The sequence below is a fragment of the Streptomyces sp. CC53 genome (genome assembly GCF_001865245.1).
GTDB lineage: Bacteria > Actinomycetota > Actinomycetes > Streptomycetales > Streptomycetaceae > Streptomyces.
Window position 1 is genome coordinate 1 of record NZ_MKXB01000097.1, and the last position, 48,669, is coordinate 48,669.

The following is a 48,669-nucleotide window of genomic DNA, read 5'->3' on the forward strand; positions in this document are numbered from 1 at the left end:
CACCAGATCGCTCACACCCCACCAACGACCCAGAACCCGAATCGTTTCGGATCAATATCTGAGCACCTACAAGATCGACAAGAGCGACCGTCGGGCGCAGGCGCTGCTGATCTCGTACCAGATGCAGTGGTTCGAGCTGCTGCGTCACGCGGACGGCGCCGACCGTCTCTCCAAGGAGCAGTTCCAGACCGCCATCCGCGCGGTGAGCGTGGACACCAGCCGCTTCAACATGGTCGAGGGCGTCCCGCACGCCATCTTCGACATCATGGACACCGACGGCGACAACACCATCAGCAAGGCCGAGTTCAAGAAGTACCTGGACGTCTGGGGCATCACCGACCCTGGCGCCATGGACACCTTCCATGAGCTGGACCTCGACGGCGACGGAGAGATCAGCCGGCAGGAGTTCATCCGCGCGGTCAGGGAGTTCTTTTACTCCCAGGACCTGGAGGCCCCGGGCAGCCTGTTCTTCGGGCGCCTGTCCGGCTGAGAGGCGGGGTCTCCCACCCGTACAGCGGGCCCTGCGGGCATCGCGTCGGCTCGGATGACTGCCTGATCCTCACCCGGCGGTGGTCCTCCGGGGCGTTGCACCTGGAAGCGGTCCGGGTCCGGAACCATGGATGGTGGTTCCGAACCTGGACCGCTTTCGACTCAGGAGGCGGCGTACGTCTCCTTGACATGCCGGCTGTACTCGTCGACGGCGATGTAGCCGTCCCCGTCATCGTCGACTTCCTGGAACGCAGTCAGAGCGTCGATCTGGGAGAGGCCGAAGCCGGTCTTCCAGGTCATCCACTCGCTCATGCTCACCCTGCTGTCGCCGTCCTTGTCGAACAGGCCCAGGAGGGCGATCTCGTACGGGATGATGACGTTGTCGATGAACCTCGGGTCCCCCGCAGCGGCAGTGAACTCCTCGAGAGTGACAGCCCCCTCGGCACCGGCGCCGGCGGCCAGTGCCTCCCACATGCGGTTGGCGAGGGCGGTGGTCTGCCGCCACCGAGGACTGCCCGGAGCAGCGTCCGCACTGACGCACGCGCGATGAGCCACCGCGTCGAAGTCGACTCGCTCGATCACGCCGTTCCCGTCCGTGTCCATCTCCTTGAACAGTGCCTGGAAGTGCTCATCTCGCGTACCCATGGTCTCACCTGGCCTTTCTATTGAAGGGGTACCAGTGATCCACTGTGCTGGTTCACTGCCCAAGTGGCCCTCGAACCAGGTCATGATCCCCCGAATGGGGCACCAGGCGGCCACCTCTACGGGGGATCCGCTCTTAAAGCCTGTCCCCTTGGTCGGGGCTGGCCAGCGAACTCAGCGTCGTTTTGATCCGGATCATGGAAGCCGAGGGTGAAAGATCCGCATTGTTGCTCTGTTGTGCACCCCGCGCTGCAAAGATCATCTTGCAGTCGGCCTGGCGGCCGACCTGGACGCGACAGAGGAGGAACGTTGTCGAAACCGGCGAATATGTACGGGGTTGAGCCCTACAAGGAGACCAAGGGTGAGGAGTACATGGGTGAGCCCATGCGCAAGCACTTCTCCAGGCTCCTCAGCGCCTGGAAGGGGGAACTGATGACCAGTGTGGACCGGACCGTGAGTCGCCTGGAGGACGAAGCCACGGGCTCCCCCGACTCTGCCGATCGAGCCTCCCAGGAGGAGGAGTTCGCCCTGGAGCTACGCAACCGCGACCGGGAACGGAAGCTCATCAAGAAGATCGACAAGACTCTCAACAAGATCCGGGACGAAGAGTACGGCTGGTGCGATTCCTGCGGGATCGAGATCGGACTTCGTCTTCTGGAAGCACGTCCCACCGCTGATCTCTGCTTCGACTGCAAGGAAGTCGCAGAGAAGAAGGAAGAGACGGTCGGCAAGGGCTAGCTTCCGGAAGCGGTCATCTGCGGTTCCAGATCAGAATGGCCGCGAGACGGAGTGCGGCCTGGTATGCGACGGCGAGCTTGTCCGTTCGCAGCGCCAGGCCACGCCACTGCTTTTAGACGGGCGATGCACCGTTCGACCGTGTTGCGTTCTCGGCAGGTCTCGCGGTCGAAGCGAGGCGGCCGTCCTCCGCGGGAACCTCGGCGCGTCCCGCAACCGGCGGACCAGGTCCGTAACCGGCTATCGCCCGGCTCTCCCCGCTCAAGGACCGGCACATCAACTTCCGGGGTCGCTACCTGTTCAACATCACCGCCAGCGGCCCCGGACAGGGCCTGCGCCCCGGACGCGCCCGAGGCCGGCGACGAGGAGGAACAGTCCCGAAGGCGACCTTCCGCGGGCGCGCTGCAATGGATGGTCAGTTGCGCCCGGTGGCGGCCCTGACGTAGAGGATGGCCTCTTCAACGCTGCCGCGCATCAGCCTCTCTTGGTCCTGGTCGGGGATGTCAATCTGGAACTCTTCCTCGAAGGAGGAGATCAGCACGTTGAAGTCCTCGATGTCGTCCACCTTCAGATCGGCGCGGAACAGCTTCCCGGGGGTCACCTCTTCCTCCTTGATGGCCATCTGCTCGGCAACAATCTTGATTACTCGCTCGTGGATGGTGTCCACTGCGCCTTGCCTCTCTCTCGGACGTAGCAACAACCGAGCGAACCTAACCGCTCCCACAGGAAGCCGATACCTCGCACCGCGGCAAACACCCACATGGAGTCAGCTCGCACAAACGTGCTGACCGGCAGCGGCAAGGCTGACCACTCGATCCCCGGCATCGTCCTCGCCGCTCTCTCGCTGGCGATCATGCCCTTCCTGTCGGCAGCGCAACGCAAGGCCGGCCGCGAGCTCGGCTCCGCGTCCGCGGTCGCCGACTCCAAGCAGACCCTGCTGTGCACATACCTCTCCGCCGTACTCCTGATCGACGGCCCAGACCTCTTCCCGGAACCCGGCCGGGCACCGGGCCTGACCTGCCGCCTCTACCAGACCGCCGACGGCCTGGCCGGGGTCGACCAGCTCCGCCAGGCCCTGACCAGCGCCCTCTACGCTGTTCCGCAGATCCGGCAAAGGGAGCGAGTGGACATGAGCGACGACGCCACACAGCTGGCCGAGGCGCAGCGCCAGCACTGGCAGAACACCTACACCGCCCACCCTGGCATGTACGGCGAGAGGCCCTCCGCCCCCGCCGCCCACGCCGTGCGCGCCTTCCGGACGGCCGGAGCCACGGACGTGCTGGAGCTGGGTGCAGGCCACGGCCGGGACGCCCTGTACTTCGCCCGCGAGGGCTTCACCGTCCAGGCCACCGACTTCAGCCCCGTCGGCCTGGAGCAACTCCACCAAGCCGCCCAGGCACAGGACATCGCCCAGCGGGTGACCACCGCGGTCCACGGCGTACGCGAACCGCTGCCCCTGCCGGACTCCTCCACCGACGCCGTCTTCGCACACATGCTGCTGTGCATGGCCCTGTCGACCCAGGAACTCCACGCCCTGGTCGGCGAGATCCGCCGCGTACTACGCCCGGCGGCACCTTCGTCTACACGGTCCGCCACACCGGCGACGCCCACTACGGCGCCGGCACCGCCCACGGCGACGACATCTACGAACACGGCGGCTTCGCCGTGCACTTCTTCCCCCGTTACCTCGTCGACTCCCTCGCCGACGGCTGGACCCTCAACGAGGTCCACGCCTTCGAGGCAGGCGACCTGCCCCGCCGCCTGTGGCGCGTCACCCAGACCCTGCCCCGATGAACACCGCCCCGACACCCAAGGCCGACATCACCGTCGACGGCACCGGACTCCTGTGCGTCACGCTCCTGCTGCGCCTGCTCAAGCAGAGAGAGGACGCACCTCCCGGCGCCGTGGTGCACGTGACCGCGAGCGACCCTGCAGCCCCGCTCGACCTGCCTGCCTGGTGCCACATGGTCGGCCACGACTACCTCGGTCCTGTACTCGGGGCCCCGCTGGTGTGCGGGATCCAGCTGGCCGCAGGCACTCGCCCCACACGCGCTGACGCGCCCTGGCATCCCGCGCCAACTGCGTGCCCCCGGGAGTGAATCGCACCACCAACCGATCGGTCCACGGCGCGTGATTGCGGTGGCATTCCACAACTTCTGATAGCCGGAACTACCAGCAGTACCGTCCGGGTCCTGGTGGCAGCCGGTCAGCCGGGCGACGCCGATCACGGCGCCGGTCGGCAGGTCGCGGCCGCGGATCGTACGGGCGACCAGCGGCACGCGCAGGGCGGGCCGGTCGATCTGCAGGCCCGCGTGCAGCAGCACCAGGCCGCGCCAGGACCAGGGCTGCGGGCGGTTCTCGATCGTCTTGGCCCCGGCGACGATGGCGGTGGTCCACGGCTGCCTGACGCTGATTCCGCGGATCCAGTCGCCCGCCGGCGGAAGGGGTTCGGTGCTCATGCCGCTCGCCCCCAGACTGCCGTGCCCGGCCGCCCGGCCCGCCGGCCGTTGACGGTCGGGAGCGTGGTGTGCGCGGGGGTAGCGAGGTGGGCGCGGCCGGAGTGCTTGCCGTCGTACAGGGCCGCGTCGGCGGCCCGCTGCAACACGGCGAGGTCGCGGGTGGCGAGGACGCTGGTGCTCGCGGCGCCGACCGAGGCGGCGACGTCGACGGTGCGGCCGTCCTCGAGGACAACGGGGGTGTGCAGCATCCGGACGAGCTGCGCGAGACGCGGCTCCAGGTGCGCGGCGGTCACCTGGACGACGACGGCGAACTCGTCGCCTCCGAGCCGGCCGACGGACGCTCGCGGGCCCGCCCACGCGGTGAGTCGGGCGCCGAACGCGGCGAGGACGGCGTCCCCAGCCGGGTGCCCCATCGTGTCGTTCACGGCCTTGAAGCGGTCGGCGTCGACCATGACCACGGCCAGGTCGTCGCGGCGGGCCAGGAGTCGGCGGGCGCGGGCGGTATAGGCGTTGCGGCGCAGCAGGCCGGTCAGCGGGTCCTTGTCCGCGCGGGCGAGCTGCTTGAGCAGCACCGTCGCGTGGACCGCCCAGCCGGTCAACGGCACGGCGACGGTCGTCAGTAAGAGGGCGCGCTGGCCGATCCGGCCCTGAACGCGCAGGAGGGGCGACATACTTGGGTTCTCCGTCTCGTCTCGTACGGGATGGATGGGCCCGGGGCAGCCGACGAAGCCGCCAAGCAAGTGCGGCTGTCCCGGGGCGGAGCTACAGCGCGAAGTCGCTGCGGGTGGTCCAACTGACGGGGTTGTGCCAGAGGCCGGCCTTCGCGGCGGGCCACTCCATCTGCCAGCCGGGCCTCAGCCCGCGCGCTCCCCAGCTGTCCGGCTGCTTGCCGGGGATCTCGAGTCCGGCCGTGTGCGCGGCGAGTGCGGCGTCGTACACCTCGTGGGCGCGGCGCAGGGCCGCGGCGGGGGAGTCGGCGACGCCGGTGAAGACGTGCACGCCCTTGCGGGCCGGGTTGCTGGTGTCGTGTATCGGGACGTCGACCTCATAGAACTCGGTGCGCGGCATGACGCCCATCTCCTCTCCGTGTCAGTGCTTGAGGGGCCACCGCGACCGCCCCGGCCTCCGTGGTGCGGGAGGGCCGGGGCGGCACGGAGAGCCCGTCAGGCAGCGACGGCGGCGGGGGAGTCCAGGCCGGTGCCGCGGAGCGCGTCCAGGACGTACGCGTCGAAGCGGGCCTGGTGCTGGGCGGCGACCGCGTAGCCGGTGGCGCGGCTGTAGGCGTAGCTGTACGCGTACATGCTGGCGTCGGTGTCGGCGAGGGCCTGGTCGACGGCGCGGCGCGCGAGGTGCTCGATCCAGGTCTGCGCGGCCGACTCGCGGCGGGCGTGCGACGTCGCGGCGGCCACCGACTCCGCCCACCGTCCGCTGCCGCAGGCGCGGCCGCCGCACTGCGCCCAGTTCCACTGCCGCTGGCGCATGCCCTCGGGGTCGGCGTCCCAGTCCGCAGCCCAGCGCACGGCCTGCTCGGGGATCTGCTGCTGGACGACGTCCAGGACCTCACGGCCGGCGGCGCCGAGCGCACGGTGGGCGTCGGTCTCCTCGAGGACGCGGATCCGGTGGGAGAGCAGCCGGTAGGGGTAGTGGCGCTGGCCCCAGTTGCCGGTCTCCCCGAGCGGCTCCACGATCCACAGCCGTACGGGCCAGGTGACGGGCCAGATGCCGGTGTCCTCCAGCGCCTCGCCGACGCGCTTGACCATGCGGAAGTACGAGAAGGGGCTCTCGTCGAACCACAGGTTGGTGCAGGGCTTGGGGTGGTCGACGACCTGGCCGACGTTGGCGGCGAGGTTCACCGGGGTGCCGGCGTGCCGGGACACCTCGATGATGCCGTCGGCGGGAGTGGCGATGTACCAGGTGACAGGCTTGCGGGCCATGCGGTCCTCCAGGAGGGGGTGTGGGCGGCCGGGGCCGCTCGGTAACCGGGTGTTGGCCGGGGTGCGCACGTCGGCGGTCAGGCGCGGTAGACGGGCGGGCGGACTCCGGCGCGCAGCTCGCGGATGATCGAGCAGGGGCCCTTGGTGGCGCAGTACGCGTCGTCGGTGTCCGGGAGGGCGTCGCCGGTGGTGCCCCACATGTCGCGGGCGACCGCGTTCACGACGCGCAGCATCTCGCCGTTGTTGGGGCGGCAGGCGCTGTTGGTGCGGGCGCCGTGCCGGTGAGCGCTGAGGATGTGCTGGCGGGCCTGGCGGGCGGCCCAGCGGCGGCTGCTGGGGCCGGTGTTCTCGTGGACGTGCCCGCTGTCGTGGAAGGTGTCGAGGTGGCAGGCGGTGCAGTGGTAGGTGACCAGCTGCTGCGGCTCGCTGTCGGGAAGCCACTTGCCTTCGAACTCGTAGACGATGACCTCCGCGCCCGTGGTCACGGTGTGGGCGAAGGCGGTGACGAGGCCCACGCCGTCCGCGATGCCGCCGCGCTGTGCCTGGTTCCAGAAGACGCGGGGGAGGAAGTCGTCCCAGCCCTTGCCGTGGGGCCACTGGGCGTACATGACGCCCTGCGAGGCGTCGAAGGTCGCCCGGCCGTCGGTGTTCTCGCGCTTGTACTGCTCGATCTGCTCGATCGACCCGAAGTAGGTGGCGGAGAACTCCTCGGACTCCAGGAAGATCAGCCCGTAGCCCTCGGGGCGGGTGTCGTGGCCGTTCTCCTTGAGCATGTCGACCATGTCCTCGTAGCCGGGGTTCCCGGGGGCGATGGTGCCGACGAGGGGGAGCCGGTAGTAGTCGCAGCTGGTGACGTGGGCCGGGTTGGTGTCGCTGACGTGGTGCGGATTGCCGTACGTGTTCGTGATCGTGATGCCCATGGCGGGGTGCCCTTCCTGGGGTAACGGCGGGCGCCGGGTGATCCCGGCGCCCTGTGGGGTGGGGTTGTTCGGCGTGGCGGCGGTACGCCTCACGCGCGGACCGCGTCGGCGTACTGCGCTTCCAGGTCGGCGCGGCCCTCGGGGTCGTCGTCCTGGAGGTCGTGGTCGTCGGCCTCCTGGTCGACGCCGTCACCGTCGCCGTGGACGGTGCAGACGATGTCCGGGTCGTTGTCCATGGCGCCGGTCAGCGCCCGGAACAGGCAGCTGACGCTGTAGGCCGGCGCCCACGCCTGCCCGTCGCACTCCGGGTCGAAGGGGCACGGCAGCAGCACGTCGAAGCCGAAGTCGCCCTCGCCGTCGACGTCCTCGCGCAGCGCGAGGGTGAGGTACTGCTGACCGAGGCGGATCTCCGCGACGCGGTCCCGGCCGGTCACCAGGTCCGAGCCCGGCCGCCACCGCCACAGCGGCAGGATCTCCGGGCCGAAGAAGCGGCGGGCCAGCCACAGGTCGCCCAGGCCCTCGCTGCCGTCGCGCCCGAGGTCGGCCTCCCTCACCTGCGAGAGCCGCTCCAGGAACGGCTCCAGCCGGTACAGGGCGTCGGCGAAGACCACCGTGTTGAAGCCTTCGGCCGCGAGCCGCTGATGCGAAGCGACCATGGCCTGATGCTGGGCGCGGACGACGTCCTCGGGCACGCGCCGGTTGGCCGGCCGCGGGCCCTGGCGCTCCAGGCAGACCGGCAGCGGCGTGGCGACCATGACCGCGACGGTCGGCATGCCGTGCCGCTTGGCGGCCATCACCAGCTCCACCCGCACGCTCTGTTCGACGTTGGTGGCGTCGATGACCGTGTTGAGCTTGCGGGCCATCCGGCGCTCCAGGATCAGCTTGAGGACGTCGGCGGCGTCGCCGGTGGCGCCGGGGTCGTCGCTGACCGTGCCGCGCAGGGCGTCGAGGGAGAGGACCTGGGACGCCGGCCAGGTGCGGGCCAGCGTGGACTTGCCCGAGCCGGAGGCCCCGATCAACACCACGAGCCCGTTCTCGGGCAGGTCCGGGTACAGCACCGAGGTCATACGAGATCTCCTTGCGGGTGAAGGGAGCGGGCTGCCCAGTTCAGGCGCTGCCCGGCGTGGTCGGTGATCAGGGCGGCGGCCTCGTGCAGGGGGCAGGAGGCGTCACCGTCGCGGTCGGGCTCGATCTGCTCCGCCCTCCGGGCGGCGGCGCTGACCAGTTGCGCGAGGGCGGGGAAGAGGCCGCCGGGGTGGTCGATGTCCTCCTGGAGCTCGCGCAGGATCGCGGCGAGCTCGGGGGCGTCGACGTCGTCGGCGGTCAGGTCGTCCTCGATCTGCTGGAGGGCGAGCTGGGCGATGCCGAGCGAGGCACGCACCCGGTCCAGGCGCGTGCGGCTGGTCATCGGGTGGTCGCCTTGGTGGTGGCGGCCACGGCCGCGACCGTCTCCCAGCCGTGGTGCCAGGCGGAGTCGAGGTGGAAGGCGCCGTTCATGCCGAAGTCGGCGAGCTTGTAGAAGCCGCCCTTGCCGGTCTTGGTGGCGATCTTCTCCAGCAAACCCTTGCCCGGGACGCGTCGGTCCGCGGCGTAGTGGGTCGTGAAGGAGATGGCGAGCGCGGCCGCGGCGGCGGCCGGGTGGACCTTGATGCCGAGCGCGCGGGCGCCGACCCCGGCGACGATCGCCTGCGTGGCCGTGTAGGTCAGGACATGCTTGAGGCACGCCTTTCGCCCGTCGGCCGTGCCGTGGGTCGTCTTCTCCTTCGTGGCCGGGTCCTCGTAGGTGACCGGGTGGTCGTCGGAGGCGCCCTTCACCCGGGCACAGAAGTCGTCCTGGACCCAAAAATCGCCGACGGCACTGGCGGCGCGGGTCAGTCCGAGCAGGGCGGCGAAGACTGCGGGGCGATGCGTCATGCTGGGGTTCTCCTGATCTCGAAACGGTGAGGTAGCGGGCGGCCGGCCTTTTGCCGGTGCTGCGGCCGCCCGGTGGTACGGGCCCCGTCCCGGCCTGTGCGGTCGGGACGGGGCTGGCTCACGCGGCCAGCCGGTGAACGGCCGGGGCCGGGAGCGTCATGAGGCTGCTGGGGTCCGCGGGCGTGCCGTCGAAGCACTCCAGGCAGCAGCCCAGCTTCTTGGAGAGGCAGATGTAGAACCGCCTCCTGCACTGGCCACAGGTCTGCCGCGCTGCCATCGCCCGGTCCAGGGCCCACTCCTGAGCGAGCGTCGGCACCCGCTTGGGCACCGCCAGGTCGACACGGAGCAGGTAGCCGCGGGTGGGGTGACGGCAGGACCACTGCGGGCGGGTCGCGCACAGCTTGCACCGCAGGATCGCGACCGGCCCCTGGTTGCCGCCGGGGCTCAGGCCCATGTTCCGTAACTGCCGCCTGGTCACGAGCCCTTCGGGCACCGTGCTGCGGTCGTACTCGGGCAGCGTCGCGTTCTCGCGCGGCACCCGGGTCACCTCGCGGCGGCGGCGCTTCTTCCGGGGGCGGGGCATCACCTGCTCCAGGCGCCGGGGAGACGGTCGGGGCGGTGCGGGTAGCGGGGGCCGGGACGCTGCGGGCGGGGCCGGCCGATCCGGCGGCGCGGGCGGGGGATGAGCACGAGCGGTTCCTCCAACGGGTCGGTGGACAGCGCTGCGCCCCGCCGACGTCGTGCTGGTGTCGGCGGGGCGCTACGTGCGGCCGGGCGGCCTGTCCGGTCCTCGCCGGCCCCGAGTGCGGGGGCGGCGAGGGCCAGGCAGGGCGTCAGGTCAGCGGGCGGTGCGGAAGCGGCGGGTGGCCCACGACCGCAGCCGGTCGAAGCGGGTGGGGTGGGTGTGCCGCCAGGCGGTGGGCCACACGTCCTGCTCGGTGGGGAAAGAGCGGGAGGCGCCGCACGTGCACGTCCACGCGTACGGCTCCGGGCGGGTGTCGTCGCGGGTCGCGGTGACCGTGGCCTTGGTGCCGTCGTGGCTCCCGTGGAAGGTGCCGACCCAGAACTCCGTCTCCAGCTGCGGCTTCATCAGGTTCCCTTCAGTGCTCGGTGGTGGTGTCGGACGGTGCGGAGGTCAGCGCTGGAGCGGGTGGACGTTGTCGGGCTCGTCGTCCAGGTCGTCGTGGCCGGGCGCGGGCTGCGACGGGAAGTGGAACGCGGGATAGACGTTGACCTGCGGCGCAGCGGGGGCGAAGTTGTTGATGACCGGGCGCAGGCTCAGGCCGCGCAGGGCGAAGATGCTGGCGAGGGCCCACGCGAGGGCGGCGATGCCGACGGCGAGGGTGCGGTTGCCGTCGGGCGTGGCGGACCACACCACGGCGACGGTGGCCAGGCCCCACCCGGTCCACAGGATGCGCGCGCCGGCGCTGCCGATGAATCCGCCGACCAGGCCGATCAGCCCGGCGAACTGCCAGAAGGCGTAGACGGCGGAGCTGGGGACGGGCAGGCCGGTGCTGTGCTGCCCGATGTAGGAGCGGATCGGGTTGTCGATCACGCCCCACAGGCCGCTGGTGGTGTCGATTCCGGGTGCCTCGGTCACCGTGCGGGTGGCGGCCAGGCGGTGGAGCACGGCGTTGACGATGTCGCTGGCGGTGTCGAGCAGGATGACGACGGCGCAGACGCCGGTGAGGCTGAGGACGGCCTTGATCCAGTTGGCCATCTCGTGCCAGCCCAGCTGCCGGGCCTGGAACAGCTCCTCCCACCGCTCGTACAGGAAGCCACCCTGCTTCCAGGACGCGTTCCATGCCTCGCGCAGCCCGGCGAAGCGCTTCGGGCGGGGCCAGTCCTTCGCGTCGGGCGGCGGGGGCGTCTGGTTGAACAGGTCGAAGAAGTTCGGGTTGTGCTGACCGTTGATGGGCTGGCCGTTGACGGGCTTGTCGTCGGACTGCATGGCAGGGCGTCTCCCTCGCTCGGGCGGGTGTGGTGGGCGGTGGTGCGCAGGCCGGACGGCCTGGCCCGCACCCGACCGCGAAGGGTTCGGGTGCGAGGCAGGTGGCCCGGAGCGGTTCAGAGGCCGCGGGCGTCGGCGAGGCCGGCGGCCTGGTCGACCATGCGGAGCGGGGTCCGGGCCGATCCGTGCGCGTCGTTGAAGGACGGCACGGAGTCGACGTCGTCGCCGAACTTGCGGCGGATCGCGTCCAGGAGCACGGCGGCCGCGTCGGATTCCAGGCCGCTGTCGCCGCGCGCCTCGGCTCGGATGGCTCCGAGCATGCAGCGGGCGCCGTCCTCGTCGACCAGGACGTCCTTGCACCAGCCGCCGGTGAGCAGCCGGTGGTGGGCGCGCTGCAGAAGGGCCGCGACCGGGGTCGGGTAGGACTCCGGCGGCGGCTGGAGCGTCGGGGTCAGCGGAACGGTGACGACGTCGGCCAGGTCCACGGGCTCGGTCTCGATGTGCGCCGTGTTGACCTCGTAGGCGACCTTCGCTTCGTCCAGCCTGACGCTCATCGCCGCGTTGATGAACGTCAGGCGTTCCTCGAGGGACAGTGCCGTCGGCGGCGTAGGCGGTGCGGTGGTCGGGGTGGCCTGGTCTATGGCGGGACGGGTTGGAGGCATCGGGGCTCCCTGGAGACGTCGAAGGCGCGGGGCGGGGTGGCGCCTTCGACGTCGGCGGCCGGGGCGGTTTCAGATGCTGGAGATCCAGCCGGTGACGGTGCCGATCGCGGTGCTGATGAACGGTGCGGCGCCGGTGGAGGCGAGGAAGAAGCCGAACAGGCCGCAGAGCAGAGCGTGTCCGAGGCGTACGGAGCCGCCCCGGATGAGGACGAAGACGACGATGCCGAGCAGGACGACGGCGGAGATCGATACGGCCACGGGCGATGTGTCCTTCCAGGTGTGAGCAGGGCCCGCCGGTGCGGCCGGGCCCTGCGGAGTTGGGGGGTGTGGGGCGGGTCAGACGCCGGAGAGGTTCTTGATGGCCTCCAGCGCCTGGCGGGGGGAGGTGACCGCGTCGCGGCGCGCGGCGGACTTCCCGCCGCCACGGCGCGGGCCGCCGCCGCCCTTCTTGGGGGCACCGTCGTCCTCGCCGTCCTCGCCGTCGTCCGGCTTGTCGCCGAACTCGCCGGGCCGGGGCGGCTCGGTCCAGTCGAACCACAGGTCCCGCGCTTCGAGCTCGCGGATCTCGTAGTCGGTCAGGGTGGCGATGACGTCGGGGAAGTAGTCGTCGAGGCTCTTCTTGAAGTCCATGAGCAAGGTACGCAGGACCTCGGGCTGCTTGGCTTCGACGATCCAGCCGGCGCCGCCAGTGTTGGAGTTGGCGGGCGGCTCAGGCTCGCCGCGCATCACCCGCTCGATCCGGCCCGCCTCCTCGGGGGAGAAGGAGCGGGGGAGGGGGTCGGGGGTGTTCTCGGACGGGATCCCGAGGGCCTTGAACATCGCGCCGACCTTGCCGGGGGCGACCTTCAGGACGACCGGGATGCAGTTCTCGCGCAGGTTCTCGCACAGCAGCTGGGTGAACCCGTCCTGCACGTAGATGGACTGGCCGGCCACCTTGATGCCGATGCCGTACTTGCGGCCCTTGACCGACACCTTCTCGGCAAGGTCCATGATCTCCGCTCCGTAGTCGCCGTGGCGGGCGGCGGAGAGGAACTCATCGAGGTAGGCGGACAGCATCCGGTAGGGGCAGCCCGGCAGGTTCGGGTCCCAGTCGTAGACGCGTCCGTCCTCCCACGGCATCTCGCCGCGGATCTCCATCAGCGCGTCCAGGGCCCGCAGGAGCCGGATCATGTAGAGCGCGCCGACGCCGTAGCGGTCGGCGTACTCGCCCAGCTTGGCGGCCTTCTCGTCAGGGGCTTCCGCCGCCAGCCACACCACGGCGCCGAACAGGGCGTCGGCCGCGACGTGCAGGCCCATCAGCTGGGTCTTGCCGCCGCCGGACGGGGCGACGAACAGGCCGTGCGCTGCGCCGCGGTCGGTGTAGACGCGGTTGCGGGCGGGCTGGCCGTTGCCGAGGAAGCCGGTCACCCACCGGCCGTCCTTGTCCGGAGTGAGCAGCTCGCGGGTGGCGGGGAAGATCTGCGCCAGCGGGCTGGAGTCCCACAGGGAGACCAGGATCTGGTTGCCGTCGATGGTGACGAACAGCCGGCCTTCGTCGTACTTGGTCTTCAGCGCGGCCGCCAGGGCGTGCTGGTTGACGCGCGGCTCGCCCGCCTCGTCGGGGACCTGGGCGATGTAGTGGGTGACCCGGCGGGCGTGGTCGCGGACCTCCTTGACGAACTCCGAGCCGGGCACCGGGCCGCTCGCGATCCGGTCGGCCCACCACTCGTGGGCGGTGGGGGTCTTGCGACGCCGGTCGTTCGCGTCGGGGGTGACGTGGACTTCCCGCCAGGCGGGGCCGCCCTCGCGCCCGGCCTGCCGGACGATCTCCTTGATGGTCACGTCGGTGACGTCGACGCCGAACGCGGCGGCGATGTCGTCCTCCTTGAGACCGGAGATGGCCCGTCCGGCCTCGGAGGCGCGCAGCAGCAGCGACAGGTCGTTGGGCATGCCGTCGTGCGGGGTCGCCTTGACCACGATGGTGCGGCCGGGCATGCCGCGGTTCTCCCACAGCCAGCGGACCTGCCGGGTGAAGGAGTCGGCGCCGTCGTTCGGCTGCGCCGGGGACGGCTCGGGCGCCGCGGGCTGGAGCTGCGGGGTGGAGGCCGGAGCGGCGAGCGCGGGCCGGTGGCCCCTGCGGGTGTGCCGGGAGAACGGCATCACGAGCAGGCCGGCTGCCGCCCACCCGGCCGCCAGGAGGGCGTCCAGGCAGTAGGGACCCCAGCCGATCGTGTTCCGGGCGGCGACGTCGATGGCGGCGGCGGCCACGAGCGGCGACCAGCGCAGGATCTTGCGGCCCGCGCCGGTCTCGTCGCTCTTGTAGGCGAGGAACCATCCGCCGAGGCCGGCGGCGCCCGCCAGCTGCACGACGGTGTTGACGGGGCTGTCGGGGTAGAGGTTCGGGGCCGCGGCGAGGACCGGGGCGGCCAGGGTGTAGAGGGTGCGCTCCAGGGCGACGCTGCGCGGCACGGACACGGGGTGTTCCCTTCGGGAGTTGGCGATGGGCGGCCCGCCGTCGGTGGCGGGCCGCCCATCAGGGGTTTCGGCGGTGTCGGGGGTCAGTGGGCGAAGAAGCCCGGCTTCGGGGTGCGCTCCCTGCGGCCGGAGCGGACGGTGTCCAGGCCCTCGTACAGCCGCGCGTGCGTACGCCGCGCGTCCGTGGCCAGGCCGGACACCTCCTGGGCCGTCTCGTGGAGCTTCTGGACCTCGGTGGCGGCGCCGCCCAGGGCGACGGCCACCTGGTTGGTCATCTCGATGAACTTGCGGTCGAGTTCGGCGTTGGCGATGTCGACGGCCAGGCCCTCCGTGCGCTGGGCGTTCTGCCGCATGCGGCGCAGCAGCTGCTCCAGCTCGCTGCCGGCCAGGTCCATCGCGGTGCCCAGCGTCTTGAGCTTCTGCTGGACGGCCTTGTAGCGGTTGTCGCCGTCGGTCGTGGCGGCAGCGCCGCCGCCGGTGGTGGGCGCGAGGTCGCTCACGGCGGATCCCCTTTCTCTCAGTCGTGGTGGGCGGCGGAGGAGGCGTGGGCCAGGCCCGCGTCGTCCATGGCCGCGATGTCCTCGCCGTAGACGCGGCCGACCGACATGGCGGCGATCCGAGCGGCCTCAGAGGCGATCTCGCACTCGGTGGCGCACCGCTCGGCGAGCTGCTTCATGCGGTCCGCGGCGTCGGCCAGATCCGTGATCTGGTCGACGACCTCGGTGGCGATGTTGTGGTCGCCGACCAGGTCGGCCGCCATGTCCCGCAGGGCGTCGGCGACCTTGCCGAGCGCGACGGCCAGCTCCTGGGCGCGGTCCTTGTCGAGCGCGGCGGCGATCGCGATGTTCACGATCTCCATCAGGTACTCGCCGAAGGTGATGTCGGTGCGGTGCTTGGCGGCCATGCCGGCCTGGCCCGACGTGGGCCTGCTGACCTCCGATGCCACGGGGTCCTCCTGTGCGGTGGGTCGGGTGGTGCCGGGACGCTGGGTGTGGGGCTCGGGGGCCCGCGGGAGGCTCGCCGCGCTCGAGGTGGTGGCCCCGAAGGGGTCGGCGGGGTCGTCGACGATGACCGCGTCCGGGATGTCCTCCTCAGCCGCTTCGGGCTTGGGGAAGCTGGTCGGGCCGTCGGGACGGTCCACCGTGACGCCAAGGTCCTCGGGCCGGAGCGTGGAGGGTTCCTCCGGCTCGGGCGGGTCGGTGTCCTCGCCGGCCTTGGTGAAGAAGTCCTTCAGCTTCTCCTTGAAGGAGCGGCTGTCGGCGCTGTCGTCCGTGCCCGGCGGGTCCTTGACGTCGTCGGGCTTGGAGCCGTCTGCCGTCCCGGTGCCGTCCTTCGGGTCCGTGTCACCGGAGCCGTCAGAGGGCTTCTCGTCGCTCTTCTTGCCGTCGTCCGGCTCCTTGGCCGCAGAGTCCTCCTTCGTGCCGTCAGCGGCCGTTTCAGGGCCCTCCTTGGGCATCTTCTTGGTGGTGGCCTCGGAGTCCTTGGCCTTGCCGTCGTCCTTCGCGGCCTTGCCCTTCTCCGCCGCGCGGCGCTTGTCCCAGCGGCGCTGCGCCTCCTCCGCCACGGCCGCACCGAGAGTGGTGCGGCCGTCGGCGGCCTTGGCGGCCTCCCGCTTCGCCCTCCGCGCGGCCTTCCGCTCGGCTTTCGCCCTGCGGCGTTCCTCCCGCGCCGCCTGCTGGATGGCGCGGTCCTGGTCGCGATCCTTGCTCCGGTCAGCGAGGCTGGCGGCCTGGTCGGCGCTGCGCCGCTGCTGCCGGGCGGCCTGGCGGGCGGCGGCGCGCTCCTGGCGGCCGCGGGACCGTTCGGCCCGGGGGCTGGAGACCGGCGAGTCGTGCGTCCTGCCGCCGTCGCCCTTCGAGCCGCCCTTGCCGCCCCCGGAGCCGCCCGAGCCGTTCTTGCCGCCGGAGCCGCTCGAATCGCCCTTGCCGGACCCCGACTTGCCGAAGCCCCCAGAGCCGTTCTGACGGCCCCTGGAGCCCCCGGACGACTCATTGCCCTTCGAAGGGCCCCCACGGCCGCCAGAGGAGCGATCAGAGCCCTTCCCGGTGCCCTTGGGGGAGTTGCCGCTCCCGAAGCCGCGCCCGGTGCCGCCGGACCCGTTCGTTCCCGAGCCCCGGCCGCCGCCGCCTCCGCGCGAGCCGCTCCCGCCGCCGGCCTTCGAGCGGCCGCCCTTGTCGGCGCCCAGGCCGGAGCTCGAGGACTGCGCCGCGTCGGCCTTGCCGCGCGCCGCCGCCTTGTCGGCCTTCGCCTTCATCTGGGCGGTATGGAGCTTGGAATTCTGCTCCATCATCGCGGTTTCCTGCGCGGTACGGGCTTCGATGAGCGCGGCCTTACGCGCTATCTCCGCCTCCCGGAACGGCGCTTCCCCGGCGTGCCGCTCACGCGACACCTCCAACCGGTATTCCAACCAGTCACCGAGCCTGTCGGCAAGAGAACGAGGCTGGACGTATTCGCCTTCCTCATATTCCCCGTCGCCGGAATCCGGGGCCTCCGGCATTCCCGTCTCCCGCAAAGCGGCTTCCGGGGAAATAGGCCCGCGAACAGGCGGGAGTTCCATTGTCGTCTCCGCCGGGGACTCCGGCGGAACAACTCCGCCCGAGCCACTGCCGAGCGGTTCGGAATAAAAGAGATCCCCGCCGTCGGGAGCGTCCGGCATTCCGCCGGAATCGCTTCCCCGAGTGGGGAGGCTGATCACGTTGCTGTCGGTGTCGTCGGACACCCGACCCCTCCTCCTGGGCTTGACAGTCGGCACCGGCCTCGCGTACACGCGCGCACGGCACGCGCGACACGCGTCACGCGCGGCACGCGTTGGGATCGCCGAAGGGCCGCCCCCGGGGATCGGGGGCGACCCTTCGTGCGGGACGCGGGGAGCTAGCCGAAGTGGCGGCTGTAGACGTTGTGCAGGGCGAGCGCGGCCTCGCGGATGAAGTCCGCGTTCCCGTCGCGATACGCCTGCGTGCCCCGGATGTTCGTAATTCGGAGCCAGTAGTAGAAGGTGCCGAGGTCTTTACCGTGCCGAGCGATGAGGTCCTGCTTGATTTTCCGCTCGTGTTCCGCACGGTTAAATGCTTTCCGCTCCGCTTTCGTGAGCGGGCGACCGGCACTCACGCCGACTCCCTGCCACCCAGGCTGTAAATCGACGTGGGACCACCATAGCCCACATTCGAGCTCTGCGCACCCTGCTGCCCCGCGTTCTCCGGGGCGGCCTGAAGCGGCGGGTTGTTCTTGCGCGCCTTGATCTGCGCCTTTTCCTTTCGGTTCTTCTTGACCTCCTTAACCTTTTCGTCGTGGGCGTGGCGCTTGTGGGCGCTCTTTTCCAGTCCCGAGCTAATGCTCTTGAGGTTCTTGAGAATGTCGTTCAGGGACTTTTCCACCGGGAAGGAGCGCAGGAAAGCCTGGCCCATCTTGTCGCCCTCCACGCGGGTCCCACGGCAGTGCACGCGGGTCTCGCGCTGGAGGATCTCCAGCTTGGCCTGCATGTCCAGCACGACCCTGTTGAAGTCCGCGAGGTAGTGCGCGTAGGCGGCGGGGTTCTGCGCGATCTCGCGCAGCGCCGCGTTCGGGTCGTCGAAGAAGGGCTTGTCTTCGGTGCTCACGGGGTCCTCCGTGGGGATCGGATCAGGCTGTACTGGGGGCTTGCTGGCTGCCCTCGGCCGGGACAGCGCCGCCTCCTTGCGGGCACGGTGTGCCGAGGCTGTGCTCAGTGCGGGTTTGGCCCGTCGCCTCCGCGTTCGGCGGGGTGCGGGCGAGCGGCCTGCCGGCCGTGGCCGGCACCGGTCCGCGCTCGGTGGGCGAGCGCGGACCGGGGGCGACCATGAGCGGCAGGACGGTTGTACGGTCCGGTCCGGTCCGGTCCGTCAGCGGACCGTGTGCTGCTTGAGGGCGACGGCGATCTGTCCGGCGCGGTCCGTGGCGATGGAGCCGCCCTCAGCCCGGACCGCCTTGGCGATGTTGGTCCGGTTCAGCGGCTCGTTCGCGGTCCGGAGCCGGTCCAGCGCGGTCCGCTCCAGGTCCGTAAGCGTGATGACCGTGAGGTCCGGACCGCCGTCCTCGCCGCGATCCGGACCGCAGACGCCTTCCGGGGCTTCCTGGTCGGCCGGTCCGGCGCGGTCCGGCTCCTGCGGTCCAGGAACGGTGTCGGCGGTCCGGACCGTCGCCTTGCGCGTGCCCGCCGCGCTCTGAGTGGCGGGCACGGCCCGGGACCCACGGTCCGGACCGGAGCCGGTCAGCAGGTCAGCGCCCTGCGGACCGGCCGGACCGGCCTCCAGGGCGAGCGCCGGTCCGCCGGTCCGGTCCGTGGCCCCTGCGGTCCGGACCGGACCGTGGACCGCCTTTCGATCGGCCGGACCGGACCGGACCGGATACCCGCCGTGCTGGACCGGGCGGACCGGAGCGGGGCTTTCCAGCGGTCCGGGCCGGTCCGCACGGGACAGGGTGAGGACGGAGGGGATAGCGGCCGGTCCGTGGTCGTCGGCCCCGACGCGGGGGACGACGACGCGGTGCAGGGCCAGACCGGTCCGGACCGCCTTGCGGTCCGCGAGCTGGGCACCGGCTGCGGTCCAGGCCCGGTCCAGCGTGGTCAGCCGCGGGTCGGTGATCGCCAGCGACCAGGCGGTGAAGGAGTGGACCGGGTAACGGAACCAGCGGACCGCTCCGATGGACGGGCGGGCCTTGGCAACCTTGCCGTCCTCCCGGAGCTTGCGGCGGTGGATCAGCGAGGCGTACAGCTCCCACAGCACCATGCCCACGATGCTCATGGCGGCGAACGCCACCGCCTTCGGGGTGAAGTGCCAGTAGGTGATCTGCTCCGTCCAGATCTCCTCCTTCGCGTCCCAGACCCGGCTGCCGGCCACCGGCTGCCCGGAGGCGTGCCAGAAGTTCATGACCGCCGCCCCGAGGGCGAAGATCCAGGTGGAGACCCGGTAGAGGGTTCCGGCGTCGCCGCTCTGGCGGGCCTGGTGGTACATCCAGCCCACGAACGCCGTCGACAGCTCCCAGGCGGCGGCGAACAGGACCGTGAAGGGGACGACCCAGCCGAGGATGTCCTCGGCGAACCCGGCCTGGCCCGTCCACGCCACCGCCATCGGGGCGGTGATCGGACCGACCACCATCAGGCGCTCCGCGTTGACCTTCACGAACTGCTTCACGCGGTCGGCCACGGCCGGCTTCCCCGCGCGGGACGCGGCCCGCAGCTCACGGGCCTTGGCCCGGCGGGCCTCCTTCGCGTCCCTGCGCTCCTCTTTCGCCTCGAGCTTGAGACGCTTGCGCTCCAGTGCCCGCTCGGTGCGGTCGGTGGCGCGCTTCATCCGGGCGGCGGCTTCGGCCACCATGTCGTCGGCGGCCTTCAGCGTGACCTCCGCGTCCGCTTCCCGCACTCGGGCCTGCGCCAGGGCCTGCTCGGCTTCCTTCAGCTGCGCGTCCCGCTTCGTACGGGCCGCGGCCAGGATGCGGTCGGCCTCCTCACGGGCGGTGCGGGCCAGCCGCTCCGCGTCCTCGGCCGCCGTCGCCCGCAGCCGGCCGATGTCCTCCTTGGCGAGCGCGCGCGTACGAGCCGCATCCGCGCGGGACGCCTCCCGCTCGCGGGAGGCGTCCTCACGCAGCTCAGCGGCCGCCTTCTCCGCCTCGGTGCGCAGCTGCGCGGCCTGGGCGACCGCGCTCTCGCGCAGTCGGTCGGCCTCGCCGCGCGCCCGCTGAAGGAGCTGGTCGGCGTCGGTGGTGGCCCGGGTGCGGGTCTCCGTCGCGGTGCGCTCCGCCGCCGCGAGCAGCTCGGTGCGCGCGCTCTCCGCGTCGGCGAGGGTCTGCGCGGCGGCCTGAGCGGCCTCGGTGCGGACCTGCTCCGCCTGCGCGGCCGCCGTGGTGGCGACCTCGTCCGCCTGGCGGCGCGCGTCGGCGAGCATCTGCTCGGCAGCCGCGTTGGCGTCGGCGAGGACCTTCTCGGCCTCGCCGGCCGCCGCCGCGGTGATGGTGTCGGCCTGCGCACGCGCGTCGGCGAGCAGCTTCTCCGCCGTCGCTTCGGCGGCGGTGCGGACCTGCTCGGCGTCGGCGGCCGCGGTGGTGGCGGCCTCCGTGCGGAGCCGGTCGGCGTCCGTCGCGGCGGCGGCCAGGAGGCGGGACTGCTCCGCGGTGGCGGCCTGGGTGATCGAGGCGGCCTCGGTGTGCGCGCCGTCCAGCAGCTCGGTGCGGGCGCGCTCCGCGTCGGCGAGGATCCGCGCGACGTCGTCGGCGGCCAGGTCCCGGAGGTCGGCGGCGCGGTCGGCGGCGTCGGCCAGGAAGGGGTCGGCCTCCGGCCAGGCCGGCGGCGCGACGGCAGATGCGGGAGCGGTCGCCGGGGCTGGGGGCGCCGCCGGGCCGCGCCCAGCCCGGCCGGCCTTCGCGGCCGCCGCGGGCTGGCGCCGCTGGCGTCGGGTGGCGGTCTTCGGTGCCACAGGAGCTGTCCTCTCCTATATGGGGGTCGGTAGGGTCGTGACCGGCCCCCGGGCCCTCGGCAATTCGCCTGCCGAGGGCCCGGGGACCGCTGTATCAGCCGCGCTGCGGCGGCAACTCGGCCCGCCGGGGGCCCTGGACGGAGCGCGTGTCCTGCCGGGCGAGCCACGCCATCGCGGCCGACGTCATCTCCAGCGCCCCCTCACCGTTCAAGGGCGCGGTGTCGATGTCGCGCATCGCGTCGGCCGGCGGCAGCAGCCGCATGTACTGCGGCAACGCACCGTAGATGGGCCGCAACGACTTCAACTCCGTCAGCTCGTAGTCACCGCTCGCCCACGCCTTCTCGACGCGGCAGGGGAAGGTGTGACCCGGCTCGCCCGCCCAGAACCGAGACGGGTCCCGGTACAGGACGAAGTCGCCCCTCTTGAAAACGGCGGCGGCCTCACCGGCGGCGGGCTCGGGGGAGTGGTGCATGCGGTGCTCCTTGTTCCTCGGGTGGTCCGGGCTGTCCGGCTCCCCTCGGCCCCACCCGTACCGGCCCCACTCGGCGGGGTCGGGACGGGCGGAGGAGGCAGCAGGCAGACGCGGCAGGTCAGGCGGCGTCCAGGACCCGGCATGCGGCCACGGCCGTGGCGCGCGGATCCGGTGTGGAGTCGGCGATCCGGAACGCCTCGTCGAAGTCGCCGCGGGCGACGGCGGCCGCGGCGCGGCGGGCGGCGTCCCAGTCGACGCCCCCCCGCCACGGCTTGGACGGGGTGCGGAGGGCGCGCAGGGCGTGGCGGATGGGGTGGGCGCGGCGGGCGCGGGCCACGCGGGTGGCGGCGTCGCGGTGGCCGGCCTCGAGGAGGACCTGCTGGGAGTCGTAGTCGGCGGCGGTCCAGCCGCGGCGGGAGCGGGCGCTCATCCGTACCTCCAGATGGGGCGTGCCCCCGGGGGCTGCCCGGGGGCGAAGCAGTGAAAGGCCGGCCGCCCGTCGGGTGGGCGGCCGGCCCGGAGGAGTGCGCTGGCGCGGGATGCGATCTCGGTGCGGCGACCGCCCGGCGGGAACCGGCGGGCGGGCGCCGGGGCCCGGCTCGGCCCCGCCCGTCCCGGCCGCGAGGGTCGGGACGGGCGGGGGAGGCAGCCGGCAGGACGGTCAGCGGCGGAGCTGCTGGGTGTAGGCGTCCTGTAGTTCGGCGAGCGCCCGGAGCAGGTGCTCGCCGGTGGCGCAGTGCGACGTAGGCGTGCAGTCGGCGCAGGTGCGGGTGTGTGTCCGGTAGGCGGTGCTGGCCGCCATGTACCGCTGGTACAGGCGGTCAGCCACCGCGCACCCTCCCCTGCTGCTCCGACTGCTCGTTCACCCGGCGGAGCTCGGCCTCCATGCGCTTGCGGTCGGCGTCGGTCATGCCGTTCCCTCCCGTCCCGACCGGGTCCGGCGGGCGGTGCGGCGCCTCAGCGCGCGCCGCTCGTCCTCCGAGGCCCCGCCCCACACGCCGTGCTCCTGCCGTGTGTCCAGCGCCCACTGCAGGCACCGGTCGGAGGCGGGGCAGCGGCGGCACACCGAGCGGGCCTCCTCAATCTGGAGAAGGGACGGCCCGGTGTTGCCGATGGGGAAGAACAGGTCGGGGTCCTCGTCGCGGCAGGCGGCACGGTGTCGCCAGTCCATGCCGCTCACCGCCCCGCACCCGTGGCGGCCGGCGCGACGTCGGCGCGGACGCAGCGGCAGCGCCAGTACCCGCAGATCGGGCAGGCGTCCTCCGCCGCCGCCACCGCCCGACCGGCCGACAGCAGCCGGGCCCGGGAGCGGCCGGGCGCCATCTCGGCGAAGGTGCGGCGCGCGCGGCGACCGGCGAGTCGGGCCCGCCGGTCGCCGTCCACGACCAGGTGCCGCACCAGCCGGTGGAACGCGGCGGCGTCGTCCGGCTCCAGACCGCGGGCGGTGTCCTCGCGCTCGATGTCGTCGATGATCCCGGCCCGCGGCGCGGCCGGGACCGGGGTGCGTGTCATGCTGTTCTGCATCAGGTCCTCCAGTCAGGTCCTGGACAGCCCCGGGGGCCTCATCCCTGGGGCTGTCGCGGTTGGTAGAGCCGGTGTCCACCGCGCTCTCCACCGCCCGCCGACCGATCCGAGGACCGAGCGGTGGGCGACTGGGCAGCGCGGGGCTGCGTGGTTCTGGTGGCGCGGCACCCGGTGTGACGGGTGCCGGATCTCGTAGAGACGCGGACCGCGGACCGCCGGGGAGATCCGTCCAGGCGGGTAAGGGCGGTGCAAGGTATGCCGCGTCGTTCTTTAACGTCGTGGGACTGTCGGCCCTCCGCACTCGCCACCAGTAATGAGCACCTGGCTGGAGATAGCCCAGGCCACGCTGCGAGAGCGTGCCCGGCGGGTCAAAGCACGTGCCGACTGCCACCACCAGGGGTAATGGCGTCACACGACGGGTTTCCACTCACCTTCGGCCGGTGTGGTCACGGTCGGTACTGCGGTGGTGGATCACGCTGTGGAGTTCTCAAAGACCGGCCGCTTCCTTTCCAAGGCCCCCGGGATCGGGATTCCGGGCTTGGTCCGGGCGGATGGTGTCGGGAGTCGCTTCCGGCTCCCTCATCCGGCGCCGCCCTACGGGGGCGGTTCCGGGTGGGGGAGCCGGGTCCGAAGACCCGGCGGTGGTGCGGGAGGTCAGGCCGCGATCGGCAGGGGCGCCGCGGCGGCCAGCCGCGTGATGCGCAGCTGCGCGGCGTAGGGGAGGAGCACGTCGACCAGGCGCTCGCGCACCAGCTCGGTGATCGACGGGTCGGCCGCGAGGATGTCCTGCGCCGCTTCCCGCCGCGCCCCGGACTCCGCGATGACCTCGTTGCGCGCCTTGGTCTTGCCCTTCGTCACCGCGTCGGCGGCGTCCCACTTGGTCAGCTCGTCCGACGTCACCAGCCCGTACATCTCGAGCGGCGTGCCGAAAGCGATGTCCAGGTCGATGTCGGCGAAGTCGGGGAGCGGCACCTCCACCGCCTCCAGGAGCGCGAGCGTCTCAGCGTCGAAGTTCTCGGTGGCGAGGCTGGCGGCGGGGCGGCGGGTGACGTTCATGGGGGTGGAGCTCCCTTCAGTAGCGGTCCGCCGCAAGGGGCGGGATACGTCGATCAGGTGCATTCGGGCAGGCGAAATAAGCGCCTTTTCGGCGTTCCTCCGGGTTCGGAGCGCCGCTGACGACTACGAGAATGGAATCTTCTAGAAGACTTGTCAAGGTCTTCTAGAATGCTGTTGACTGGATGGTGTTCCGACCAGGAAGGAGCTGCCGTGAATCCCGCAGCCCCCAAGACGCCACCAAAGTGGCGGCAGCTCGCCGACGAGATCGCAGCCCAGATCGCCAGCGGCGTGTACGCGCCTGGTGACCGGCTTCCCTCCGTCCAGGCCCAGGTCAGCGCAGGTAAGGGCGCTACCGCGACAGTCCATCGCGCATACCAAGCGCTGGAGGCCGAAGGACTCGTGCGCACCCTGCAGGGAAGCGGCACGACGGTCCTGGGCCCCGAGAGTGCGCCCTCGGGCACGATCACCGGCGCAGCCCGCCTTGAGCGACTTCGTCGAACCGGACGAGCGCTCGCCCCGCGGGAGGACTACGTGAACTCGCGTTCCGTCCTTCGCTCCTGTGCAGACCCTGAGGTCGCGGACCTCCTCGGCATCGACCTCTACGACGAGGTGGTTCTGAGGAGCCGGACGTTCGTGCGGGACGACAAGCCCACTGCGCTCGCCCTGAACGTGATCCACATGCGAGCCCTGATCGCTCTCCCTGAGCTGCTCGACGCCGGCCCCATGGCGAAGTTCCGCCACGACCTGTACGCCGAACGCACGGGCAAGACCATCACTGCTGGCCCTGAGCGAAGCACCGCACGGCTGGCGTCCGATAACGAACTCAGCGAGTTCGGCATCGACGTGCCCCCGGACATCCCTGTACCCGTGCTGGTGCTGCGAACCGTCTACTCCGACGAAGACGGTCCCCTGGAGGTCTGGGAGGACATCCTCCGCCCCGGCATGTGGCACAGCAGCAGAGCCTGAGCTCGTAACTCCAAGCACTGTGCCCCCCTCTCGACCAACTCGTCTTGTGGGGGCAATCACACTCGCGGCGGAGGAAACGGAACATCACAGCGGCTTGTCGAAGCCTGTACGCAGGTCCATTCACGGGTTTTCAACATCCGCGTACACACGGGATTCGCGGCCCGAGCCCTAGGCTCGCGCCCATGACGATGGCGGAGGGGCAAAGGGTGGGGAAGCAGCGAGCAGGGTGGAGGCCGGACCGGCTGCGCGAGCAGCGGGAGGCCCACGGCCTGACCCTGGAGAAGGCCGGCGAGCGCCTCCGGGCAGTTGCCGAGCAGGCCAAGCTCAAGGGCATCCCCGCCGCGAATCCCCAGACCTTGTGGCAGCACGAACAGGGCGAGGTCTTCCCCGGACCTCACTACCGACGCGCCTACTGCCTCCTCTACCGGGCCACCGAACCCGACTTGGGCTTCCGGGCCCCTCTGCCGGGTGAGGAGACGTCCTTCAAGCTCACGCCGATGGACGACCGCCTCAATGGCTCGCACGTTTTGGCTGTTGAGCGCGCGATTCACCGCATCGCCCCGGGCTCGGAAGAGGCCGACCACTTCGACTTGCAGCAGCGGATCATCGACGCGTGGAAGCGCCGGCACACGGGCGGGGACCCGCACCGTCCGGTGCTCATTCTGGTCGGCGGGTTCGCCGGTTCCGGGAAGACGGAGCTCGCCCGCTTCTTCGTTCAGCTCACCGGCTGGCCGCTGCTCGACAAGGACCCGCTCACCCGCCCGCTCGTGGAGCGCCTCCTGGTCGCGCTGGGCGGCGACGCGAACGACAGGCACACCGAGCTCTACCGCGAGAAGGTCCGGCCGGTGGAGTACGACTGCTTGATGCAGTCGGCGATGGCCAACATCAAGTGCGGCATCTCCACGGTGCTGACCGCGCCGTTCATCGCAGAGATGACGGACCCGGCCTGGATGCAGCGCCTGGCCAACCGCGCGGGCTCGATGGGTGTCGACGTCTTCCCGGTGTGGGTTCGCTGCGACGAGGAGTCGATGCGCGAGTACATCGGATTCCGCTCTGCGGCCCGGGACGCGTGGAAGCTCCAGCGGTGGGACGAGTACATGGCCACGATCGACCTGGACCTGCGCCCGGCGGTGCCGCACCTGGTTGTCGACAACCGGCTGGGGACCGCGGTGACGCTCGCGGACCAGGCCCGGCAGGCGATGGGGGCGATGTACGCGTGACCGGACGGCAGGGCGTGATCCTGTACGGCCCGCCGGCGGCGGGGAAGGACACCGTCACCGCCGCGCTCACCGAACTGCACGCGAAGTACGCGCAGTTCGCCCGGCTGAAGGTCGGGTCGGGCAAGTCGGCCGGCTACCGGATGGGCACCGCGGAGCAGCTGCACGAGCTGGAGGCTGCGGGCGACGTCGTCTACGCGAACACCAGGTACGGCAACACCTACGTGATCGACCGGCCCGGCGTCGACGCGGCGTTCGCGGCAGGGGTGCCCGTGGTGCACCTCGGGCAGATCGACGGCATCCGCGCGCTGGTCGACGGCTACCCGGCCGACTGGTCGGTGGTGTTGCTGTGGTGCCCGCGCGAGGTGACCGAGCAGCGGTCTGCGGGGCGCGGCGACAGTGATACCGCAGCGCGCCTGGCGGCGTGGGACGCGACCCGCGAAGACCTGGACGCGCACCCGGGTATGACCTGGGACCTGACCGTGGACACCACGGAGGCGGCCCCGCAGGACGCGGCTCGACTCATCGACCAGCTGCTGGCGCAGCGGGCGGGAGCGGCGTCGGCATGAGCGCGGGCTACGGGTGGGCGAGTCGGTCCAGGGCGTCGGTGAGCGTGAGCGCGCTGTCGTCCTTGACCTCGTGCCACCGTGCCAGCGTGGACGCGGCCGCGCGCAGCATCTCGGGGGGAAGGCCGGCGGCCGCGAGGGCGTCGGCGGCTTCCTCGAGCTCCGGGCCCCAGCGCCAGGCGCGGGCCGCGGTCTTGGCGACGTACTGCGGCTCGGACAGGTACGAGTCAGTGCGCTTCGAGGCGACCTCGATGAGCTCTTGGTCGACGCCGTGCTCGCGCGCCATCCCGATCGCGAGCGCCACCAGCACCCGGCTCGTCTTCTGGAAACTGGCGTACGACAGCTTCAGCGCCGACGCCTTCCCGATCCCTGCGCCTAGCACCGCCGTCTGGACGGCGGTGCCCGCGAACAACGCCTCGATGCGCTCGGTCGCGGCGGTCGGGCCGGACAGGTACAGGGTCGGCGTCTTCCCGCGCACCGGCGGGGAGCCGACGACGCCACCGTCCACGACGGTCGCGCATGGTTCGAGCAGCCCGGCGATTCGCTGGACACGCTCGGGGCTGATGGCGTTCGCTTCCACGTACACCCCCGCGAAGCGGAGCCCGGCGGCGTCACGAGCCAGGTCCTCGGCAGCGGCCGGCGGGCAGAGGCTGATGACGATGTCGCTGCGGTCCAGCAGTTCGGTCAGCGTCGCCACGGGCATCAGCCCGAACCGGGCGGCACGCTCCACCGAGGCGGTGCTGCGCCCGGTCTCGCACCACAGGACTGCGGCCGCGTTGGGCGCGGCGCAGGCGGCGACAGCGGCGCCCATGGTGCCGGGGTGGAGGATGCCGACGGTCGGCTGGTCCACGGTGCTACTCCAAGGTCTCGTTGAGCAGGATGGTGATGGCGTCGGTGACGTCGTCGACCACGTGGTGCGCGGCGGGGAGTCCCTCGGGCCAGGGGCGGCCGCGCAGCCAGATGGTGCGCAGACCGGCCTGGTGGCCGCCGCCGATGTCTCCGGTCGGGTCGTCGCCGATCATCCAGCCGCCGTCCGCGAGGCTGACGCCGCAACGGGTGGCCGCGAGTTCGAAGAGGCGGCGGTCCGGCTTGCGGATCTCCAGGTCGCCCGAGGCGGCGACGCCATCGACCAGGTCGGCGAGGCCGGTCCCGGCGAGTTTGGCGCGCTGGATGTCGCCGGCCCCGTTGGTGATGATGCCGATCGTCCAGGCGGCAGCGCGCAGGCAGGCCAGGCCCTCGAGGACCTCGGGGCGGCAGGTGACGGCGGCCGACATGAGGTCGACGTACTCCTGCCACAGGTCCGCGGCCGGCACCTCCAAGCCGAAGATTTCCCGCAGCCGAGCGAAGTCGGCGACGTTCGCACGGTCGACCAGCTCGGTGCGCAGCCACTGTTCGGCAGCAGGTGGAAGGGCATGAGCGCGGCACATGCCAGTCACGGCATTGCTGAGTGCCGACTGCCGGTCGGCCAGCGTGCCGTCCAGGTCGAAAAGCGCGAGGCGGGACATAGGCACGGACCCTATCGGGCGAGGCGCGCAACACAGTTCGCGGTAACAACGCATCCCGAACCTAGATCACGTGGTGTATCTTTTCACGATACGTTGCCTGAGATGGGGGCTGGAATGCCGGATCCGATGCGTCGAATCGATGCGGTCGTGGATGCCGACACGCTTCCCCCGCCTCGCGTTCGACAGCAGCTGCGCCTCGCCGGGGGCCTCACTCAGGCGGAAGTCGCCGAGGTTATCGGTGTCAAGCGTGTCGCCGTCGCGCGGTGGGAGGCAGGACTCACCCAGCCCCACCGCAACAATCGCCTGAAGTACGCCGAACTCCTTCGCCGGCTAGCCGAGGAACACCCGGCCGCCGTACGGGAGGTGCCGGGTGAGGACTGACCTCGCGCCCGATTTCGGGTACGCCGACACCGGCCTCGGAATCAAGGGGGTCGGGGTGACGTAGCGCCACCGGCCGCGCGCGCCAAATGAGTGGACGGCAATCCACTTCGGCCTCGCGCGGCCCTTCACGCCGACCAAAAGTCGGCCGCCCAGTCCCCGGTTCCCGCCGGCCCTGGGCTCCAGCTCATCGAGCTGGGTCTTGCAATCCAACGCACCACCCGGTCCGCGAGGACCAAGCAGTAACCGCAGCGGCCCCCCGGCAAGGGGGCTTCTGCACCACACCACCGAAGTGGCAACTCGTTCCTCGGCCCCGGCAAGGGCCTTTGGAACACCCGTTCGAAGCACGCAAAGGAGAGAGGACTCGCCTCTGGTTCTTCGTCCGGTGCCCGCTCCTCACGGAGGGGGCGCCCCGCCCGTCCGATCTCCAGTGGAGGTCGGTCCTTGTTGATCTATATGGAAGGCGGTTAACGCCATAGTGCACGAGCTCCGGCCGACTTGTCAGGTCGACCACGACCAGGTCAGTACCCCCTCTGGGGTGATTACCGCAGGTTGTGGTGTCCCCTCCATGGGAATTGTGACGTACATCACACCCCTGGACTGTCACACGGGTACCTCCTGGTCGGCGGCCCGTCCGGCCTTCGGGATGAGCGCGGAGGCCGCATCGGTCGCCGCGCTGGACCACCACATCGACGACTTCATCGACAACTCCGTCGACGCCGCCCGCGGGGGTGCCTTCCCGTCTGACGGGACGGGTTCCAAGATCGTTGACCGCCGCGCGGGAGCGACGGGGGGTATCGGCACTCGCCGGGCCCTGTCCACAGGCCGACTGGTGCAGGGTCGGCGGGTGGATCACGAAACAGCAGCTCTGGCGGCTCCCGACAGGGGTGTCCGCTTTGGCGCGTACACCGGCCCGATGACAACACAGATGACTCCGGCTCCCGGATCAGTCGGCGGTGACCTCCACCGGCGTGTCCGCTTTCTTCTCCACGAACACCCAGCGGTCGTTCCTGCCCGTTCCGGGTGGAACGGTCATCCACAGGGATCCGTCGTCGGCAATCAGGAGCACTCCCCGCGCGTGGAGAGTGTGCAGGTGCTCTCGCGCCTCTTCTGGTGGGATGCCCATGGTTTCGGCGAGGTCGGTCGCAAGGTCTGTCCGGACCACGAACTGATCGAGCTGGCGCGCGGCCATGATCGGAACGCGCGGTCCGTAGGTCCTGCGGTACTCCAGCACGAATCGCATACCGAGAGCCGCATCGGAGTCCGGCCCGAAGTCGTCGTTGACCTTACTCATCACCTCTTCGTCCGTACGGTTCGGCGTGTCCCACTCCCGGTAGTGGATGCCTGGCGGTTTGAGGTCGTAGAGGTACTGCGGACGGGCTGGCCTTACGGGGCGTGGGCCGATGCGTTGGGCTGCTGCGGCTCGGCGGGCGGCTTCGCCGGCGCGACGGGCGGCGGAGTTCTTCTTGGCTGCCATGTCCCGCACAACGATCGGGTCAGCAGCAGGTTCCCGTTCACCCCGGTGTCCCACGTGGACGGGGGTGCGTTCCTGTGATGTCGAGTGCGGCGCTCCTCGCGATGCAGCCGGACCCGTCCGAGGACTCCCTGAACAGCTCTGCGGGCATTCCTCGGCAGCGGGCCGCGCTGCGGTCGGTACCGGCCTCCGGCAAGCCGGGCGACGGCGGCCTGGATGACCCGCTGCGTCTTGGTCGCGCGATGCGGCTGCGGTTGCTCGCCGCGGTCCAGGCGCTGCTGGCGGACCCGTCGATCGCCGGGCAGTCGGACGTGGCGAGGCTCGCGGCGGTGGTGCTGTACGCGAAGTCGCGGGCGCCGAAGGGTGCGAAGAACGACAACCAGACGTCGATCTGGGTTGCGGAGCTGGGCCGGTGGATGGGCGTGGGCGAATCCACGGTCAACCGCCGGGTGCTGGTGCCGCTGCGTGCGTCTGACGGGCTGCACACCAAGGAGAAGAGGAACGCGAAGGGGCGTCCGACCGGGCTGGAGTGCCTGGTCATGCCGCTGTGGAACGCCCGTAAGAGCGGCGGGGCCGCGCACCCGCTGGCGCTGTCGAAGGCGGAGCTGGCCACGCTGCTGCGCCTGTGTGAGGCGCTGTTCGGGCCTGGCTGGACGCCGGAGGACAAGGAGCCGACGCCGCCGGGGCTGCTGGCCGGCCGTACGGGCAAGGGTGCTGCGACCGACCGGCTCGGGCTGCTGCTGATGGTGCTGAACACGCGGGCGTCGGGCTGGCTGCAGCTGTGCGGCGGGTCGGTGAAGGCGAAGGAGGGGCGCGGGGCGGCGACGCTGGCCCGGCTGTTGGGCTGCTCGCCGTCGGGGGCGCGGAAGGTGCTGGCGCGGCTGACGGAGGCCGGTGTCGTGGCGCGGGACCACCGGGACACGGCGACGCGGATGCGCGGCAAGGGCCGGGTCATGCTGCTGCCGGTCGCCCGCGCGTACGGCCGCACCCCGGCCTCTGTGGAGGCTGTTTCGGGCTTGGGAACGGTGTTTTCGCAGCGTCCCGCTGGTGCAGTCGGAGATCATGCTCCGGCCGCTGCTGCGGGTGCCCTTGGGGCGTCTGGGATCGGCGGTGCTGAGGAGGCCGGGGATGCGGCGGTTCAGGAGCGTCCCGATGGTGCAGAGCTCCACGCAGACCACGCTTCTGTGGTTACTCCTGTAGTTCCTCCGCAGCTCTCTGGTGGCTTTTCCGGCGAAGGCCGTGGGGGTGAGGGTCGTCGGCCGGGACGCGCGTGCGTGCGCGAGGACCAGGCCGTCGACGGCGAGAGCGCCGTTGCCGGGTCCGGGAGCCTGGTGGCCGGGGCCGACCCGCTTCGCGGTGAAAAGCCCACCAAGTCACCCGTCGACGAGCAGGAGCAGGCAGGCACCATCGCCGCTGGTGCTCGTGCTGGTGCCCGGCTGACGGTCGTCGGTGGTCGAAAGACGCAGCAGCAGGGGCGGCCGGAGCTTCCCGCCGATCTTGACCTGCGGGTGGCTCTGGCGCCGGTGTCCTGGCTGTGGCGGGGACTGAACCGCTGGCAGCAGGACCGCGTCGTGGAGGCCGCGAAGGTGGAGCTGGCGCAGTTGCGGAACGTGCTGGAGTGGTCGGGGCAGGCCCCGTCTGCGCTGGCTGCCCGGCTGACGTCCCGGCTCGAGGAGACCGGCGGCGAGGCCCTGGTCACCCGCCCGTTCGGCTGGATCACCCGCCGTGGGCTGGTGCGCCGGCCGTCGTGTTCGGACGTGCGGTGCGACGACGGCGTCCGGCTCGACACCGGTGCCGACTGCGACAACTGCGCCAACATCCTGCACTCGCGGCGGGCGTGGCGGGTGCGGATCGCGGCCGAGGTCGACCAGGAGCTGCCCGGCCTGGAGCAGGATGCGCGGTACCGGGAGATCGAGGCCCGGATGCGCCGTCACGCCGAGGCCGAGGCCGCCGGCCTGGTGGCCCGTCAGGCCGAGGCCCGGGAGCGGGAGGCGCAGGCCGCGGTCGAGCGGGAGCGGGCGGCGGCCGAGGCGGCGGCCCGGCAGGCCGTGGCGTGCCAGGAGTGCGGCCGGGAGCGTTCGGCCGGGCTGTGCGAGGCGTGCGGCCACCGGCGTCAGGTCGAGGTCCTGATCGGCGAGGCCGGTCTCCTCGCCGCCGCCTGGTCGGCCGACCTGACCGACCCGGTCGCCGTCGCGGCCGTCGTCGCCGAGGTCCGTACGGCCATCGAGGACGCCATCGCCGCCGCGTGGGCTCAGTTCCAGGAGATCACCGACCCGGCCGCCCTGGAGGCAGCCGGTCCGAACGCTGTCGAGGACGCCGCCGCGTACAACGCGGTGCTGACTGCCGAGAGCGCGGCCGCGGAGTACCGGCACGAGGCCCTGGTGATGCTCGGCCGCAGCGAGGAGGCCCAGGCCGAGGCCCGCAAGGCGTACGCGACCGAGCTCGCCAAGCCCTGGTTCCAGGCCCTGCCCGACAGCGACGACGCCCAGCGCGCGGCGACCGGGGCCGCTGCGAAGGCGCAGACCCGCACCGCCGAGCACCTGCTCGCCGTGCGGCTGGAGCAGCTGCACATCCAGGCCCGCCCCGCCCCGGTCCGGGGCGCTGCATGGTCGCGGCGTCTGCCCGAGCTCGCCGCCCGCCAGCTGGACGGCGAGGCCCTGGAGGTGACCGCGTGAGTGCCGTTCCGGAGCTGTCCGGCGTCGACCTCGCCCGCCAGGCCCTGCTCGCCGCCCGGGAGGCGGCGAAGAAGAACGGCGCCCAGACGAAGAAGCCGAAGAGGCGCACCGGCACCTCCGTGCGGCGGGACGGCCGTGAGCCGCTCGGGCTCGGTGCGGCGATCGGCATGATGATGACCGAGCGCGGCATGGTCGCCCCGGCAGCCGGCGGCAGCGTCCTCGCCCGGTTCGACGACATCCTCGCCGCGGCCGCGCCCGAACTCGCCGGGCATGTGAGGGCCGTGGGCTTCGATGCGGACACCGGCCGCCTGGACGTCGCTCCCGACGCTCCTGCGTACGGCACGCAGCTGCGCTGGAGTGCGCCGAAGGTGATCGCGGCGGCCAACGAGCGGGTGCAAGGCGCGAACGTCCGCTCCGTTCACGTCCTGGCGCCCGCGCCCGCGAAGGCTGGCCCTGCCACGGCGGCCGCCGCCCCGGCCCCGCAGCCGACGACGCCCGGCGTCCCGGTGGAGCGCCGGATCCCGCCCGAGGGATACCGCCGTGCGATCGAGGCGCACCGGCAGGCCGCCCGGCCGTCCCTGGCGGACCCGGCCATCGAGGAGGCGGTGGAGCGACAGACCGCCGCGATGCGCGAGCTGTCCCGCCGGGCCTTCCCCGAGCCCAACGTTGTCCCGGACGACGCACCGGCCCCGATCGGCCAGGCCCGCGTCGAGCGCCGCCGTCAGGCCGCGGCCACCGAGGCCGCCGCCCTGCGCCGGGCGAGGCAGGAGCGCGCGGCCCGGGAGCTGGGGACAACCGTCGACCTCCTCCGGCCGACCGCACTGCGCGACACGGCTTGAGCAACCAGTACCCCCTGTTACTGGTGGTTGCCGCGGCGTAGCGTGACGGGTACACGTCTGGTACACCGTGCGCCGCTGCCGCGGTGAGCGTCGAAAGAGGGGGAGCCGTGCGGGCAGGGACCGTGCTGGACGGCCGCTACCGACTGATCGAGCCGATCGGTGCGGGCGGCTTCGGTCAGGTCTGGAAGGCGCACGACCCCAAGGTCGACCGGCAGGTGGCCCGGTTCGCCCGCGAGGCTGCGGTCGCCGGCGGCCTGTCCCACCCCCGCATCGTCATCGTGCACGACTTCGGATCCGCGATGTACGACGGGCGCCAGCACGCCTACCTGGTGATGCAGCTGCTGCCCGGCAAGTCGCTCAGCACGGTCCTCGAGGCCGGGCGGCTCCCCTTGTCGAAGGCCATGTACACGGCGGCCTGTGTCGCCGACGCCCTGGAGGCCGCGCACGAAGCGGGCCTGACTCACCGGGACATCAAGCCGTCCAACATCATCGTCCGCCCCACCGGCGAGGCCGCGGTCGTCGACTTCGGCATCACCCGCAGCAGCGACGCACGGCACGACATCACCACCACCGGCGTCCTGATCGGCACCCCCGCCTACATGGCCCCCGAGGCCCTGTCCGGCACGTTCGACCACCGCTCCGACCTGTACTCCCTGGGCTGCGTGCTCTACGAGATGGTCACCGGCCGCCGGCCCTTCACCGGCACCTCCTGGCGCCTGGTCAACCAGCACCTCACCGAAGACCCGGCACCGCTGCGCACCCTGCGGCCGGACGCCCCCGCGGAGCTGGAGCGGTTCACCAGCCGGCTCCTGGCCAAGGACCCCGCCCAGCGACCGGTCAGCGGGCAGGTGTGGGCCGCCCTCAAAGAGATCAACGACCGGCACTTCGGGGCCACCGCGCCCAGCCGCGGCAAGGACCTCGCCCACGACATCGACGTCACCCCGGCGGAGGCCACCCACGGCGCGGTCATCCCCCTGCGGATCACCGTGCACAAGCCCTGCCCCGCCTGCGCCACCAGGACCGACGAGAAGGCGGCACGGTCCTGCACGACCTGTGAAGGGGAAGGCCGGCTCATCCAGGAGCAGCACACCTACAAGGTCCGCATCCCCGCGGGCATCCGGGACGGCCAGAAGGTACGGATCCGCGAGCTCGGCGGCCCCGGCAAGCACGGCGGTGCGCCCGGCGACATGTACGTCACCGTGCACATCATTGGCTGATCAGCCGCCAGACCTCGGCAGTACCGTCCCGGGAGGCAAGGCACGGTGTCCGACTGGTTGTCACTGGAGGGGCCCCTCTTTACGGCGTAAAGAAACCGCCGCATACCCCGATACCTCCCGCCCGGTCCACGGCTGACGACGGACGCCGCCTTGCTTCGGAGTGTGTGGCCGGCGCAGCGGCCCGGTCAGGACGTGTGTGCCTGTGCGGGCGTGGGGTCCAGGGAGTCGAGGAGCTGGCCGAAGGTGATCTTCTCGTCGTCGTAGCCGAAGGTCATGGCGGCGGCGAGTGCCTCCCACCGCGCCGTGCTTCGCCCGCAGTGCTCCAGCAGGATCGTCAGAGCGACGTCGGGTTCGTGGCGGGCGAGGACCTCGTCGGCGGGGATCTGGCGCAGGTGGTCCAGGGTGCGGTAGCGGGACTTCATGACGGCGCGGTAGACCTCGGAGCGGGAGAGGATCTCACCGGTGGCGGGGGAGTCGAGCCAGGACTGCAGGACGGCCGCGGGGTCGGGGTGCTTGCCGAGTTCCTCGTCGTCCACCAGCCGCACCACACCGTCGTCCTCGTCTTCGGGTACCGGGACGGCGGCCGCCGCGGCCAGGAGCCAGTCGGGGCCGCCGGCCTTCTCGGCGATCCAGGCCAGTTCGGCGGGGTGCAGCCCGCCCAGGACGTCCACGACAGCGGCGTGCGGGGTGTGCGGGTTGGCGGCGAGGACGGTCAGGGCCTGGACCCGGCGGTGCTCGGAGTGGCGTTCCAGGAGCCGGGCCGGGCGGTCGTGGTCAGGGTCGACGTTGTCGAGGACGCGGATCAGGGTCCGGCTCGGCTTGGGGGAAATGACGGCCGGCGGATCCAGTCGGGCGAGCTGGGCGCAGGCCCCGGCGAGGTGGTCAGGGTTGGCGCTGAGGAGGGCCAGGTCCTCGGCGAGACGCAGGACGCGGCCGTCGAACTCGTGGTCGCTTTCCTGCTTCTCGGACCAGGTGAGCAGCTGGCCGCGGGTGACGAGAGCGTCGGCGGCCGCGTGCAGCTGGTCGGCGGCGAGGTCGGCCAGGCGCGGGTTGCTGCGGACGCGGTTGGCGATGTGGTGCAGGGTCCGACGGGCGGTCACCTGCGGGTTGGGCAGGTCGGCCAGTTCCGGCAGGCACAGGGCCGGAAGGCAGGCGCGCAGCAGGTCCTCGCTGAGCGCGGGCGCCGGGTCGACGGGCAGTTCCTCACCATCAGGGTCGGCGGCGCGGAGGCGGGCGTCCTCGAGGGCCTGCGTCTCGGCCTGGTCCAGCAGCAGGTGCTGGACAGCCGCCCCGAAATCGGGGTGAGCGGCGAGCTGCGCCCACCGCTCGGGGCAGCGGGCCAGCATCGCCCAGCCGGCGCGGCCCCCCAGCTCCAGCGACCAGTCCTTCGAGAACGCGGACACCGCCTCCCAGCCCTCTTCGGGCTCCGGGTGAAGGAGGTACGCGGCGAGCGGGGTGAGGCAGGCTTCCAGGACGGCGTCGAACAGTTCCGGCGGCACGGGCGGGGCCGGCGCAGTGTCCTTGGTGCGGGTGTAGCGGTCGGGGTCCCAGTCCCGGACGACCTGTTCCACCTCGTGGTCGGGCAGGCGGGGCAGGAGCGCGATCGCCGCCTCGACCTGGTGAGGGTGCCGTGCCAGCGCGGAGATCAGCCCGGCCCAGGCCCGGCGGTGTCGGAGGATGGCGGGCACGTCGGCGGCGGTCACCGTGCCGTCGGTGGCCAGGGCGGCCAGCGTCTTCTCGTCGGCGTGCACCAGGAGCCGGCCGCGTAGCCGCTTGGCGGAGGCCCGGGTCAGCAGCGCGGGCAGTGCGGCCTTGAGGGCTTCCTCCCGCCACCGGTCGGCCTGGGGGTCGAAGCCGGTCGGCGTCGTCGTCGGCGTGCACAGGGCTTCGATCACTGTCTTGAGGGCTTCCTTGGGGAGGTCTTCGCTCATCGCGAGATCCCGCCACAGCGGGTACGTACGGGCGTTGACCATCCTCGGACCCCCTCCTACACCTGACCCGGCGTCACTGCCTGGTCGCCATCCGTAGAAGCGACCGTACGGCGCACCCGGGCCCGAGCGGGCGCGATCCGTGAAGTCCCGCCACCTCAACCGTGACGGCGGTGGCCGCCGATAGACACTGACCTTGCAAGTTCCTTCGGCGTAGCGTGACGGGTACACGCCTAGTACACCGGGCGTCGCGGTGTACCGAGGAGGGGGAGTCGTGCAGGAAGGGACCGTGCTGGACGGCCGCTACCGGCTGATCCAACCGATCGGTGCGGGCGGGTTCGGGCAGGTCTGGAAAGCACACGACCCGAAGGTCGATCGCTTGGTTGCGGTGAAGATCCTCAGCGAGGACGGCAGCGCGGACAGTGATCGGCAGGTGGCCCGGTTCGCCCGCGAGGCTGCGGTCGCCGGCGGTCTGTCCCATCCGTACATCGTCACCGTGCACGACTTCGGCTCTGCGCTGCACGACGGGCGGCTGTACGCCTACCTGGTGATGCAACTGCTGCCCGGCAAGCCTCTCAGCGCAGTCCTGGAAGCCGGGCGGCTGCCCCTGCCCGACGCCGTGCGCACGGCGGGCTGTGTCGCCGACGCCCTGGGTACCGCACACGAGACCGGCCTAACGCACCGAGACATCAAGCCGTCCAACATCATCGTCCGCTCCAACGGCACCGCGACGGTCGTCGACTTCGGCATCACCAAGAGCAGCGACGAACGGCATGACATCACCACCAGCGGCGTTCTGATCGGAACTCCGGCCTACATGGCCCCTGAGTGCTTCAACGGCACCTTCGACCACCGCTCCGACTTGTACTCGCTCGGGTGCGTGCTCTACGAGATGATCACCGGGCAGCGGCCCTTCACCGGCACCTCCTGGCACCTGATCAACCAGCACCTCAACGAACAGCCGGCTCCCCTGCTCAAACTGCGGCCTGTCATCCCGCCGGAACTGGCGAGGCTCGTCAAGCGGCTCCTGGCCAAAAACCCCGACGACCGCCCGGCCGATGCCTTCGAGGTCATGCTGACCCTCCGCGAAATCGACCGGCGGTACTACGACGAGAACTCACCCAGCCGCGGGCCAGACAGATACGTCCGATCCGCCGTGAGCCCCTGGATCGCAGCCCACGGCGCGATCAAGGGGCTCCAGCTCATGGACCTGAAGCCCTGCCCGGCTTGCGCCGCCAGGCCCAGTGCGGAGGTCTGCGAGTCCTGCCAAGGCGCCGGCGAGGTCTTCATAGAGACCACCCACCGGGTCCGGTTTCCCCCAGGAGTTCGAGCGGGGCAGCGACTGCGCCTTAGAGGACTGGGCTGGCCCGGAAGAAACGGTGGAGAGGCGGGCGACCTCTTCGTCGTTGTACGGATCGAGGGATGACACCCAACCGGCCGGGCGCTTACCTGGAGAGCCTGATCCCGTTGAGCCGCGGCGGCGGGACCAGGCGACGCCCCTCCGCCTGAACGCCCCAGGCGCACCTATGTCGGGGTCTGCTCAGCCCACGCCCTTGGGAGGCATGCCGGTGTGCGGCGGGAAAGCCGCTGCAGGGCCGGGATTGTCGACGAGCACGTACCCGTGCGCGGCCATGATCTCCTTTTGGAAGGCCAGGAGCAGTTCGGCTCCCTCGTGGGCCCGGGAGGTGTCGTTGGCCGCTCCGGAGGTGAAGAAGCGGACGAGGACGCCAGCGGCGGTGTCCCCCGCGTCGCAGGCCGCACACAGTTCCAGGGTGATCGGATTGCCGGACGCATCGAGCTGGGGCATCTGTGCCGCGAGGATGAGCGGGCCGTTGCAGCGGGAGCAGGCCGGGAGGTCGTTGCTACGCCGGACGGATACGTGAGCCATGAGCGCCCCCTTGATCGCTGGGAGCGCCATCCAACCCTCCACGACAGGTGTGGTCAATGCTTTTGCCGGGCTCGGGGGTGCTAGCCGTTTCCAGTGGAAACGGCGGGCAGGGCGGCCCACCGGGTGATCGCACTGACGATGTCGGGTGGCGGTTACCCGGCGTTGCGGATCTGGGCTCGGCGGGTCTGGACGAGCTGCTGCCAGCGGGCGCGGACGGCCTCCTGGCCGTCGAGCCAGTGGGCGGAGGAGCCGTCGGGCAGGCGGAGGCCGGCCATGAAGTGGGCGATGTCGGCGTAGTAGGCGTAGTCGCCGGTCCCGGCGAGTTCACGCAGCCGGTCGATGACGACGCGGACCTTGTTCTCCTCGCCTTGGACGGCGTGATGGAAGGCTAGGGCGAGTTCGAGGACGGCTTCGGCCGCGGTGATGCCGGTGTCCCGGATCTCGGCGCGCAGCGCCCGGGCGGCCTCAAGACCAGGAAGGGCGCCCGTGTCACGGACGAGCGACGCGATCCTCACCGTGAGGTTGGTGGCGCGGAGGTCCAGGCCGGTGAGGAGCTGCTCGGCGAGATGGAGCTCGTCGTCCGCGGTGTCGGGGTCCGTGAAGGCGAGCACGAGCGCGCGCTGGGCCTGGCTGGTGGCGCGTTCTCCGGCGACGCCGTGCTGTTCGGCTTGATCGCGGGCGGCGGCGTAGGCGGTGGCCGCCCGGTTCATGTCGCCGTGGGGCCAGAGGATGTCGCCTTCGACGCGGTGTTGGCGTCCGGCCCAGCCGAGGGTCTGGGCGGTGTCGTACGCGGTGGGGAAGTCGCCGGCGAGGCGGGCGAGGTGGACCAGGCCGCGGCGGGCGGCGGGGGCGAGGCGGCCGCCGCCGTCGGCGACGAGCTGCATCCCTTGGCGGGAGGCGGCGGAGTTGCCGAGGTCGCGGTGGGCCTTGGCGAGGTAGTAGACGGCCATCTCGTGCAGCTCGGTCGGCAGCAGCCGGCTTTCGGCGACCGTGGTGAGCCGGGACACGGTGGCGGAGCGGTGCTCGTGCTGGCGGCGGGCGAGCGCGGCGAGCAGCTCGACGAGGGCGTCGGCCGCGGTCTCCATGCCGCCGGTGCCGTCCGGTCGGGCGGGTGGGGCGATGGGCTCCCACACGGAGTCGCTGACGTACGCCCAGGCAGCGTCGGCGAGCCAGCCGAGGTCGAGCTGGAAGTCCCTGGCAAGGGGGAGACCTTGACGCAGGCAGCCGACCAAAAGCATCCGATCCCGCCCGGTGTGTGCGGTCCATTGGGCGCCGAGGGCGGCCAGGGCTCGATCGGCTGCCTGCTGCCAGTCGCGCGCCGACCAGCGGTCGTCGGTGGCGTCGTCGGCGCTGCGGATGGTGGAGCGGATCAGGCCGTGCAGGTGGTAGGGCCACAGCCCGAAGGGGTTCTCGCGGACGAACGGCCGCTCGATCAGCCGCATCGCCGGAGCTTCGTGCCCCAGGCCGGCGGCCGCCGTGGCGAGGGTGAGGTCGAAGGCGTCCAGCAGGCTGATGGAGCGCAGGACGTGCCGTTCGTCGGGGGTGAGATCGGACAGGGTGCGGGCGATCAGGGCACCGAAGTCGTGGTCGAAGTCGGCCGGGACTGGCTCGCGGGTGCGGCGGATCTCCAGGAAGCGGAGTACCGACAGGTCGAGGTAGAGGGGCAGGCCGTGGGAGCGGTCGGTGATGGTCTGCCGGATGGGCGCGTTGAGGAGGGGCTGGCCGTCGCGGGAGAGCCGGTGGGCGAGGTAGTCGTCGCAGTCCTCGGGTGAGAAGTCGCCGATCAGCACCTGCCGCCCGCGGCCTGCTGCGCTCGTTCCGGGCGTACGCGCCCCGGGGATGGCGGCGCCGGCCAGGCCGGGCCAGGCGGTGGGTCCGGTGTAGTCGAGCTGCCCCTGCAAGGCCGGGTCGGCCCACTGCAGGCGGGAGCGGCCGGTGACGATGAAGTAGGCGTTGGGCATGAGCCACACCACCCGCTGGATGAGGCGCTCGAGGTCGCGGTGGGTGCGGTCGCCGACGTCCTCGAAGGTGTCCAGCAGGATCACCGGCGTGACGCGCTTGTCGGCCGGGAGCTGGGCGAGCTCCCACGCCAGCAGGTGCGGATAGAAGGACAGTGCCTCCACGTCGGGCTCGGCCTCCAGCAGGTCGGCGAGCCGCGCGCAGCGGGCGAGCGCGCGTACGGTCTGCCGCCGCTCTCGCAGTGCCCGTACGAGGGAGCCGGTCACCTGTCCGACGGCGGTGCCGATGCTGCCGGGCAGGAGGAGGGCCTGGGCGACGTCGGCCATGGCGGACTGCATCTGCTGCGGCATGGCCTTGCCGAACCGGCCGACCAGGCCGCCGCGGCGAAGGTATTCCTCCAGACTCTCGCCGGGGTGTTGCTGCTCCCAGTAGCGGCGCAGGGCCACGTCGAAGGCGGGCAGCGGGCGGCCGAGCGTGCTGAGCGCGGCGCGGATCGTCAGGACGAGCTGCTCGAAGTCGGTGCCGGCTGAGCGGGACAGGTCGATGCGTACGGGCAGGATCCGCTCGCCGGCCCAGGTGGGTTCGCCCCACTGCGCGGGCCGGTCGGCGCTGGCCAGTGCGGCTTCCAGCTTGCGGGACAGCGTCGTCTTGCCGATGCCGCCGACCCCGTGGAACGCAAGCACGTTGTCGCGCGGCGCCTCGAGGTCCTCCACGTCGAAGGCCGCATCGGCCGTGTGCCGCAGGTGCTCGCTGAGCGCGGCGGCCACGAGCTCCCACTGCAGCTGGCGGTTGGTGAACGCGTCTCCGGCCTCCAGGCCGCGGTCGTTCGTGCTGAACAGCGCCCGCAGATCCCGACCTGCCACGTCCAACCCCCCGATTCGATGATCACCTCGGGCCAACCTACGCCGCGCGTAAGGCCCCTGGGAGCAGCATCCCCCGGAGGTGGGAGGGCGCGAAGGCATTCCGGACGCGGACGCGGCGCGTCGCGGCGGGGTGCCACCGGAATCGGCCAGGGAGACAATGACCGTTTCCGGGCAAGATCAACACGAAGGTGGTAGCCATGTCCGACAGCCCCGACTTCTCCGGTCTGGAAGGCGGCGTCGAGGCGCAGGCCGCGGACGCCGTGCGGGCGGTGGTGAGCTGGTACAACGACCAGCTCCTCGCCGAGCAGCGCTCCCCGGTGCCTGATGAGGAGCGGATCGAGGAGCTGCGGGCCGGCCGTCAAGCCGCGCTCGCCGACCAGCAGCAGCTTGCGACCGCCGACCCGGATGAAGCGGCCCGGATCACGGAGGTCTACGCGGCCCGGCTGAAGGACCTCGACGCCTCGTAGACCGGCTCCCTCAGCAGGACGGGCAGCGGCCACAGGGAGGGGTGCGGCCGGTCGATCCGGGCCGGCTGCATCCCGGGCGGCATCAGCGGGCGGGCGAGCGCGACCATCTCCTCCAGTTCGTCACGGTGCTGGGGGAGCGCTCGCCACAGACCGTGGTGGAGGCGGAAGAACGCGGCGGCCTCCTGCTCGGTGTACGGGCGTGCCCGTTCGGCCGCCAGGGCCCATGACGCGCTCCCGGCGCCGCCGGCCTCGTGACGCAGCAGGGCACGGCCGTCCCGCCGGATCACCGTGATCGCGGTGATCGCCGGATGGCGCTCGGCGGCGGTGACGACATCGGTGAGCGCGTGGAAGCAGGTCCGGTGCCCCGAGCGCGTGCTGAACCTGGGGGTGAGGCCGATCTGCAGGGACCGGGCGTAGCGCAGCGCGGTGGCCTGACGGCTGTCGGCCTCGCGGACGGCCAGGACTACGAGTTCGACCGGGTAGCCGCTGGCCGCGTACGGCAGTGCGCTGGCGAGGAATTCCTCAACGCTGCCCGGCGCGCCTTCGATCAGGACGTCACCGCGCCGCTCCCGCACGTACTGCTCGGCCTGGGTGAACCAGGCCCGGTAATCCGCCCTGATCGCCGCTCCCGCACGGCGGGGATCCTCGCGCAGCAGCCGCAGGTAGTCCGGGTGCTGGGCCTTGAAGTCGTCGCCGATCAGATGAGTCGTGCCCGGCCGCATAGCGCGCCGCACCATCCTCGCGGCCAGGAGCTTGCCCGCCCCGGGCTGCCCCAGCACGTAGACGGCACGCGGATCGGGCCGGGTGATGATGCCGCTCAGGTAGGACGGGGCGATCAGCTCGTCGAAGACCCATCGGTGCTCGTCGGCGGAGAGGCGGTGGTAGTCGACGCCGGGCGCGCGCCGTCGGGGCTGGGCTATGCGCCGTACGGGCTCGGCGAGCGCGGCGGCGCGTTCGGCGTCCCGCTGGACGGCCAGGCGCCGGTCCTCGCAGTCGAGGTCGCGGTGCAGCCGCTGATCGGTCCGGGCGAGGTCCCGGCGGAAGAGGGCGGTCTCCTGGGCACTCCAGGGACGGGAGCGCTCGTACGCCACCGCCCGCTCGGCCGCCGGCCGACGCCGCCAGATGCCGTCGACGAGCTCGTTGTCGTACAGCACGGTGCCATCGCGCCGTACGACGGTGATGCGGTCGGCCAGGTACTCGGCCTCGATGACCGCCAGTGTCGCCAGCATCTGCTGGGCGCAGGTGTCGTGGTTCTCCCATGACACGTACCGGCCGCCGCCCTGAATCGCCTCGGACAGGAAGCGGTCCACAAGCCCGAGTTGGCTCCACGCCTCGGCCGTCGCGACCGCGACCACCTCGATCCGGTGCCGGGAGCGCCGGTACGCGTACGACGACGTCCGGAACTCCTGCGGATCGGCGAGGGCCGACTCGATGACCGCGTCGAAGCCGCAGGCGCGTACGTAATCTTCGACCGCGGCCTGCCAGCGGCTCGTGTCCGGGCGCACCTGGACGCCGGCGGTGCGGACATCGGCGGTCAGCAGCTCTGCGTACCGGCGGTGCGCCGCCTTGTAGAGGTCGCGGCAGATCCGTACGGCGCCGCCCCGGCGGTCCAGAGCCGCCTGAACGAGGTCGGCGATAGCGGTCTTCCCTGCGCCCGGCTGCCCGGCGACAACCACAGCGACCGGACGGGACTGGCGCACGGCTCCCGTCGTGGCCGCCGGAATGATCACCTGCTCGAGCACCTGGCGGCTCTCTGACTCGGACAACGCCTTCAGAAGGCCGCCTTCCCCCACCAGTCCTCCATGCCGTTCGAGCTCGCGCGGTCGGGACCGAGCAGAGCTGTTCGCACTTCAAGGTCAACATAGCAGGCGTACGCTGAAAGTACGAAGCTCGTACGCGATCCATACGCGTTCCGTACGGTTCATGGGGTAGGGTGTCGGTCAGGAGGTATTCCATGTCCGAGTTGTTCGACGCGGTCGACGCGCTGGTCGCGTCCCGCTCTCCGCTGCCGCTGGCGGAGGAGCGCAAGCGGCTGCGGGTCGCGCACGGCCTGACGCTGGATGAAGTCGCCGCCGCGCTGAAGGTGCGCCGCGCCACGGTGTCCGGCTGGGAGTCGACGAAGAAGCCGACCGAGCCGCGTGGTCCGGAACGCGAGGCGTACGCGCGGCTGCTGGAAAAGCTCGCCGAGCTCTACCCCGCTTCCTCGGTGACGGAGGAGCCGGCCGCCCCCGCGGTACCGGCGACGTTCACCGGCACGCCCGCTCCGGCGGAAGTGCGGACTCTGTCCACAGGGCAGGCGTCCGAGGCTGCGGACATGACTGCAAACGAGAACACCCAGACCAGCTCCGTTCCTGCTGCCGCTGCTCCGGCGGCTGCGCCGCGTCCGGCGCGCACCACCAGGCCGTCGTCGACGTCGCGCCGTCCGGGCGCGCGGAAGGCGGCCCCGGCCGGTACCCCGGCGGGCGGCACCGACCCGCGGTTCGAGAACGGGCCGCTGGCGGTCGTCGACGTCGAGGATGGGAAGGTGCTGGCGTACTGCGTCGGCGGCCTGGTCCTGGACGTGCCCGCCAAGTCCCTGCCGTCCCTGGTGGACTGGACGCTCAAGGAGGCGAAGCTCGGGCAGCCGAGGCTGTCCGGCCCGGGCAAGGACGCCGACCCGCTGCTCGTGCTCACGGAGGCCGCGCTGGAGCGCTACGGCCTGCCCGTCACGCTCACGGAGGAGGAGCGGCTCGCCGGGCGCCTGCCGGAGGGTCACAAGGTCATCAAGCAGCTCGTGCGCGCGGAGTGGAAGCTGACGAAGCGCGGGTTCGGGCCGTGGGCGCGGATCTACCGGCCCGCGACCGGTTCGGAGCGGGCGTGCGTGCAGCTGTGCATCCCGTCGTGGAACGCGCTGGACACCCGGCACTGGGGCGAGGCCGGGCAGCTTCCGCCGGCCGAGCTCGCCCGCGTCCTGGGCGTGTACGCCTCCCGTGTGATGACGCCGCGCGGCTCGACCGCCGTGACCGGCCTGGAGCTGATGACCGCCCTGCACCCGCCGACCTGGGCCTCCGAGCCGGACGCCGACGGCAAGCGGCACTCCGAGCACAACCCCGGCTCGCTCGGCAAGGACGCCATCGACCCGATGAACTGGCCGCCGTGCGAGGTCCCCGACGGCCACCCCGTCCTCAAGGACCTGACGCGCTTTCACGTGCGCGGCCCCGGCGAGAAGCTGTTCGAGGAGGCGTACGACTGGGCGCGGCCGATGACCGACGCGGAGTGCACCCTGCGGCACCTGGTCGGCATCGACGTCAACATGGCCTTCGCCGCCGGCGCGAACGGGCTGAACGTCGGCCTGGGCGAGGCGACGCACGTCAACGCCCCGGCGTTCGACCCGAAGCTGCCCGGCTCGTGGCTGGTCGACCTCTCCCACGTGGACCTGTCCCGGGTGAAGGTTGGCAAGGAGTGGGTGGAGCTGGACGGCTCGCTGCTGCCCTCCCCGTTCACGCCGAAGGGCGAGCGCCCCGAGGGCCCGGCCTGGTACGCGACGCCCACCGTGGCGTACGCCCAGGAGCTCGGCTACGAGGTGCGGCCGATCGAGGCGTGGGTCCGGTACGACAACGGCCGCTACCTGGACGGCTGGTACAACCGGCTCCGTGACGCCTACCTCGCCACGATGGCCGACCTCGGCGTCGACGCCGACCTCGCCCCGGGCGACTTCCTCGCCGCAATGAACGGCTACAAGGCCCGTGACCCGGAGCTGGCGATCGTCGTCTCGGCGGTCAAGGCGACGGTGAAGGGCGGCCTGGGCAAGCTGCGCGAGCGCCCGCGCGGGGAGGGCTGGCGGCCCGGCGAGCCGTGGCGTGCCCTGTCCCGTCCGACGTGGCGGCCGGACATCCGCGCGGCGGTCATCTCCCGCACGCGGATCAACCTGCACAGGAAGATCGTCAAGCATGCGGCGTTCACTGGGCAGTACCCGGTGGCGATCCTGTCCGACTGCGTCGTGTACGCGGCCAACGGGCCCTCGCCGCTGGACTTCCTGCCCTACCGGGACGGCAAGCCACTGCCCGGCGGCTTCAAGCTCGGCATCAACCCGGGCCTGGTCAAGCACGAGGGCACTCAGAGCGTCCTGTGGGGCGAGGAGGTCCGCGACCGGTTCGACGCCCCGGAACTCAACCTCGCCCGGTACATCAAGGACGGCACCGTCACCGACGTCGACAACGGAGAGTAGGAGAAGACCACGATGAGCCTGTTCGGGGACGGCCTGGACGCCGCAGTGCAGAAGGCGTTCACCCGCCCGGCACCGAAGTCGGCCGGCGCGCAGATGCGCTACCTGGTCAAGCAGCTCAAGAGCACCAAGGCAGTCGCCCAGATGCTGCGGGTCTCCCAGCGCACCGTCGAACGGTATGTGAAGGACCAGATCAAGAAGCCCCGGCCCGAACTCGCCGCGCGCCTGGAGCGCGAGGTGAAGAAGCGGTGGCAGCCGCAGATCCGGGCCAAGGCCCGGCAGAAGGCGGCCACCACCGGCGGCATCGTCATCGACACCCGGGCCCGCATGGGCTACACCGCGCCGATCGGGTCGACGGACGAGGACCGCGTCCGACACCTGACCGTCGCCCTGCCCCCGCAGTACGCGGCCCGCCTCTTCGAGGCCCAGGAGGCCGGCGCCACCGACCAGCAGCTCCAGCAGATCGTGGCCGAAGGACTCAAGGAGGTGTACTTCCAGGACGGCGGCCGCCGCGCCGGCAGCCTGGAAGAGGTCCGGTTCACGGACGTCCAGCACCTCGAGTTCGACCTGTAGCAGCCGCCCCCGAACAGCCGGCGAGCCCCGGACCGATGTGGTCTGGGGCTCGCTCGCGTACCGAGCACGTGCGCGTCCTGTACTTCGTCACCGCGCTGCACGCCAGCATAATCGTCGCCTACATCGAGGTCTAGCTCATCCAGACTGGGACGGCGCCGGCCTTGCATCCCCGCCGCGTTCCGACACCCTTCCCGAGAGAGGCAGTCCATGCCCCTCCCGGATAAGTGGGTCGCTTCAGTCGCTTGGGTCGCTGGACCGACCGTCTGCCCTGCCTGGGCAGCGACCGAAGGGCAGCGACTCTGCGCGTCTTCGGTCGCTGGCTAAAGGTGCAGGTCAGAGCTCTTGCAGCCTGAGGGAAGCGACTGAAGCGACTCAAGGTCCGGGTATATGAGCTGTAATGCGTGTGCGCGTGTGCGTTATATATAGGAAAGTTCAGTCGCTTCAGTCGCTGATTGATCTTCCTTACCGGTCTTGACCTGCGGTGATGAGTGAGCGACTCAACAGCTACCGAAGATGCCTTCGGTAGCTGCGCTTGCGGTTCAGTCGCTGACCCCGGTCGCTACCGACACGTTCGGGCGCCAGGTCAGGAGAGATGCGGGGCTCCTGCCATGTTTTCGCTAGTCTGTGTCCGTCGTTGAGTCGCTTCAGTCGCTGATGGGGGAGTCATATGCCTGCTGAGCTGCGGTTTTCCCGCAGCGACTCAGGAGACTCCGCTACCTCCCGTCCAGTCGCTGAGTCGCTCGCCATCGCCCGCTGGTGCGCCAGCAACGGCTGGCCCGTCCACCCGCTGGCCCCCGGACGGAAGACCCCGGCGGCGAACTGCCCCGTGTGCCGGGACCCTCGCCACGACCGCGCTGACTGCGGCTGCCGCGCCGCTGGTCGCTGGTGCCACGGGTTCCACGCCGCCACCCTCGACATGACGCGCATCCACCAGTGGTGGGGCGCCAACCCGGCCTTCGGCGTCGGGGTCGCCTGCGGGCCCGCCAACCTAGTCGTCATCGACATCGACGCCCACCCCACCACCCCGCCGTCGCGCAACCGGCTCCTCCCGGGCATCGCCATCGCTGACGACGTGGACGTCTCCGCCATGACGACCGGCTTCCACAGCCTCGCCGTCCTGGCCGCCCTCGAAGGCGCGCCCAACCCCGCGGACGACACCACGACCCTGCGCGTACGTACCCCCTCCGGCGGGTTGCACATCTGGTACCGGACCACCGACTCCCGCCCCTGGCAGTGCTCCACCGGCACCAGCCCCACCCGGGCCCTCGCCTGGCAGATCGACGTACGCGCCCACGGCGGCTACATCATCGCCCCCGGCACCACCACCAAAACCGGCACCTACACCCCCCTGGGCGCCGCCCGACTCCCGGCCCCGCTCCCCGCCTGGCTCGCGCTGGAGCTGGAACGCACCCACCACCTGCCTGCCGCGCACATCCCGGCCCCGCTCCCCGTCCCGCCACGCGCCCGGCAGGCCGTCATCGCAGCCGGCGGCGGCCGCGACCACGCCACCAAGGCCCTCACCACCGTGCTGGCCGATGTCACCGCCTGCGCCACAGTCCCCGAGAACGCCGGCTTCACCGAGAAGCTCAACCGGGCCGCCTACACCGCCGGGGGCCTCGTCGCCGCCGGACAACTCACCCAGCAGGACGCGGAGCGCATCCTCACCGAAGCCGCCCTCATCGCCCGCCCCGGCCAGGAACGCCGCTCCCAGCAGATCATCCGCAGCGGTCTGGCCGCGGGGACCCGCCGCCCCCTGCACCCCAGGAGCCGCCCGTGACCACCCCGACCGGCGGCAGCGACAACTTCCTCTTCGACTTCGACGCCCACTCCGTCGCAGCCCAGATCCTCGCCAGCAGGCCGCCCGTACCCGCCCAGAGCCACAACCCCCAGCCCACCGCTTCCGCCGGGCCGGCCACCGCCGAGGGACTGCTCCCAGACACCCTCACCGACCGCGGCAACGCCAAGCTCTTCGTCCGCCTCTACGCCAACGACTTCCGCCACGTCCCCGGCCTGGGTTGGTACCGGTGGGACACCACCCGCTGGCAGATGGACGAGGACGACACCGTCCTGTGGGCCGCCGGCGACCTGGGCGAGAACATCGCCGCCAACGACCCCCGCGGCATCCACACCACCGACGCACTGCGGAAGCACCGCCGCCGGGCCCTGAGCACCTCCGGCATCAACGCCATGCTCACCCAGGCCAAATCCGCCCCCGGCATGGTCCTCAACGCAGCCCTCCTCGACGCCGACCCCTACGCCCTGTGCACCCCCGCCGGCATCGTCGACCTGCACACCGGCCTCATCCGCACCCCC

The 48,669-nt window shown here is 71.6% G+C and carries 49 protein-coding genes and 5 pseudogenes; 19 read left to right on the forward strand and 35 right to left on the reverse strand.

All coding sequences use genetic code 11. The features are described from left to right. The first annotated feature begins 121 nt into the window (after positions 1-121). Complete coding sequence (locus BJP40_RS08380; RefSeq protein WP_256220676.1) at positions 122-490, forward strand: EF-hand domain-containing protein; 369 nt, start codon at positions 122-124, stop codon at positions 488-490. A gap of 161 nt (positions 491-651) precedes the next feature. On the opposite strand, the gene BJP40_RS08385 is transcribed toward BJP40_RS08380, so the two are convergent. Continuing rightward, positions 652-1,134: an EF-hand domain-containing protein gene (locus BJP40_RS08385; protein ID WP_071279841.1), complete on the reverse strand. Its 483-nt coding sequence runs from the start codon at positions 1,132-1,134 to the stop codon at positions 652-654. A gap of 324 nt (positions 1,135-1,458) precedes the next feature. On the opposite strand from BJP40_RS08385, the gene dksA reads away from it, so the two are divergent. Beyond that, the gene (dksA, locus tag BJP40_RS08390; protein ID WP_071279842.1) at positions 1,459-1,869 is read left to right on the forward strand and encodes an RNA polymerase-binding protein DksA; all 411 of its coding nucleotides are present in this window, start codon (positions 1,459-1,461) and stop codon (positions 1,867-1,869) included. Positions 1,870-1,882: 13 nt separating this feature from the next. On the opposite strand, the pseudogene BJP40_RS35375 reads toward dksA, so the two are convergent. Continuing rightward, positions 1,883-2,072: pseudogene (locus BJP40_RS35375) on the reverse strand (IS5/IS1182 family transposase); the annotation flags it as partial. A gap of 209 nt (positions 2,073-2,281) precedes the next feature. Then, positions 2,282-2,533, reverse strand: coding sequence for an acyl carrier protein (locus BJP40_RS08395; protein ID WP_071279843.1), 252 nt, complete (start codon positions 2,531-2,533; stop codon positions 2,282-2,284). A 117-nt stretch (positions 2,534-2,650) separates the two neighbouring features. Between BJP40_RS08395 and BJP40_RS35380 the strand changes: the two are divergent. The 4 genes and pseudogenes from BJP40_RS35380 to BJP40_RS31540 form a co-directional block, all read left to right on the forward strand. Continuing rightward, positions 2,651-2,836, forward strand: a pseudogene (locus tag BJP40_RS35380) (cation transporter); the annotation flags it as partial. 234 nt (positions 2,837-3,070) lie between these two features. Continuing rightward, positions 3,071-3,373: pseudogene (locus BJP40_RS35385) on the forward strand (class I SAM-dependent methyltransferase); the annotation flags it as partial. After that, a complete protein-coding gene (locus BJP40_RS35390; protein WP_256220677.1) occupies positions 3,367-3,660 on the forward strand; it encodes a hypothetical protein in 294 nt (97 codons plus the stop codon). The pseudogene BJP40_RS35385 and the gene BJP40_RS35390, both read left to right, overlap by 7 nt. Then, complete coding sequence (locus tag BJP40_RS31540; protein ID WP_079171025.1) at positions 3,657-3,965, forward strand: sulfurtransferase TusA family protein; 309 nt, start codon at positions 3,657-3,659, stop codon at positions 3,963-3,965. The genes BJP40_RS35390 and BJP40_RS31540 overlap by 4 nt, the downstream gene beginning before the upstream one ends. Positions 3,966-4,048: 83 nt before the next feature. Here BJP40_RS31540 and BJP40_RS35395 read toward each other — a convergent pair. From BJP40_RS35395 to BJP40_RS08520, 25 genes and pseudogenes are all read right to left on the reverse strand, one after another. Beyond that, positions 4,049-4,325: pseudogene (locus tag BJP40_RS35395) on the reverse strand (hypothetical protein); the annotation flags it as partial. Then, the gene (locus BJP40_RS08410; protein ID WP_071279845.1) at positions 4,322-4,996 is read right to left on the reverse strand and encodes a GGDEF domain-containing protein; all 675 of its coding nucleotides are present in this window, start codon (positions 4,994-4,996) and stop codon (positions 4,322-4,324) included. The gene BJP40_RS08410 and the pseudogene BJP40_RS35395, both read right to left, overlap by 4 nt. Positions 4,997-5,087: 91 nt before the next feature. Next, the gene (locus tag BJP40_RS08415; protein WP_071279886.1) at positions 5,088-5,393 is read right to left on the reverse strand and encodes a hypothetical protein; all 306 of its coding nucleotides are present in this window, start codon (positions 5,391-5,393) and stop codon (positions 5,088-5,090) included. Positions 5,394-5,488: 95 nt separating this feature from the next. Beyond that, a complete protein-coding gene (locus tag BJP40_RS08420) occupies positions 5,489-6,259 on the reverse strand; it encodes a hypothetical protein (protein ID WP_071279846.1) in 771 nt (256 codons plus the stop codon). Between the two features lie 77 nt (positions 6,260-6,336). Next, positions 6,337-7,179, reverse strand: coding sequence for a hypothetical protein (locus BJP40_RS08425; RefSeq protein ID WP_071279847.1), 843 nt, complete (start codon positions 7,177-7,179; stop codon positions 6,337-6,339). An 89-nt stretch (positions 7,180-7,268) separates the two neighbouring features. Next, positions 7,269-8,246, reverse strand: a complete 978-nt coding sequence (locus BJP40_RS08430; RefSeq protein WP_071279848.1) for an ATP-binding protein — start codon at positions 8,244-8,246, stop codon at positions 7,269-7,271. Then, positions 8,243-8,587 (reverse strand): hypothetical protein, encoded by a 345-nt coding sequence (locus BJP40_RS34100; RefSeq protein ID WP_071279849.1) that lies wholly within the window; start codon positions 8,585-8,587, stop codon positions 8,243-8,245. The genes BJP40_RS08430 and BJP40_RS34100 overlap by 4 nt, the downstream gene beginning before the upstream one ends. After that, complete coding sequence (locus BJP40_RS08440; protein ID WP_071279850.1) at positions 8,584-9,093, reverse strand: hypothetical protein; 510 nt, start codon at positions 9,091-9,093, stop codon at positions 8,584-8,586. Before BJP40_RS08440 ends, BJP40_RS34100 begins: the two co-directional genes overlap by 4 nt. Positions 9,094-9,211: 118 nt before the next feature. After that, positions 9,212-9,676, reverse strand: coding sequence for an RRQRL motif-containing zinc-binding protein (locus BJP40_RS08445; RefSeq protein ID WP_071279851.1), 465 nt, complete (start codon positions 9,674-9,676; stop codon positions 9,212-9,214). Positions 9,677-9,931: 255 nt separating this feature from the next. Further along, the gene (locus BJP40_RS08450) at positions 9,932-10,183 is read right to left on the reverse strand and encodes a hypothetical protein (protein ID WP_071279852.1); all 252 of its coding nucleotides are present in this window, start codon (positions 10,181-10,183) and stop codon (positions 9,932-9,934) included. Positions 10,184-10,228: 45 nt separating this feature from the next. Beyond that, positions 10,229-11,044 (reverse strand): hypothetical protein, encoded by an 816-nt coding sequence (locus BJP40_RS08455; protein WP_071279853.1) that lies wholly within the window; start codon positions 11,042-11,044, stop codon positions 10,229-10,231. Positions 11,045-11,160: 116 nt separating this feature from the next. Then, entirely contained in the window at positions 11,161-11,706 is a 546-nt protein-coding gene (locus BJP40_RS08460; protein WP_071279854.1) for a hypothetical protein, read from the reverse strand. 69 nt (positions 11,707-11,775) lie between these two features. Then, a complete protein-coding gene (locus tag BJP40_RS08465) occupies positions 11,776-11,964 on the reverse strand; it encodes a hypothetical protein (RefSeq protein WP_071279855.1) in 189 nt (62 codons plus the stop codon). A 78-nt stretch (positions 11,965-12,042) separates the two neighbouring features. After that, complete coding sequence (locus BJP40_RS08470) at positions 12,043-14,160, reverse strand: chromosome segregation protein ParM (protein WP_071279856.1); 2,118 nt, start codon at positions 14,158-14,160, stop codon at positions 12,043-12,045. An 83-nt stretch (positions 14,161-14,243) separates the two neighbouring features. Further along, positions 14,244-14,660: a conjugal transfer protein TraB gene (locus BJP40_RS08475; RefSeq protein WP_071279857.1), complete on the reverse strand. Its 417-nt coding sequence runs from the start codon at positions 14,658-14,660 to the stop codon at positions 14,244-14,246. Between the two features lie 17 nt (positions 14,661-14,677). Continuing rightward, positions 14,678-16,549: an ATP/GTP-binding protein gene (locus BJP40_RS32775; protein ID WP_256220683.1), complete on the reverse strand. Its 1,872-nt coding sequence runs from the start codon at positions 16,547-16,549 to the stop codon at positions 14,678-14,680. A 482-nt stretch (positions 16,550-17,031) separates the two neighbouring features. Next, positions 17,032-17,268: a hypothetical protein gene (locus tag BJP40_RS34105; RefSeq protein WP_071279858.1), complete on the reverse strand. Its 237-nt coding sequence runs from the start codon at positions 17,266-17,268 to the stop codon at positions 17,032-17,034. Further along, the gene (locus BJP40_RS08490) at positions 17,265-17,756 is read right to left on the reverse strand and encodes a hypothetical protein (protein ID WP_071279859.1); all 492 of its coding nucleotides are present in this window, start codon (positions 17,754-17,756) and stop codon (positions 17,265-17,267) included. The genes BJP40_RS34105 and BJP40_RS08490 overlap by 4 nt, the downstream gene beginning before the upstream one ends. Before the next feature lie 261 nt (positions 17,757-18,017). Beyond that, positions 18,018-20,585 carry a hypothetical protein gene (locus tag BJP40_RS08495; RefSeq protein WP_071279860.1) on the reverse strand — a complete coding sequence of 856 codons (2,568 nt, stop codon included), beginning with the start codon at positions 20,583-20,585 and terminating at the stop codon, positions 18,018-18,020. Positions 20,586-20,679: 94 nt separating this feature from the next. Continuing rightward, on the reverse strand, positions 20,680-21,057 hold the full coding sequence (locus BJP40_RS08500; protein ID WP_071279861.1) for a hypothetical protein: 378 nt from the start codon (positions 21,055-21,057) through the stop codon (positions 20,680-20,682). Between the two features lie 118 nt (positions 21,058-21,175). After that, on the reverse strand, positions 21,176-21,487 hold the full coding sequence (locus BJP40_RS08505; RefSeq protein ID WP_071279862.1) for a hypothetical protein: 312 nt from the start codon (positions 21,485-21,487) through the stop codon (positions 21,176-21,178). A 231-nt stretch (positions 21,488-21,718) separates the two neighbouring features. Continuing rightward, positions 21,719-21,886 (reverse strand): hypothetical protein, encoded by a 168-nt coding sequence (locus BJP40_RS34110; protein WP_177204341.1) that lies wholly within the window; start codon positions 21,884-21,886, stop codon positions 21,719-21,721. 78 nt (positions 21,887-21,964) lie between these two features. After that, entirely contained in the window at positions 21,965-22,228 is a 264-nt protein-coding gene (locus tag BJP40_RS08510; protein ID WP_071279863.1) for a WhiB family transcriptional regulator, read from the reverse strand. A gap of 5 nt (positions 22,229-22,233) precedes the next feature. Next, on the reverse strand, positions 22,234-22,581 hold the full coding sequence (locus tag BJP40_RS32780; protein WP_071279864.1) for a hypothetical protein: 348 nt from the start codon (positions 22,579-22,581) through the stop codon (positions 22,234-22,236). A 654-nt stretch (positions 22,582-23,235) separates the two neighbouring features. Continuing rightward, positions 23,236-23,637 (reverse strand): hypothetical protein, encoded by a 402-nt coding sequence (locus tag BJP40_RS08520; RefSeq protein ID WP_079171019.1) that lies wholly within the window; start codon positions 23,635-23,637, stop codon positions 23,236-23,238. 210 nt (positions 23,638-23,847) lie between these two features. On the opposite strand from BJP40_RS08520, the gene BJP40_RS08525 reads away from it, so the two are divergent. The 3 genes from BJP40_RS08525 (at position 23,848) to BJP40_RS08535 (ending at position 26,389) form a co-directional block, all read left to right on the forward strand. Continuing rightward, a complete protein-coding gene (locus BJP40_RS08525) occupies positions 23,848-24,603 on the forward strand; it encodes a GntR family transcriptional regulator (RefSeq protein WP_071279866.1) in 756 nt (251 codons plus the stop codon). Positions 24,604-24,785: 182 nt separating this feature from the next. Next, complete coding sequence (locus tag BJP40_RS08530) at positions 24,786-25,823, forward strand: AAA family ATPase (protein WP_071279867.1); 1,038 nt, start codon at positions 24,786-24,788, stop codon at positions 25,821-25,823. Next, entirely contained in the window at positions 25,820-26,389 is a 570-nt protein-coding gene (locus BJP40_RS08535) for a guanylate kinase (RefSeq protein WP_071279868.1), read from the forward strand. Before BJP40_RS08530 ends, BJP40_RS08535 begins: the two co-directional genes overlap by 4 nt. 7 nt (positions 26,390-26,396) lie before the next feature. Here the strand turns inward: BJP40_RS08535 and BJP40_RS08540 are convergent, their stop codons facing one another. Then, entirely contained in the window at positions 26,397-27,236 is an 840-nt protein-coding gene (locus BJP40_RS08540; protein ID WP_079171020.1) for an NAD(P)-dependent oxidoreductase, read from the reverse strand. A 4-nt stretch (positions 27,237-27,240) separates the two neighbouring features. Next, positions 27,241-27,891 (reverse strand): HAD family hydrolase, encoded by a 651-nt coding sequence (locus BJP40_RS08545; protein ID WP_071279869.1) that lies wholly within the window; start codon positions 27,889-27,891, stop codon positions 27,241-27,243. A 126-nt stretch (positions 27,892-28,017) separates the two neighbouring features. Here BJP40_RS08545 and BJP40_RS31560 point away from each other — a divergent pair, with 126 nt between their 5' ends. After that, entirely contained in the window at positions 28,018-28,272 is a 255-nt protein-coding gene (locus BJP40_RS31560; protein ID WP_236246848.1) for a helix-turn-helix transcriptional regulator, read from the forward strand. 943 nt (positions 28,273-29,215) lie between these two features. Here BJP40_RS31560 and BJP40_RS08555 read toward each other — a convergent pair. Then, complete coding sequence (locus BJP40_RS08555) at positions 29,216-29,746, reverse strand: hypothetical protein (protein ID WP_071279889.1); 531 nt, start codon at positions 29,744-29,746, stop codon at positions 29,216-29,218. A 77-nt stretch (positions 29,747-29,823) separates the two neighbouring features. Here BJP40_RS08555 and BJP40_RS08560 point away from each other — a divergent pair, with 77 nt between their 5' ends. The 3 genes from BJP40_RS08560 (at position 29,824) to BJP40_RS08570 (ending at position 34,474) form a co-directional block, all read left to right on the forward strand. Next, on the forward strand, positions 29,824-32,418 hold the full coding sequence (locus tag BJP40_RS08560) for a hypothetical protein (protein ID WP_071279871.1): 2,595 nt from the start codon (positions 29,824-29,826) through the stop codon (positions 32,416-32,418). Further along, a complete protein-coding gene (locus BJP40_RS08565) occupies positions 32,415-33,257 on the forward strand; it encodes a DciA family protein (RefSeq protein ID WP_071279872.1) in 843 nt (280 codons plus the stop codon). The genes BJP40_RS08560 and BJP40_RS08565 overlap by 4 nt, the downstream gene beginning before the upstream one ends. Before the next feature lie 107 nt (positions 33,258-33,364). Continuing rightward, entirely contained in the window at positions 33,365-34,474 is a 1,110-nt protein-coding gene (locus BJP40_RS08570; RefSeq protein ID WP_071279873.1) for a protein kinase, read from the forward strand. A gap of 185 nt (positions 34,475-34,659) precedes the next feature. On the opposite strand, the gene BJP40_RS08575 is transcribed toward BJP40_RS08570, so the two are convergent. Further along, positions 34,660-36,447 carry a hypothetical protein gene (locus tag BJP40_RS08575; RefSeq protein WP_071279874.1) on the reverse strand — a complete coding sequence of 596 codons (1,788 nt, stop codon included), beginning with the start codon at positions 36,445-36,447 and terminating at the stop codon, positions 34,660-34,662. A 229-nt stretch (positions 36,448-36,676) separates the two neighbouring features. Between BJP40_RS08575 and BJP40_RS08580 the strand changes: the two genes are divergently transcribed. Then, positions 36,677-37,828, forward strand: a complete 1,152-nt coding sequence (locus BJP40_RS08580; RefSeq protein ID WP_071279875.1) for a serine/threonine-protein kinase — start codon at positions 36,677-36,679, stop codon at positions 37,826-37,828. 114 nt (positions 37,829-37,942) lie between these two features. Here BJP40_RS08580 and BJP40_RS08585 read toward each other — a convergent pair whose 3' ends face one another. Both BJP40_RS08585 and BJP40_RS08590 read right to left on the reverse strand, forming a co-directional pair. Then, on the reverse strand, positions 37,943-38,290 hold the full coding sequence (locus BJP40_RS08585) for a DUF6300 family protein (protein WP_071279890.1): 348 nt from the start codon (positions 38,288-38,290) through the stop codon (positions 37,943-37,945). Between the two features lie 152 nt (positions 38,291-38,442). Further along, positions 38,443-41,112: an ATP/GTP-binding protein gene (locus tag BJP40_RS08590; protein ID WP_071279891.1), complete on the reverse strand. Its 2,670-nt coding sequence runs from the start codon at positions 41,110-41,112 to the stop codon at positions 38,443-38,445. 197 nt (positions 41,113-41,309) lie between these two features. On the opposite strand from BJP40_RS08590, the gene BJP40_RS08595 reads away from it, so the two are divergent. Continuing rightward, entirely contained in the window at positions 41,310-41,579 is a 270-nt protein-coding gene (locus BJP40_RS08595; protein WP_071279876.1) for a hypothetical protein, read from the forward strand. Here the strand turns inward: BJP40_RS08595 and BJP40_RS08600 are convergent. After that, positions 41,543-43,321: a zeta toxin family protein gene (locus BJP40_RS08600; protein WP_256220682.1), complete on the reverse strand. Its 1,779-nt coding sequence runs from the start codon at positions 43,319-43,321 to the stop codon at positions 41,543-41,545. The two genes, BJP40_RS08595 and BJP40_RS08600, sit on opposite strands and share 37 nt — an antisense overlap. Positions 43,322-43,533: 212 nt before the next feature. Between BJP40_RS08600 and BJP40_RS08605 the strand changes: the two genes are divergently transcribed. The 4 genes and pseudogenes from BJP40_RS08605 to BJP40_RS08620 form a co-directional block, all read left to right on the forward strand. Beyond that, entirely contained in the window at positions 43,534-45,786 is a 2,253-nt protein-coding gene (locus BJP40_RS08605; RefSeq protein ID WP_071279877.1) for a helix-turn-helix transcriptional regulator, read from the forward strand. Positions 45,787-45,798: 12 nt separating this feature from the next. After that, the gene (locus BJP40_RS08610; RefSeq protein ID WP_071279878.1) at positions 45,799-46,356 is read left to right on the forward strand and encodes a DNA-binding protein; all 558 of its coding nucleotides are present in this window, start codon (positions 45,799-45,801) and stop codon (positions 46,354-46,356) included. 667 nt (positions 46,357-47,023) lie between these two features. After that, positions 47,024-48,133, forward strand: a complete 1,110-nt coding sequence (locus BJP40_RS08615) for a bifunctional DNA primase/polymerase (protein ID WP_079171023.1) — start codon at positions 47,024-47,026, stop codon at positions 48,131-48,133. Then, positions 48,130-48,669 (forward strand): annotated as a pseudogene (locus BJP40_RS08620) (DNA primase); the annotation flags it as partial. The gene BJP40_RS08615 and the pseudogene BJP40_RS08620, both read left to right, overlap by 4 nt.

Bases quoted from the DNA above. Each gene is read 5' to 3' on its own strand.
- BJP40_RS08595 (WP_071279876.1), top strand. From the start codon at position 41,310: ATGTCCGACAGCCCCGACTTCTCCGGTCTGGAAGGCGGCGTCGAGGCG.
- BJP40_RS34100 (WP_071279849.1), bottom strand. From the start codon at position 8,587: ATGACCAGCCGCACGCGCCTGGACCGGGTGCGTGCCTCGCTCGGCATC.
- BJP40_RS31560 (WP_236246848.1), top strand. From the start codon at position 28,018: ATGCGTCGAATCGATGCGGTCGTGGATGCCGACACGCTTCCCCCGCCT.
- BJP40_RS08430 (WP_071279848.1), bottom strand. From the start codon at position 8,246: ATGACCTCGGTGCTGTACCCGGACCTGCCCGAGAACGGGCTCGTGGTG.
- BJP40_RS08530 (WP_071279867.1), top strand. From the start codon at position 24,786: ATGACGATGGCGGAGGGGCAAAGGGTGGGGAAGCAGCGAGCAGGGTGG.
- BJP40_RS08520 (WP_079171019.1), bottom strand. From the start codon at position 23,637: ATGAACGTCACCCGCCGCCCCGCCGCCAGCCTCGCCACCGAGAACTTC.
- BJP40_RS08605 (WP_071279877.1), top strand. From the start codon at position 43,534: ATGTCCGAGTTGTTCGACGCGGTCGACGCGCTGGTCGCGTCCCGCTCT.
- BJP40_RS08420 (WP_071279846.1), bottom strand. From the start codon at position 6,259: ATGGCCCGCAAGCCTGTCACCTGGTACATCGCCACTCCCGCCGACGGC.
- BJP40_RS08385 (WP_071279841.1), bottom strand. From the start codon at position 1,134: ATGGGTACGCGAGATGAGCACTTCCAGGCACTGTTCAAGGAGATGGAC.
- BJP40_RS08445 (WP_071279851.1), bottom strand. From the start codon at position 9,676: ATGCCCCGCCCCCGGAAGAAGCGCCGCCGCCGCGAGGTGACCCGGGTG.
- BJP40_RS08555 (WP_071279889.1), bottom strand. From the start codon at position 29,746: ATGGCAGCCAAGAAGAACTCCGCCGCCCGTCGCGCCGGCGAAGCCGCC.
- BJP40_RS08575 (WP_071279874.1), bottom strand. From the start codon at position 36,447: ATGGTCAACGCCCGTACGTACCCGCTGTGGCGGGATCTCGCGATGAGC.
- BJP40_RS08610 (WP_071279878.1), top strand. From the start codon at position 45,799: ATGAGCCTGTTCGGGGACGGCCTGGACGCCGCAGTGCAGAAGGCGTTC.
- BJP40_RS08615 (WP_079171023.1), top strand. From the start codon at position 47,024: ATGCCTGCTGAGCTGCGGTTTTCCCGCAGCGACTCAGGAGACTCCGCT.
- BJP40_RS08560 (WP_071279871.1), top strand. From the start codon at position 29,824: ATGTCGAGTGCGGCGCTCCTCGCGATGCAGCCGGACCCGTCCGAGGAC.
- dksA (WP_071279842.1), top strand. From the start codon at position 1,459: ATGTACGGGGTTGAGCCCTACAAGGAGACCAAGGGTGAGGAGTACATG.
- BJP40_RS08450 (WP_071279852.1), bottom strand. From the start codon at position 10,183: ATGAAGCCGCAGCTGGAGACGGAGTTCTGGGTCGGCACCTTCCACGGG.
- BJP40_RS08410 (WP_071279845.1), bottom strand. From the start codon at position 4,996: ATGTCGCCCCTCCTGCGCGTTCAGGGCCGGATCGGCCAGCGCGCCCTC.
- BJP40_RS08455 (WP_071279853.1), bottom strand. From the start codon at position 11,044: ATGCAGTCCGACGACAAGCCCGTCAACGGCCAGCCCATCAACGGTCAG.
- BJP40_RS31540 (WP_079171025.1), top strand. From the start codon at position 3,657: ATGAACACCGCCCCGACACCCAAGGCCGACATCACCGTCGACGGCACC.
- BJP40_RS08510 (WP_071279863.1), bottom strand. From the start codon at position 22,228: ATGGACTGGCGACACCGTGCCGCCTGCCGCGACGAGGACCCCGACCTG.
- BJP40_RS08500 (WP_071279861.1), bottom strand. From the start codon at position 21,057: ATGCACCACTCCCCCGAGCCCGCCGCCGGTGAGGCCGCCGCCGTTTTC.
- BJP40_RS08585 (WP_071279890.1), bottom strand. From the start codon at position 38,290: ATGGCTCACGTATCCGTCCGGCGTAGCAACGACCTCCCGGCCTGCTCC.
- BJP40_RS08545 (WP_071279869.1), bottom strand. From the start codon at position 27,891: ATGTCCCGCCTCGCGCTTTTCGACCTGGACGGCACGCTGGCCGACCGG.
- BJP40_RS08415 (WP_071279886.1), bottom strand. From the start codon at position 5,393: ATGCCGCGCACCGAGTTCTATGAGGTCGACGTCCCGATACACGACACC.
- BJP40_RS08380 (WP_256220676.1), top strand. From the start codon at position 122: ATGCAGTGGTTCGAGCTGCTGCGTCACGCGGACGGCGCCGACCGTCTC.
- BJP40_RS08425 (WP_071279847.1), bottom strand. From the start codon at position 7,179: ATGGGCATCACGATCACGAACACGTACGGCAATCCGCACCACGTCAGC.
- BJP40_RS08440 (WP_071279850.1), bottom strand. From the start codon at position 9,093: ATGACGCATCGCCCCGCAGTCTTCGCCGCCCTGCTCGGACTGACCCGC.
- BJP40_RS32780 (WP_071279864.1), bottom strand. From the start codon at position 22,581: ATGCAGAACAGCATGACACGCACCCCGGTCCCGGCCGCGCCGCGGGCC.
- BJP40_RS08460 (WP_071279854.1), bottom strand. From the start codon at position 11,706: ATGCCTCCAACCCGTCCCGCCATAGACCAGGCCACCCCGACCACCGCA.
- BJP40_RS08505 (WP_071279862.1), bottom strand. From the start codon at position 21,487: ATGAGCGCCCGCTCCCGCCGCGGCTGGACCGCCGCCGACTACGACTCC.